This is a genomic window from Shewanella sp. MMG014, from assembly GCF_018100775.1.
In the GTDB taxonomy this organism is placed as follows: Bacteria; Pseudomonadota; Gammaproteobacteria; order Enterobacterales; family Shewanellaceae; genus Shewanella; species Shewanella japonica.
Map to the genome: position 1 here is coordinate 346,029 of NZ_JAGJDZ010000004.1, position 53,922 is coordinate 399,950.

Genomic DNA, 53,922 nt, shown 5'->3' on the forward strand with positions numbered 1-53,922 from the left:
TTGTCCTGAGTGCGCTCATGAATGGAACCCAAACGAAGAAATCATCGATCCTGATGCGATCATATTAAAAGATGCAGTGGGTAACTTACTTGCTGAAGATGATAAAGTGACACTGATTAAAGATCTTAAAGTAAAAGGATCTTCATTAGTGCTTAAAGTAGGCACCAAAGCCGTTATTAAACGTTTTGTTGATGCTGATCATGATATTGATTGTAAAGTAGATGGCCATGGCCAAATGATGCTGAAGTCTAAATTTGTAAGAAAGCAAAACTAAATTTAGCGTTCAAATAATAATAAAAAGAACCTGCCAAGTGCAGGTTTTTTTTATGTGCCAAGTCAACAAGCACTATGTATATGTAACAGCATGATGTATATACGGCAGGTACTTAATGTGGAATGGGATTTTAAGTATCGTGTTGATTGGTATTATCAGGAAAAATAAATCTGTAGGTAAACAAAAGGGCTTAGCATTGCTGCTAAGCCCTTTTAGGTATTTGGTGGAGGCGGGGCTCTTCTTTGTGTTGTAACTATCTATTTTAAAGGTGTTTTATATTGAAGTAGAATCTCAGGTGTTCCTGTTGGTGTTACAATAAAAGTAAGTCACAGTACTGTTGCTGCAAAATATTTAGAAAAAGTTTTAAAACTTGATAAAAATTTCATCCACGGCCTTCTTCGTATCATTCTAGCAAGAGAACACTCTTTAATTTTATAAAGTCTAACTTTCTGTACTTTATGGGTTCTGATAGTCCTGATACCAATAAAGTCTAGAAATGTAGACTTTATTGAGCAAGCACAGGTAAGCCCGCAGATAAAGGTGTGAGAAATGAACAAGCTAACTACCGTACAGACTATTTGTACTATGAATGTAATAGATTTCTTTTAGTTTAATAATTTAAATAAAGATGTACCTCAGGTATCACTATATTGATTTTTATAAACTCAGGTTTTATAGTTGGTTTATAAATTGGTGTAAAGTGGTACTAAAGGTGTAACTATGTCATCAAAAGTAAACTGGCTCATAAGTAATACACATCCAGGCGCTCTAGTGCTTCAATCGTGGCTGACGCAAAACAGTATAAGCCCATCTTTAGTGAGAAAATATGTAAGCAGTGGCTGGCTGAACAAGATCAGAGCGGGGGTTTATTTTCGTCCTGAATCGACGGGTAAATTGAAACCTACTTGGGTTGAAGCGCTAAATGCTGCTAATGAGCAGTTAGCGCTTTCTATACACCTTGCGGGAGTTAGCAGTCTAACTCATCAAGGGTTGAGTCACTATCTACAGCTAGGAAGCGAACAAGTGTGGGTTGGTTGTAGCAGTAAAAACGCACTGCCAAAATGGTTCCGTGAACTTGATGGGCAAAACTGGTTGTTCTATACCAGCAATAAATTGACTCAAACGTTAGAAAAAGACTTCATAACAATAACTGTGAACAACAGAGAAGTTAAGGCCAGTACGGCTGAACTCGCGGCCTATGAGGTTGTTAATTCAATAGGTAAGCAGATAAGCTTTGAGCATGCTGCTGAGCTTTTTCAAGGACTGGTTAATTTGAGCCCGCGACGAGTGCAATCAATACTCAATCGCAGCGAAGCGGTGCAAACCAATCGACTCTTCCTATTTCTGAGTCACTACTATCAACATCAGTGGGCTAAGAGATTAGATGAATCACAAATACATTTAGGATCGGGAAAGCGCCAAGTCGTTTCCCAAGGTAGTTATGATGAACGGTATCAGATAACCGTGCCTGTATCATTTATGAAGTCAAAAGAAGAAAACCAATATGGATAAATCGTCGGTTTACTATCAACAAGTCACTTTGCTTATCCGGATGCTGCCGCTAGTCGCCAAAGAAGAGGTGTTTGCATTAAAGGGTGGCACCGCTATTAACTTATTTGTGCGCGACTTTCCAAGGCTGTCAGTGGATATCGATTTAGCATACCTTCCATTAGACTCAAGGGAGCAAGCACTCGAAAATGTAAAGTCAGCACTTGGACGGCTGACCGACAATATTAATACTCAGCCCAACCTCAATGCAGTGTTTCAAGATAATAAACATGATGAGTTACGAGTTGTTGTGACCAGCGAGAGGGTCACAATAAAGATAGAAGTTTCACCCGTCGCTAGAGGGACACTGCACAATGCAGAGCTGATGCCGGTAGTTGAATCGGTAGAAGATGAGTTTGGCTACGCAGAGATCCCTGTTGTGAGCTTGCCAGACCTATACGGTGGTAAGTTATGCGCTGCAATGGATAGGCAGCATCCACGCGATCTGTTCGATGTAAAAATGCTATTGGCAGAAGAGGGGATCACAAGAGAGATTTTAGTAGGGTTTTTAACCTATACACTCAGTCATCCAAGACCAATTAGCGAAGTAATGTCACCGCGCTGGAAAGAGCTTGATGCAAGTTTTAAAGCCGAGTTCAACGGAATGACAGCCAAGCCCATAGAACTTGATGAACTAATTGCCGCACGCACTGAAATGTTTACGGCTCTCAAGACACACTTTACAGCAAGGGATAGAGATTTTTTGTTGTCGTTTAAAAGTGGTCACCCTGACTGGTCACTGTTTGACGAGCCGAGTGTTGAGGCTCTGCCAGCAGTAAAGTGGAAGTTATTGAATATCCAGAAGCTGGCAAATAACCCAGTAAAACATCAACAGCAACTCAGTAAGCTTGAAGGTGTATTGGAGCAGTGGGTTGCTGGTGGTACTTTCTAATTTGGGTGGGTGTATTACCTAAGTTTTAGGTAGATTTCTATGTGTAGATCTAAACTATTCCCTCTGAAAACGACTACCAGTTCTTGGCGAAATTACCATGCAGATTACGTTTTGCTAGGCCTGTATGGGTTATTAGCCATTGTATAGTTGTTGAATTACACGGCTTTGACTTTGGCACAATGCTCCTAATGGCTTCAGTGCTTAGCTCCCCTGTTTGGAGTACTGCATAAATGTCCGCCAGCTCGTTCTTTGAAACAAACTTCTTATTGCGTTCTCCAATACGATAGTAGATGTTTCCATTTTGCATCATTGCTAATATTTCTGAAGTGACTTTCGGTTTCTTAATGATGTCACCAACATTAATTCCAGCATATATTGTTGATATGAATTCATTCTCAGTCATAACTAAGTACGGTCCTTGTTTCAGATAGGAAAAGTAAAAGGTGAACGATAAAAAATGATCAACTTCAGCGAATGATCTTAGTCCATTTTTTATAGGATGGTTAGTTCACCATATCCTTGACCTAAATCCTGTGTTTCTATAATGGTTTATGGCACAATCCAAACGGACATAACTGTCCGAAACTGTTTGTTATCTTCTAAGAAGGACCTGGATTGGCAATGAGCATTAATAAAGCAAAACTGATTGAAACCGATATCATCACCAAATTCATCATGCCAGCGATTAAAAGTGCGGGTTAGGATGATATGACACAAATTCGTCAAGAGGTGAAATTGCGTGACGGTAAAGTGATTGTGCGTGGCCAGTTAGGTGTGCGTAAAACCGTTAAGTCAGCTGACATTGTGCTCTACCATAAACCGAGTATCCCACTTGCTGTTATTGAAGCGAAAGCCAATAAACATGAAGTCGGCAAGGGCATGCAGCAAGGGCTGGATTATGCCCGTTTGCTAGAAGTGCCTTTCATCTTTGCCTCAAACGGTGATGGTTTTATCTTCCACGATAAAACTAAGCTCGGTACATCAGAGGCCCACAACCTTGAATCTGAAATTCGCTTAGAAGACTTTCCATCGCCACAAGAGTTATGGGCTAAATACTGTATTTGGAAAGGTTACACCTTGCTTTCACATGTTTTGCGCAATTTGGATACTCAAGTAAGAATAAATCAAAATACTGATTGAACTTTCGCTTAAAGTCTTCCAAAAACTCTTGCTGCATCATCTGCCGCCTTGAAAATATAACAGCTTATTCAATAGCAGCACGATAACATTCCAGGCTGCTCAATTCTTGTAGAAAAGATACCATCGCTAAGTCTTTGTTGTAAGTCGAATATTTTTTGCTCATTCTTTAGCAATGTTTAAAATATAGCCGGAGAAAGAATGCGTCATTGTTTACGAGGTCTATACAATATTTATTAACATTTTTAGTGTGTTGATATATATGCGTTTTCTCGATTTTTTCAAAATTATCGATGCACAAAAACTCATTTTACGCATTCTTTGCCCCTCCCAATTATATCAATTTGCTGCAATTCAGTTATACCTGTGTAGGTTTCCAGTGTTTTAGTGGCAAGTAACGCCGTTAAAAAAGATTACAAAAGTAAGATGATATTGATTCGTTCTAAATAGTCTCGTTGCTACCGCTGTCTAGCAAACTTTGAGGCAGAACTGGGCTAGTCACGGTAGCTAACTCCTTGTTGGGCATAAGTGATTTAGAGTTATGATTCTTAAAGTGATGAGTCTCATTAGGGAAAGTATGGCAACCAGCTATGCAGTCTTCCGTATATTGAGTACTTGTAATCATTTTCTGTAGGAATTTTTTATTCTGCCACTCGCCATATCTTGTGCCGGAGTTTAGATACCTCCGACAATCCGATTAATGTTTAATTCGATCCAGCAGAGCTTTTATTTCATTAATGACCATTTCTGGTTCATCATTTTGTGGATAATGATAGCTTTTATCAGTCAATACTATTTTACCTTTCGGAAAACTAAGTACCCAATCTGAATGCAATTGTCCCCACATCGTGCGAGCTTTATCGTTGAAAAATAGCATTGGAGAATTTTGATACTTTTTAACTGACGCAATGACTGTAACAGGGATATTAGGAATCTCAGGGTAATCAGGAAGTGGGCGTTTTGACCAAAAATCGAGATACTGGTTAGACATGCCATTTGCTTGGTCATCTAATTTTATTTGAGCGATTTCCTTCTCTGCTTTTTCCAAATCGATTTTTCTCATAATATCAACATCATGCTCAGAGGCAGGCTCAATCAACATTAATCCAGAAACCCATTCAGGATAAGTCGCAGAAAATCGCCTAGCAATATAAGCACCATATGAATGCGCAACATAAACTACTGGTTTTTTAATGTTTAAAACTTCAAGCAATAAACGAGCTTCTTCCGCATACTCTTCGGAGCTATAGTTTTTTCTGACTTTTTGCGAGCCACCATTACCGATCCGTGAATAGCGAATAACGCGGGTATCTTTAGCAAGTTTTTCAAATATAGGTTCCCAATCTGATAGCCCAGCAGTCCCACCAGCTTCTAGGAAAACAGTCTTAGAACCATTTCCTGCGATTTCGTATTCAACGTCATAACCGTTAACTTTTATAAAATTTGATTTGGCTATAGCTTCACCAGCAATAAAAAAAACGATAAACAAAAAAGCAAATCTCACGTGTTCTCCTTGAAGCACTAAATCTCGCATAGTGCACACTTGAAACCAATTATTTAAGCCTCGCTTTAGCAAAGCTATTGATTAATAAGCACTCTAGCAAAGCCATGCTGAATAAACGAGCAAAAAGACTGAAAAGAGATTATAGATATGGTGTCATACCTAAAGTGGTCAGTAACTGTCATTTATCGATTACCAAAAGTAGGTCAACTGACTGGCTACTGTTGTGTGCTGCTTATCGTCTGCAACTCATAAAGGGCAGTAATGTGTTATCTGATATGGATATTGCGACTAAATGTTGATGAATGATGAACAGGATATTTGATTGGCTGTCGCCATTTTGTCGCCACTAGACAAAGAAAAAAGGCTTAGCATTGCTGCTAAGCCCTTTTTAGGTATTTGGTGGAGGCGGCGGGACTTGAACCCGCGTCCAGAAAGCCTACATCCAAGGCGCTACATGTTTAGTCTCTCTTTTGGTTAACCTTGCAAGCTCCGAAAGACAGGATATTACAAGGCGAGTCCGGTACTGTTTCGCGGTTCACCCCCAGACAAGGTTCCCTCGCTAGCACGATGTAAGATGACCATCAAAATCCACTGCCCATGTGCAAGACGTGTGGTTGATGGCTAGCTAGCCTAAGCTGCTAGAGAGTAGTTAGAGTCGTTTGCAACTATAACAGTGCGGCTTTTTACGAGGCCAACCGCCCCTCGACATGCTCCCAGGGTTTCGTGAATCCTGTCGAATCCAGAATCGCCCCCAAAGTTTGTTGATTGTATCGGTTAAATGCCAAAATACCTAGTGCATTTCACCAATTAACAATCGTTTGTACATTATCCGTCCAGTCTAGACTTCTTCATTACGCGAGATTGTTCTACTTTCCATTCGCGTTCTTTAGTGTCTTGGCGTTTATCGTGGTCTTTTTTACCTTTACCTAAACCAATTTCAACTTTTACCCAAGCACCTTTGCGCCAGTATAGTGAAAGGGGGATTAAGGTATAACCTTGACGCTCAATTAGGCCTTCAAGCTTATCAATTTCACTGCGCTTTAATAACAGTTTTTTGGTACGAATTGGATCGCAAACCACATGGGTTGATGCGGTGTTTAAAGGCTGTACTGTGCAGCCATGCATAAAGGCTTCACCATGCTTGATATAAACGTAACAGTCCGCAAGCGTGACTTTGCCCATACGCAAGGATTTTACTTCCCAGCCTTGAAGCTCTAATCCAGCTTCGATTTTATCTTCTATTTTAAACTCAAAGGTCGCGCGCTTATTACGTGTAATCGTAGCGGGTGGATTCTTTGACTTTTTTGAATTCTTTTTTACCATAATCGCGTTTACTGCCCGCTGTTATCCCATTTAAAAACTCTAGTCACTTATGCTTACTGTGGTAGATATGGGGGAGAGAAAAAACTAATCAAGGGATTATACCCAAACCACTTAAAGATGCGAGTTTAATCATCAGGGTAATGGATGCGTTTTACTGTAAGCGTGTTAAAATTGCCTCATTGTTATCGATAGTGTTGTTATTCATGCCAAAAATTTCAAAAAATGTGTTGGTTCGTTTTAGTGCGATGCAAATGTATGACTTGGTTAATGACGTTGAGTCATACCATGAATTCTTGCCAGGTTGTGTTGGCGGTAAAGTCATTGAGTTTGATGGTAAAACCATGGTTGCATCTGTTGATGTTTCAAAGGCTGGGATCCGCAAAACATTCACCACTCGTAATCAAGTGGTGCCAGGTAAAAGTGTGTCGTTAACATTAGAAAATGGCCCATTTAAAAACCTAGATGGCATGTGGCGTTTTACTGAGTTAACTGATGATGCTTGTAAAGTGGAGTTCGATTTAAATTTTGAGTTTTCCAACCCACTAGCGGATATTGCATTTGGTCGTGTTTTTAAAGAGTTGATGAATTCAATGGTAACTGCTTTTACTGACCGAGCTAAGGTGATTTACCATGACAAATGAGACAGACTTATTTCCAGTTGATGTTATTTACGCATTACCTGAGCAGCAAAAGGTGATTACGGTTAATGTTGCGCCTGGTACTCGATTTATTGACGCGGTAAAGCAAAGCAACATGGCAAGTTTCTTTCCAGATATCGATTTAGCTAAAGTAAAATTAGGCGTTTTTAGTCGACAAGCAAAGCACGATGAGGTGCTTGTACCAGGACAACGAATTGAAATTTACCGCCCTTTGATTGCTGATCCTAAAGATGTGCGCCGTAAGCGTGCAGAAAAAGCGAAAGAAGAGGGACGCAGCAACAAGATTACTGGTGCGAAAATTTAGCGAAATTTTCAACGTTACACAGAGGTCACTGAGCATGAACAAACACAATGATGAAGCTGTGTCATAATTTGTTGTGTACTTAGAGTATTTTTCACAATAAAAAAGCGGAAAGACGTGTCTTTCCGCTTTTTTGTATAAGTCAGTTTTTTTACTTAATGCTTATTCGCCTTTAGGCATATTTTCATTACCGCCTTTCGGCACGTCATTTTCTGTTTCTAGACGGTTCTCTTCAACCAGAGGTTTAGCATCACGACGAATTGATGCAGGGTCTTGTTCTGGAAGTAAAGGTTCAACAGTAGGAGATGAAATCGAAGGCAAGGCACCTGATTCTAGAGGAGTGTCAAAGTCCTCACTAAGTTTGTAGTCGCCTTCAACTTTGACAAGTAAATCATCTTCAAAGAACAATATGAGCTCTTTGTGAGTGATACTTGCGTCACGGCCACTTTTGAAGTGATAAACATAATACCAAACATTATCGGCAAAACTATCACGAAGAACTGGGCGGCCAAGAATGTACTCAGCTTGTTCTTTAGTCATTTCTACACGCAGCTTTTCAACTTGCTGTAATTCCATGTAGTTGCCTTGTGCGATATCTGGCTTATAGATCAGCCAATCAAAAACACTACACGCACTTAAAGAAACTGAAAGCGCAACTGCGCCTAAAAGGGTAAGACTTTGTTTTTTGTTTATCATTGTCTGTGCTACTTCCTAAAAATCTGACGACATCATACCCAAGGGGTCCCTATGCTGACAAGGGGCTATTCGCTGAGAATGCTATAACGATGTGAATAATAGAGTCGATATTATAGATATAGTTCAATGATGCCATCGGTAAATGACTCAGTTATAAATTCTTTTACGCTTGATGATGTTACGAAAATGTAGAAAATCATGGAAAATCTGAATGTAATTCTATAAGTTTGATACAAGCGCTTATGCAAAATTTGAATCATATAGAAATTAATAGGATTTAATTGGCGGTTAGGTTTGTTAAGTAATTAACTTTTGACGAAAGAATAATGATAAAAAATGTCACCAATTTACTCTGAACATAACGTAAAACAGCATACTGAAACCAAAGGTGGTCGGTTAGTATTTGTCGGCACGGGTCTGCAACTTGCTGGACACATTAGTGTGCTGAGCCAAAGCTATATTGAACATGCCGATGTGGTGTTTTCTCTAGTGCCAGACGGCTTTACTGAACGTTGGATTCAAAGCCTGAATAATAATCATCGATCATTACAGCCTTTTTATGCCCAAAAAGGTGAAGTTAAAAATCGCCGAGATACCTATGCACAAATGGTAGACGCTATTCTTAACGAACTCAGGTTAGATAAAAATGTGGTGGTGGCGTTATATGGTCACCCTGGCGTGTTTGCTTGCATTTCACATCTTGCAATTGCACAAGCTCGTGATGAAGGTTATCAAGCTGACATGCTACCGGGGATATCTGCTGAGGCTTGTCTATGGGCTGATTTAGGTATTGACCCAGGCCATTCAGGTCACCAAAGCTACGAAGCAACTCAGTTTATGCTGTATCAGCATACCCCAAACCCCAAAACCCATTTATTGCTGTGGCAAATCGCATTAGCTGGCGAGCATACGTTAACGGAATTCTCTACCACTCGCGAACGCTTAGACATTTTAGTCGCCCATTTATCTCAGTGGTATCCGCTAGATCATGAAGTCGTAATTTATGAAGCTGCTAATTTGCCGACACAAACACCAAGAGTCGAGCGATTACCCTTGAAAAACTTACCCAATGCTCGTTTAGAAATGATCTCGACGTTGATGATCCCACCTTCTGAAACACTTAGCCTTAATCTGAGTATTCTCGAAAAGCTTGGGATCAGTGCGTGTGATATCGGATAACGTAAACCAAACCTGAAATAGCAAATAAGGAAATAGAATGGCAAATTTAACGGAGTTTTTTACCGAACTTAATACGGATGCGAAATTATTAGAAACCTATAAAAAAGACCCTGAGGGGACAATGAAAAACTATGGTTTATCTGATAATGAAATCAAAGCAGTATTATCTGGTGATGCCAAAGCAGTCAGTGCATTAGCGGGTGATATTGAAATGAAAGCATTCTTACTGATATCAAATCATACAAAATAGCCGTGCTTAATCATTTTTTACGTTTCACAGTCGTTTTAATGGCGTTACTTATTAGTGATGCTATTAATGCTGCTGTGGATTTTGATCAGCAACTGGACACATTAGAGGTAGCGCTTCAAGTTGATTTAACCGAATCAGAAAGGCAAATTGAAACATTAGAAAAGCAACAAAACCAATTGTCTCAACTGCAGTTAGCGCGTTTTCATACGCTTAGTAGTATTAAACATTTATATCTAGGTGAATTTGAACAAGCCTTGTTTACGCTCGATAAGGCGTTGTTGTTCAAGCCTGATAATGAGTTAATGACGCAAATCTCGATGTATAAAATCACTGCCAATATTGGGCAGAATAATTATCAGCAAGCATTTCAATTATTGGAAGAAAGTCTAGCCCGAATTGATAGTTATGATGACAGTAAGATAAAAGTAAACGCGTATATTCGCTTAATGAACGTGTATATGGAGCTTGATGCATTTGAAGAGATGCTCACCACTGCAACTGAGATTTTAAGTTTAAACAAGGGCGAAAATACGAAAAACGAATGTTACGCAAAATTATATTTACCTGTTGCAAACCTAAAGTTAGAAAATTTTGAATTGTCCGCTTCTCAGTTCAAAGAAGCCGAACTGTATTGTAATAAGCATAATTTTCCTCTTATTGTTGCGATGGCGATTAAAGGCCAGTCACACGTATTATTTGAAACGGGCCAATACCAAGCTTCACTTAGCGGGTATTTGGATTCGTTAGAGCGCTATCAAGCGTTTAAATTTCATATAGAAATACATGATAGCCATGCTTATTTAAGCGAAGTGTATTTTCATCTAGGAGATTATGACCAAGCATTAACGTATGCCAAGCTTGTTGAGCAACTCCCTAATGAACCGATGAATTTAAAAGGCAAGAAACGAACTTTTCACGTTCAATCGATGATCGCAAGTAAGCAAGGAAAGTTTAAAGAAGCCTATCAATATCAAGTGCAAGCTCATGCTATTGGCGTGCAACTACTAGACGAGAAAAAGGTTAAAGAAAATGCCTACCAAATGGTTAAGTTTGATAGTGCAGAAAAAACCAGAGAGTTAAACAAGTTAGTACAAGATCACGAGATGATTGCCAAACAGCGTAGCATTTTAAACAATGAGAAAAGCGCTTCGTTTATGTTTTCTACGGTACTGGCAGGTACGGTAGCGTTATTGGCTTTACTCCTTTATACCGCTTGGAATCAACGAAATCAGTTCCGAAAGCAAGCTCAAGTTGATTCATTAACGGGGTTGTTTAATCGTGGAGCAGGGATTGATAAGGCTGAGAATGAATTTATTAAAACGTTAGCCAGTGGTGGAACTTTCAGCGTTGTAGTGATCGATTTAGATTGGTTTAAAAAAATCAATGACAGCTTTGGCCATGCTACTGGTGATTGGGCGTTAAAGAAAGTGGCAGATACCATTAATGAATATAAACGTAATACCGATATTGCTTGTCGTTTAGGTGGTGAGGAATTCGCTATTTTTATGCCTAACACGGATAAAATGTTAGCTAATGAAGTGGCAGAGAATGTATGTCAGGCTTTTGCTAACATTAACACTCGATACTCAGGTCACCAATTTACCATTACAGCCAGTATAGGAGTCAGTGATAAAGCAGAGGAGGATTTAAGCTTAGATCCTATTATCAACAGGGCTGATACAGCGCTTTATCAGGCCAAATCTCATGGTCGAAATAGGGTCGTTTGTTTATAACACTTTCAACTTATAAAACTGCCAAACTAAAAACTATCTCACTTTACCGCTTTCAACCGCTCAGCAGTCCCATTTATCTTGTAAAAGAAAACTCGTTCTCTATTGATATATTTAACATCTCAATACTGGTGTTGTTTTGAGCTTTGGCTCAACCACAGCGCTTAAGTTATCGCGTGTTTTATCGATATAGCATTTAACAGTAGATAATTTTACGGTAGATAATTTAACGAAAGCCCGCTGTTTAACGCTACGTATAGGCTGCTTGCAAGCACGGTAAGGTCACTCGCGCTTTATCTTTAATACGGCTATCTTTCGTCGTTAAAGCACTAAGAGCTTACTCGCTTGAGTGCAATCTTATTGTCATCTTATCGCAATCTTAAGTTTTAACGGTATCGCTTAATCGTGTGAATAGAAAGCCAAATGAAAGAGGGGGAAGGGGTAACATTCTCGTCTCCAGAACTCATATTGATACTCAAAACATGAGTATGCCGTATTTTCTTCGTTGCTTACTGCTTACTGCTTACTTTTTATTGTTCTTGATGTTTGCAGCGGCGAGTAGAACCTCAAATAGGGGGATGTATTTTAGCTAACAGCTAAACCTGGGGACACTGCCACTATCTTGAGTTGCATCTTTGAGCTTATACCAATGACCCCTTCATTCTATCGCTAACGCATAGTGTTCTTTTTTTGCTGCTCACAATGGCGCTTTTTCAGTGTAAAACTCGAAATTACAGTTTTTTTTAACTTTTTTGTAAAAAAAACGTCTTTTTTTTCAGCTGAACCAATATTTTTTGTGATGTTGATCGGACTACATCGGTTACTGTCTAGAGTAAATGTTCTACATTGGTCGTTACGTTTACGTTAACGTAACATTAAAACGGTTGTTTGAATTGGGTTGGGGTGGCGCTTTAGCTAATAGATTGTATTTGTTGATTTTAATTGCTTTACCTTAAGGGCAGTTCAAAACAAACATCTAATTCTACTTTGGTATAAAACCCTAAAAATGCTGTAATTAAAAATTTACATCACGTATTTTAATTACGGATTAATTTTCTTTGATTTGTCTTTGGTTAACTTGTAAGACAATTGACCAATAAAAAAATAAAAACAAAATGGATTTATTTTAAATTGTTTTTAATCAGGTGCTTATCTTTTGGTTTGTTATGGTCATACCAATTTATATTGCTATTTTTATTCGCTCGATAGCAATTTCAAGCTGTTGCAAATGCAAAGGTTTGTCGTTAGGTTTTAGTACGAAACAAACATTTGACGGTTAAATATTGGCTAGTTTGTTTTGAAGATAGAGATGGAAAGGAGCAAGGCCTAAAGAGTTCGTGTAAGGCTGTCATTGAGACGACTTATTGAGTTTTACGTAACTTCTTTTACTAACTTAGGACTGGATAACAATGAGTACATCAAGTTTCCAAGGTTAGGTAAGGCAACCTTAGACAAGTTAACGACTACCTTCTCTCTTTTGAAACTGACTTATGCTCAAGGGGCTTAATATGACAGCAGAACAATTAGTGGCTAGATATGCGAAATCCCAGCCAAGTGCTGATACTGAATTACCAACAAGTGCAGAACTTGCATTAATCGGTCCAGAGGTCCCAGGACAAGATACGATATTTAATGATGGTGCTTTATCTTTATTAGCTGCGCTTTGTGAAGAGTTCACTCAAGAAGTGCCTGAGCTACTAAGTAAGCGTCAGCAAAAACAGCAACGAATTGATAATGGTGAATTACCAGACTTTTTACCTGAAACTCGTGCTATTAGAGACGGTGAGTGGTCAATTCGAGGCATGCCAGACGACTTGAAAGATCGTCGTGTTGAGATAACTGGTCCAGTAGACCGTAAAATGATTATTAATGCTCTGAATGCGAACGTAAAAGTGTTTATGGCAGATTTTGAAGACTCATTAGCGCCGAGTTGGGAGAAAGTGGTTCAAGGCCAAATTAACCTTCGAGATGCCGTCAGAGGTGACATCAGTTTTACAGCCGAAAATACCGGTAAGCATTACAGCTTAGATGAAGATCCTGCCGTACTAATTTGTCGAGTACGTGGTTTGCATCTAAAAGAAAAGCATGTCGAATTTAAAGGTGAGGCTATCCCGGGTGGCTTATTTGATTTCGCCATGTACTTCTACCACAACTATCATCAGCTTTTAGCTAAAGGCAGCGGTCCATACTTTTACATTCCAAAACTGGAAAGCCATGTTGAAGCACGTTGGTGGGCAAAAGTGTTTGCTTTCGTTGAAGAACGTTTTTGTCTAAAACCTGGCACGATTAAATGTACTTGTTTGATTGAAACCTTACCTGCCGTATTTGAAATGGATGAGATTCTTTATGAGTTACGTTCAAACATTGTGGCATTAAATTGTGGTCGTTGGGATTACATCTTTAGCTATATCAAAACACTGAAGAAGCATGCAGACCGTGTATTGCCAGACAGACAAGCCGTTACGATGGACACACCATTTTTGAGTGCATATTCACGCTTGTTAGTTAAAACCTGTCATAAGCGTGGTGCGTTAGCGATGGGCGGTATGGCGGCATTTATTCCAGCTAAAACACCTGAAGCAAATGAGCAAGTACTGCAAAAGGTTAAAGGCGACAAAGAACTTGAAGCACGTAATGGTCACGACGGTACATGGGTCGCACATCCTGGACTTGCTGATACAGCAATGACCATATTCAACGATTATATCGGTGCAGGCACTAATCAGTTGCACATTACTCGTGATGTTGATGCACCTATCTTAGCGGACGAGTTACTCACCCCCTGCGATGGGGAACGTACCGAAGATGGCATGCGTTTAAATATCCGCATTGCGCTGCAATACATTGAAGCGTGGATCCAAGGTAACGGTTGTGTCCCAATCTACGGACTCATGGAAGATGCGGCAACTGCAGAGATATCTCGTACTTCAATCTGGCAATGGATCCAGCATGAAAAATCACTGTCTAACGGCAAACTTGTCACTAAAGCGTTATTCAAAGAGATGCTCAGTGAAGAGCTCGCTAATGTTGAGCAGGAACTAGGTTCAGCACGCTTTAACCAAGGTAAATTTAATCAAGCTGCTTGTTTGTTTGATGAAATTACCACCTCAGATGAACTTGTCGATTTCTTAACGTTACCAGGCTATGAGCTGTTAACCGCTTAAAAAAATGGTGCTTCACATTGGGGTGTGAGCACCGATATTAATCAGTAAAACATAACGAATTACACAGGAAGGAGTAACACTATGTCTAACACTAATAAGCAACTAACTCGTCAAGAACAGATTGATGCGATTAAGAAGGATTGGGCTGAAAACCCTCGTTGGAAAGGTGTTAAGCGTCCGTTTACAGCGGAAGAAGTAGTGAAATTACGTGGTTCTGTGGTACCTGAAAATACCATTGCTAAACGTGGCGCAGAAAAACTATGGGATCTTGTAAATGGCGGCGCTAAAAAAGGCTATGTTAATTCTTTAGGTGCATTAACGGGTGGTCAAGCGGTTCAACAAGCAAAAGCCGGTATTGAAGCTATTTATCTTTCTGGTTGGCAGGTCGCTGCAGATGCTAACTTAGCGGGCACTATGTACCCTGATCAATCATTATACCCAGCTAACTCAGTACCTGCAGTCGTTGGACGTATTAATAATTCATTCCGTCGTGCTGATCAAATTCAATGGGGCAAAGAAGTTAACCCAGGTGATGAGAATTACACTGATTACTTCCTACCAATCGTAGCAGATGCTGAAGCAGGTTTCGGCGGTGTGTTAAATGCGTTCGAATTAATGAAATCTATGATTGATGCAGGTGCTGCTGGGGTTCACTTTGAAGACCAATTAGCATCAGTTAAAAAATGTGGTCACATGGGCGGTAAAGTATTAGTGCCGACTCAAGAGGCTGTACAAAAGTTAGTTGCTGCACGTTTAGCTGCAGATGTTAGCGGTGTTGATACATTAGTCATTGCACGTACTGATGCAAACGCTGCAGATTTAATGACTTCAGATTGCGATCCGTATGACCGTGACTTTGTCACCGGCGATCGCACCGAAGAAGGTTTCTATCGTGTGAATGCTGGTATCGACCAAGCGATTTCACGTGGTTTAGCTTATGCGCCATATGCTGATTTGATTTGGTGTGAAACGGCAAAACCTTGTCTTGAAGAAGCGAAGAAGTTTGCTGACGCTATTCACGCACAATACCCAGATCAGTTACTTGCTTATAACTGTTCACCTTCATTTAACTGGAAGAAAAACTTGGATGATGCAACAATTGCTAAATTCCAACAAGCGCTTTCAGATATGGGCTACAAGTACCAATTCATCACGTTAGCGGGTATCCATAACATGTGGTACAACATGTTTGATTTAGCTTATGACTACGCTCGTGGTGAAGGTATGAAGCACTACGTTGAAAAAGTACAAGAAGTTGAATTTGCCGCTGCTGAAAAAGGTTACACATTCGTATCGCATCAGCAAGAAGTGGGTACAGGTTACTTTGACCAAGTAACGACTTGTATCCAAGGTGGTAAATCATCAGTGACGGCATTGACTGGTTCTACCGAAGAAGAGCAGTTCTAACCTTTATTAACCTTGTAACAGTTTAGCTGCTTTGCAGCTGATTTCCCCTGGTGTTACTCACCTACAGGTTTCACCGGGTTTTTATCCAGTATTTGGAATATTAGCGCAAGCTAGTTGTCGTTCTTAATGCGAGGATTTTTAACTTCCTACCCAGTAAGTTTTCAACCAATCGCTTGTGTTGCGGCTCTTTGGAGCCGTTTTTTTTTGATAAATTTTTCGAATGATTTTTGCTAAGAATGCTTCATCCGCTCACATAAAGAGTTATAGTAAAACTATTGTAACAATGGGTGACTTAAGCATTGAAAAACTCTTTACCTATCACTAAAGGCGTCGACTACTGGACCAAGCGTATCAGTGAACAAGAAATGCCTGCTTTGTGTTCAACCGTCAGGGATTTAGAAAAGCTGGCAAAAGATGATGTGTCATCATTAGCGACATTAGGTCGTAGTGTGCTGCATGATAATGCGCTTACCACTCGGATATTACGTGTGGCCAACAGTGCTATTTATAATAAAGGCACTAATCACGTTACAACGGTCAGTAGAGCTGCCGTGGTGCTGGGTTTTGATACCATTCGCAATATTTGTATTACGGCCAAACTACTCACCAGTTTGCTCGAAAATAACAATTTATCTGAGTCTGTGTATCAACGACTAATCAAACTCATGGCGCACTCTTTTCAAGCTGCCATGATTTCGCGGGTGATGCTTAAAGATTATGATGAAGCACTTCGTGAAGAAGTGTTTATCGCTTCGTTATTATATCGCATTGGTGAAAGTGCATTTTGGAGCATTGGTGGCGAATTTGTTGATAACTTAGATCAAGCGATATTAGTCTCCCCATCAGTAAAAGATGAAAAGGCTATTGTGCGTGAGCATCTTGGGACATCATTTTCGCAATTAACTCAAAGCATCGCTCGAGCTTGGGGCTTAGGTGACGTATTAACCACATCACTGTCTCACCCTGATGAGAGAATGCCTGAAATAAGGACTATTTTTCTAGCTAATGAAATATCTGAAGCGTTGAATCAGCCTCATGTTAACCCAGAACAGCTCAATGATTTACTCTTAGCTGCTGCAGAAATTCAAGGAATTAGTCTTGAGCAATGTAAGTCGAGGATCAGTCGCTGCGCAGAAGCCACAATGAGGTTAGCTGAAGATTATGGGGCTACTGAGTTAATTCAATACCTTCCCGATACTGCAGAAATCATTTTGTGCTTAGATAAGCCTGAACAAAAACCGCAATTTCGTGATGCCGATTTAGTGCTGCAATTGAAAAAACTGCGTGAATTGACTGAGCATGCCATTCAAAAAGCTGACTTTAATCAAGTGGTGCAGACTGCATTAGAAGGTATTTTAGATGGGGTTGGTGTTGATAGATGCGCGGTGATGTTGCTATCGCTTAACCGAAAGCAGCTATCTGCTCGGGTTGTGTTTGGCGAGAGTGCAGAGTTTTTTAAGCAAGAGTTACTAATTGATATGCAAGGGGAGTTGAACCCATTTTCACAGGTCGTTGACGCTAAAAAACCAAGCTTGATTCACTCAGCTGAAAATAGCCAATTAATGTTGGTTCAACAAGGAAAAAATGAAGACCTTAATAGCAAAGTGAATTTTGCTTTAGGCTTTATGGTTGCGCCAATTGTCGTAAACGACAAAGTAATAGGGGTGTTTTATGCCGATAAGCATGCATCCGAAAGACCTTTGTCTCAGCAGGATTTTGATGGTTTTTGCCATTTGAGTCAGCTGGCTAATTTATGTTTTGGTTTAACAATGAAGTAAGCTTGGGATTGTGCAAGGTTTAGGCTAAAAACTTAAGTTAATGACATTAGCCAGTATTGTCATCAGTTAATATTTTAATCATTTTATTAAAGACGAATTAAATGGAATTAGCATTAGTATCACAGGGTAAAAGCTCCTACATTTTCAAATATTGTACGTTAATCTTATTGGCTGTTATTTTGAGTGTTATTGCAGGTAATTCAGTTGCGAATTCACTTGTGAATTCAATGGCTCAAATCGATAAAGCACAAGTTCAACCGCAATCTCTTCTCGTTGTCGATACTCTCAGACAAAGAGAGGTTCCAATAGAGTTATATCTCCCCGAAAAAAGCTTTGCCTGCCATGTCGATCAGCAGTGTCCTGTGATGATAATTGGTTCCGGATATGGGTTATTACACACAGATTATCAATTTATAAGTCAGCTATTTCAGCAAAATGGATACTTAGTGGTGGCGATTCAGCATGAGTTAGCCACAGATCCTGCATTATCAAGAACGCCGCCATTTATCCAAACACGCGCTGAAAATTGGCAACGAGGTGCTATTACTGTTGATTTTATTTTGCAGCAAAGTCGTCAATACTTGCCTGAGTTCGACTTTGAGCATGTGACATTGGTCGGCCATTCAAATGGTGGTGATATTTCAGTTTGGCTAGCAACCCAAGGTATTTCACTATTTAGTGAGAGTGAGAGTGAGAGTGAGAGTGAGAGTGAGAGTGAGAGTGAGAGTGAGAGTGAGAGTGAGAGTGAGAGCAATTTAAAACCAGTATCATCAACAGGCTATGCTGATTACATCGCGCGAATCATTACTTTGGATCATCGACGAGTTCCGTTACCGCGTAATGCCAATATCACGCAGCTTTCGATTAGAGCGAGCGATTACCCTGCTGATGAAGGTGTTTTGCCACTACCGAGTGAACAAGTAACAACTATTTCAGTGGTGACCATAAAAGATGCTAAACATAACGATATGAATGACTACGGGCCGCAATGGCTTAAAGATGAAATCGTCAATATCATCAGTGAGCATATGCAGTTTTAAGGTTTACTACCGTTTCTTTACCTTGTAAAACCCCACTCAAGCTCTATACAAAGAAAATAGCCAGCGTTTAAACATGCTGGCCATTGAGCTTTGTGTCATCGATTATTTAGCCGCACCAATTAACTTAGCAACGGCTTTGGCGTTTTCATTCGGGACTGCAATACTCAAATGATATTGGACGATTTTCCAACCTTGCTCTGTTAATTGCAGAGCACCAGTACCTCGACACAAACCATAGCTGGCACTGTTCAATAGCTCATCAAATACAATGGTATTGTCGAACTGTAATAGTTGCCTAGATTGCACCTCATAGTGCCAACCATCAGTTGGTCTGGCATAACCTTCAAACTCTTTCATATCCCATCGCTCTGTCGCATCGGTACCTAAAAAGACTGCATCAGTATCGTATAAAGAAAAATAACTATCCCAATTAGCCGCACTAGCATCTTGATGCAGTTGGTTAAGTACATTGTCAGCTAGTTGTTTCGATTCGGTTGATATCGCGACTGTAGCTGATGATGGAAGGGATGACATAACCCATAAACTGCTGGTGAGTAATAAGGTAAGAATGGCTTTTTGCATGGGAGTTCCTGTTACTTAGGTTAGCGGATATTGGTATCACGACTAATGCCAATGAATTGGATCTAGTTGATAAAAACGGCTTAGTTCTTTATACAGCAAAGGATGCTGTTGGTAAAAATCATGGGGCATTTCAAAAAAAGTTTCAGTGATAACGGCAAAAAACTCGGCTGGGTTGGTAGCGCCATAATAGTTAAACAGTGATGGGAGTTGTTGACTCGCGCAGCGCTGCAATGTATCAAACTCTTGCCCGAGAATCGTTGACCACGCTGAATAGGACGTGATATCTCGCAGCGGCGGTGCGCCATTTGCTTGGCCGTTTTCTTGATCGAGTTGATGTGCAAACTCATGTATGACGACATTTTGTCCATCTGTCGGATCAGCAGCGCCATCTATGGTGCTTTTCCAAGAAAGAATGATTTTACCATTTCCCCATGACTCACCTAAGAGAACATTACGTTGGTTTGACTGGACTCCAGCAAAATCAGTCCCCTGCTTTTCCACTATAAAAGCATAAGGATAGACTAAAATTTGTCTGAGTTTAGGGTAGTAGTCTGTCTTTCGATTTAATAATAGTAGGCAAGCTTGTGCCGCAATGGTGACTCTCACTTCATCAGTGATGATAAAGCCATCACAGCCTATAAATTCTTTTTCTTCGATAAATACTTGTATGTGCTTTTTGAGTTGTAACTGTAGATCCGTTGGCATAGCTTTAAAGTAAGGGAAACGATGTTTGAGAATTTGGCGCCACTGTTTAGGGAATGCTTGCTTAGTGATCTTGGCACGTCTTATTTGATTGCGTTTCGGCTTAGTAATAATCAGGCCAATAGCAATCGTTGAGACGATAATCAAAGCGATAAGAGCAAACATTTGCCTTCCTTGTGTTAAGTCATCATAGATAAAATATCCTGAACCTAAAATAGTTATTGGGCGCAAGTTGTCATAATTCAAGGGTTAATCTGTAGATGCTAAGCTTATTTTAGATATAGCTAATGAAAATGATATCAAGGATGCGATTTGCGAGTAAAAAAAACTGGCAAACAACTTACGTTGCTGCCAGAAAGGAGGGGGAGGGAGATTTATTATTTTTTGCGTCACAATGCTAGTGTTGTCAATCCTGGTTAGAGTTCATTACCTTATTTGTATTTGTTGTTCAATTTCTCGTTGCTCCGCCACTGGCAGTGAGAAATGCTGTTGTATCAGCTGGCGGATCAATTTCGATTTTGCAGTATGACTACTTTGGCTGAGTAGCGTTAGCTGATTAATTGCATCCTCACTTAGCGTAAAGGTCGCCCGTTTAAATGGTGCTGGCTTTTTAGCTAATGGCTCGTTAGCTTCTGTTAACGCAAGTAACTTTTCCATTGCTTGTTTATTTGCGTTTTCAATGCTGTTTGAACTTGAATGCTGTTTTCCCATTGCATACAAGTTGGCAGCCTCAATAAAATCATCCACTGACATTTGTGGCTCAAACATCGTATTACATGGCGTAACGTTTTTCTTGAGATCTGCTAGCCCCATAGGTCCCCCTCAGTTGAGTAACATTAGCGGCATCATTACGTTGCTGAATAATCTGTTCGGCGTTTTGTACCTCTAGAAGCTCGCAGGCAATTGCCCTGATTTCGCTTGCAGCTTTGCCTGTAGGGTCAATTTCGATAACTGATAAGCCAGACTCTTCACTGTCATCGTAAATATTGCGGCTATAGGTAATTGCATCTAGTACATTGATATCGAACGTGTTGCAGACTTCTTTAGCTTCGACGATACGCCCTGCTTGGTTCGGTAAGCTTGGGCATTGAGTGATGACAAATGAGGCTCTCATTTTGGGGTTAATCATTTTACAGGTGGCAATGATGTCGTCCATGTGACTGACCGTTTTTAAGTCCCGGCGCTTAGGTCTTAATGGCATCAATACATGAGATGCGACAGATAACGTCGCTCGCAGTGCCAGGTTATCTTGTCCGCCACAATCAACAATAACGTAATCATAATGCTGCTCAAGGCTTAAAAGATCGTTGCGAATTTTTCCGTATAGTTGAACACAATTAATCCCGGGTAATTCTGGGTTGTTATTTCTTGCTTGGATCCAATCTGAAGTTGTTCTTTGTGGATCGCAATCAACCATGATAATGCTTGATTTAGCATCTTTTGCGAGAAAAACGGCAATATTTTGTGCAAGGCAACTTTTGCCACTACCACCTTTCTCTCCGCCAACTAATATGATCATTTCAACATCTCCTGATAGGTGCAACGAGAACGGCTATATAAACACTCGCTGCAGTGAACCTGGTGAGAAGGGTATGATGCAATAACTGCGATTTGAAAGCCGAATTATTGAGATGATAAACAGCTCAAACTTCGATTAAATCAGTCATTAAATAGCAACATTTAACTTCAATGCTATTAACTTTATGTGCAGTTTTGTAACGGGTCAATTGGCAGTATATTGACTAAAAAGTCATTTTGACTTGATGGTGTTTATTTGACAAAAACTGACTAGAGGCAACTTATTGACAGGTTTGTTTCTTGTCATAAAACGGTAACTGAACTTATTATTTTTTAGTAGGTTAGCGTGTAAAAATATTGACGAAGGGATGCTTGTATTCTGTTCTTGTGTCTTTGCAAAAAAGTCTGGGTAACTTTAATAGCTAAAAGCTGTCTTTTAGAGTTTTGTTATTCCTAATCGGTATATATCTTGTGGTACAAAATATGCAAAAACTAACCTAGAAGCGTACAGATAGTACATTGTTAAACGCTATAAGTGGTAATGAGTAATGTTACTATGCCATCACTCACGGTATGATTCGTCCCGTTACCTTGATGAGCAAAGCTCACTGGATTAGCAGAGTAAGCGAGATACTAATCTATTATCTAATTAGTTAGGAAGAGTCAAAATGAATGAAGCGTTATTATTAGAAGCAATTAACCAGAAAATGCCTTTTGGAAAATATGCTGGACGTAAATTGTTAGAACTTCCTGAGCCTTATTTAGTCTGGTTTCACAGTAAAGGCTTTCCAGAAGGAAAATTAGGTGAGCAGTTAGCGCTAATGTATGAAGTTAAACTTAATGGTTTAGAAGAAATGCTGCAGCCATTACTTAAAAAGTAGTGTGAGTTATGTGAGGTCTTTTTTCATGTAAAAACCGTTTATGACCTGTCCTTTTGTGATTTGATAGCTTGGTTGCACTTGCTGGAACCCTTGCTTTAAAAAGAAGCCTTTAGATAAGTAGGATGCATCTACGCTGAGCGCATGATAACCCTGAGTAATAGCCCATTGCTCAAGTGTTTGATAAAGCTTGCCAGCTAAGCCTTGTCGCTGCTTACCAGGGCTGATATATAAACTATCAATATACCCACGATGGTTAAAATCCGTTTCAACATTAATGACACCAATCACTTCCGGCTGCGATGGGCCGTTATTTAATAATAGCCAGCTTTGACTGCGTAAAAGGCGTTGGCGCCAATGTCTGGCTGAGCGAGGGGCAGTTGACCACGCATCTAGATGTGCTTGTGTGTAGCGAGGATGGTCAATGTGCTGAATACATTCGTGGACAAGTAGGCTAACGTTACTAGCATATTGTGGGCTAAAAGGTGTTATTGATTGGTTAGCTGTGTTTTCCATAAATTTTGTTAATGCTGCTTTATGTTGATGCGTATTACGGCAGTTTAACCAAAAAAAATCGGCTAATGAAATCATTAACCGATTATGTCTTGTTTGAGGTTAAATCGAATTATTTCTTCTCGATTTTTCCAACAAATAATAATTCGTCAAATGTTTTGTTTAGCGTGCTGCTGGTGAAGTCATTCATCCACATTTGCTCATTCATGCTGACAGTATCGCCTTTAGCGATTTCAACCTGTGGACCCGCAGCCCAGAATGTTTTGTCTTCGCCTTTAACTTGAACGTAAGTGTATCCACCGCTGTTCATTGTTTCTAATACTTCACCCTGGTGCATGATACCTGCAGCCCAAGCTGAAGATACGCCTAGTGCTAATGTTGCTGCTGCAGCTAATTTGATCAGTTTTGCTTTCATGAAGTTGTTTCCTATTTGATTAGGCTAAAATTTGCAATGATTCAAGTCATGAATCCACATAAAGATACATCATTAAATCATGAAGCGATCATTGGGTCTGTGATCCGCTGCAGATTTGTGAAGTCTACATTATCATAAATTATATTAACTTAGGCTAATGCACGACTGACTTATGTTAATTGGCATCTTATTTTGCTTACCAACAATTAACGAAATAACTGGCAAGTCATAGTAAAAGGGTGATTGCTGTTAACTTCAGTAATGGTTATCTCAGCAATTACCAAGTCAGCTACATTAACGGTGACTGATGTAATGAACATTCGGTTGTAACGGATTTTCAATCAAATTACCGTGCTGCGACACAAAATCGACAAACGCTTCAGGTAATGTCATGGACTCCATATCTTGCTGCCAATGCGCCTTTAACAATGCATCGTAACCTTCTTTACCCGCAGCGGTATAAGCACTTGAAACGCCAATATATAGCTTCTGTGAATCAATCGCTCGCCATTCGCCTTGAGTGAACTCTTCAATTAAGGTGATACGATGATTCATAGGCAAAGTGCCATCATAAAAGTATCGAATACCATAAGTGTAGGGAAAGCTTCCTGCACCAGTACCTGTTACCCCATTATTTGTTGCCGAGTTAATGGCGGATTCCAAAGCTTGATATAAGAACTTTCCCTGAATTTGATATTTCACCAAAGGTAACTCGAACGGCAAAATGCGCCCTAATACGTCAGCTAATGACAGGTTCCCCTTGATTAAAGACTGACGAACACCGCCAGCATTATGCAGCGCAAAATCTAGTTGTGGTTCTGATAGTTTGGTGGCTTTATACATACTTCGACACACCCAAGGCGCAATTTCACTGCCATGTGGAAAGTGCTTACTCGGAAGGCGTGTATGAATTAAATCTCGAGGAATATGTGCCAATACCTGTTCTTCAAGTGCATTTAAAGCAGGGCGGTAATCTCGCATAATGGTTTGGTGAACCTCATCATTTGCGGCATTATTCAATATTCCTGGGTGAGCTAATAGCTGGGAGGTGACTGCATCAATTTCAGCTTGACTGATGTCTTGTAAATCAGCTTTTTTCGCCTGTTTGGCATCGAGTGACACTTTAATTTGTTCATCAATCATAAAGTAATTATTGCCATTTAATGAAAGGCATTGGCCACTTTCATCGAACTCAATTTGAGCGAGCCCGAGCACTTCTGCATATTTACTGGCATGAATGATAGGGGTGTTGTTAATACGTTCACCGTATTCTGTGTGACTTAGGCCTAAATCTGAAAATTCACCTTGAAGCGTGTGAGAGTGGCCGCCAACAATAACACTAATCCCATCAACTTTTTCAGCCAGTTCACGGTCTTGATCTAACCCTAAATGACTGAGTACAACAATGTGGTATATCCCTTGTTGATGAAGTTTTGCAATGGTGTTTTTAGTGGTGTCGATAGCATTGATAAAGTGGGTGTCAGGATCAGGTCTAGCAATGAGTGGCATTTGATCTAGAGTGATCCCAATAATTGCAATTTGTTTATCGTAAAAGGGTTTGATTAGCACTTTGGCACATTGCTGCTCAGTGTCGTAGTCAAATAACATTGGGTGGTGCTTTAAGCGACCTTCTTTATCTTCAAGCTCTTGGCTTAAATCCATATTGCCGGCTAACAAAGGGAATTCGATTCGATTTAAAAATGCCAACACAGGACTATTGCCTGCATCAATCTCATGATTACCTAATACCATGGCATCTGGCTTAAGCATATTCAGTAAATGTGCGTTTGCTGCGCCCTGAAATTCACGAAAGTACAATGTGCCTTGAAAACTGTCGCCGCCATGAAGAAACATAAATTCCTGTTGGTTTTTCATCGCCGCGATTCTTGCTGTTTCAATTTGGTGGCCCAAACGGGCATAGCCGCCGGTTTGCGTTTCTGCAAGGTAAGTTTGCTCATTAAACGACAAGGAGAATTGAACCTGACTCGGCTCGAAATTTGAATGCGTGTCATTGATATGGGCAAGTGATAAAGAATAGGTGTTCGGCATTTCGTCCTCAAAAAATGGTAAGAGCGAATTGGATATTAGCCCTTATTAGTAAATGCTTAAGTAATTAACTTGGCGACATGATAATGCGTTAACCCCTTTTTGGGAAACGACTCAAAAAATAAATACGCTGTGAGGGTATTATTATTGGCAAAGTCGCAATAATCATAGTCAAAAAAGGGAGCTAGGCTCCCTTTTTATTGAAATATCAAACTGTTTTATATCGTACTATTTTTGGCCGCAACCTCGGGCTCTGGTGTATGCTGGGTTGTTTGTTTTGTAAACTCGCCATCATCAGATAATACGATGCCTTTATGTTTCATTCGCGTGCCCCACAGTTTACGCGCCAATTGCTGCATATCAGTGACAGGGTCGTTTGAATCGACAATTTCTAAGCCTAGTAAAGATTCGACAATATCTTCTAATGTCACAATACCTTCACCTGAGCCGTATTCGTCCACAATCATGGCAATTTTTGTATTGCGCTTAATCATGAGCTCGAAAATCGGTAATATCTTCGCGGTTTCAGGGATCACAAGCAGATTCTTTTTCAACACACCAATAGATTCTTTTGGAGTGTATCGTTCTGCTTGAATAATATTATTACGGTTAACGTAACCGATAATATTATCCGGATCATCTTCGTAGACAGGAATACGCGTAAAAGGTTTCGCTAGAAACTGCTGTACAAATTCACCTTGTGACAAGTGAATTGGTAATTTAAACATGACCGTTCTTGGCGTCATGATTGCAGAGACTGGCATTTCTTTTACTGACAACATTTGGGTCAAAATTGATGACTCTTGTTTGTCTAGTTCGCCTGAACGCAAGCCTATTTCAGCCATCGCACTCATTTCTTGTCTGATATATTGGCCTTCATCGCCTTTCCCCATTAATTTGGTCACTTGAGAAGACATCCAAATTAGCGGTTTAGTTAATCTTTCCATCCAAACCAAAATCAAAGACACAGGCGCAGCGAGTGAACGCCAATAGTTAGCACCTAATGTTTTCGGAATGATTTCAGAAAAGAATAAAATCAAGAAGGTAAGCACACCAGAGAATACTCCAAGCATTTCATCACCAAAGACTTTTGCAGCTTGTGCGCCTGCAACAGCGGCACCCACGGTATGGGCGATGGTGTTTAATGTCAGAATAGAAACTAGTGGTGATTCCACATTTTGTTTCTGTTTATCAAGCCGTTTCGCGGCTTTAGGGTTAGTTTTTGCCAAGTTGGCAATATAACTAGGGGTAACAGACAGTAATACCGCTTCAAATACACTGCAAAGAAACGAGATTGCAATGGCGATAAATACTATAATGATAAGAGTTATCATAAAGGTGGAATTACACCTCCATATGGCAGACCAATATTAGTCCAACGAAATTTTAGCACAGTCGTGAAAGTATCAAAGCTTTAATGCAGTGACACTGGCGAAATTTTGTAAGGATCTGTATAATTCGCCGCCCGCTAGCAGGTTTTAGGTTTTTTTGAGGTTACACAAGATGAGTGAGAAAAAGATCAATTTATTGGATCTTGATCGAAAGGCAATGAGAGCGTTATTCACCGAAATGGGCGAAAAACCGTTCCGTGCTGATCAATTGATGAAATGGCTTTATCACTTTGGTGTTAGCGACTTCGAAGAAATGAACAACATTAACAAAGCACTACGCGCTAAATTAGCCCGTAAGTGTGAAGTGGTTGCGCCAGAAATTTCTAGCTTCCAAAAATCTGAAGATGGCACGATTAAGTTTGCTATCAATGTTGGCCAAGGCCAAGAAGTGGAAACTGTCTATATTCCTGAAGAAGACAGAGCCACTTTATGTGTGTCATCTCAAGTAGGTTGTGCGCTAGAGTGTACCTTCTGTTCTACAGCTCAACAGGGCTTTAACCGTAACTTAACGGTTGGCGAAATTGTTGGGCAAATTTGGCGTGTATCGCAATTTTTAGGTTTCCAAAAAGAAACAGGCGAACGACCAATTACAAACGTAGTGATGATGGGCATGGGTGAGCCATTACTTAACTTAGCTAATGTGATCCCTGCAATGGACATCATGTTAGATGATTTTGGATTTAGCTTGTCAAAACGCCGTGTCACCTTATCAACCTCAGGTGTTGTTCCAGCGCTTGATAAACTGGGTGATGCGCTAGATGTCGCTCTGGCTGTGAGTATTCATGCGCCAAACGATGAACTGCGTGACGTGTTAGTTCCAGTTAATAAAAAATACCCATTAGAAGAGTTCCTTGCTGGTATTCGTCGTTATTTAGCAAAATCAAACGCTAACCGTGGCCGTGTAACGGTTGAGTATGTGATGTTGGATCATATCAATGACAGTACTGATCAAGCACACGAGTTAGCCAAGTTAATGAAAGACACACCGTGTAAAATTAACTTAATTCCATTTAACCCTTATCCTGGTTCGCCTTATGGTCGCTCTTCTAATTCCAGAATTGACCGATTCTCGAAAGTGCTAATGGAATATGGGCTGACTGTTATCGTTCGTAAAACACGTGGCGATGATATTGATGCTGCTTGTGGTCAATTAGCGGGTGATATTCGTGACCGCACTAAACGTCTTGCGAAAAAACGCATGCAAGAGAGTGCTATTTCGGTCACAATGGATTAACTCATTGTTTGTATAGATTAATAGGCGTAAAAATCATGCACGGATTGCCGAAGCTTTTAATGATTGCTACTTTATCACTGCCTTTAGTGGGTTGTGTAACGGAAAGAACGTATACTGGTACGGATATCCCTGTTTCTGAAAGAACCTTGGATAAACAGTCTGCTGCAAAAGAAAGAATGCAATTAGGCCTAACTTACCTTAACCGTGGCAATATGGAGCAGGCAAAGTTCAACTTAAACCGTGCTGTTGAGTATGCGCCGCAATTAAGCGCAGTGCACACAGCGATGGCCTATTATTACCAGACTGTAGGTGATATTGAGCGCACTGAAGAATCATACAGAAAAGCAATTAATACCAGTGATGCGACGGGTGATGCGATGAACAACTTTGGTGTATTTTTATGCCAACAAGAAAAATATTCGCAAGCTGAAGCTATGTTCAAAAATGCGATTAATGCAAAAGAATACACACGTACCGCGTCAAGTTATGAAAACCTTGGCGTGTGCAGTTTATCTGCAGGTGAGCCTGAAAAGGCGAAGCAGTACTTTGAAAATGCATTACGTTATGATCCAAGAAGAAAGTCCACTTTAATGGAGTTAATTGATTTAGCTATTTTAGAGAATGACTACGATAGCGCTAAATTCAACTTAAGCCGTCTTCATCGAGTGGCAGAGCAAACGCCTGAAAGTTTAGCTTTAGGAATAAAAATATCGCGCGAGTTAGCAGATGAGGATGCGGTTAAACGCTATGGTATTACCTTAATTGCCAAATACCCGACATCAGAACAAGCGAAAGAATACAGGGCTACTTTGCATTAATGACAAATAACAATCAAACATCCCAAACCAATGGGAGTGACGCTGAACAGGCAGATATACTTGAAGCAGTATCTACTGCTGGTATGTTGCTGCGTACAGCTCGAGAGAAAAAAGGGTTATCGATTGATGCGGTTGCGACCCAATTACATTTACGTCCTGGCATCATCGAAGATATTGAGAATGATAAATTTGATAATATTGCTTCAGCAACCTATGCACGTGGATATGCGAAAAACTATGCCAAATACATCGAAGCAGATGTAGATGCAGTACATCAATGTTTAGCGCAACAATTGCCAGATGAAACTGCTGCAATGCAGAGTTTTTCTCGCAAAACCACACGTGAAGCTCGTGATAGCCGCTTAACAATAGTGACATATTTAATTGTCCTTGCTTTGTTAGCGCTGCTAGTTGTGTGGTGGGTGCAAAAAGACTCTATGTTAAGTGGGATAGATTTATCCAAACCTACCGTAGAAGAAGTTGCAGCTGCAAATGTTGTTAGTCAAACAGAAGATTTATTAGAGCCAGAAATCGACCCTAATATGGCGTATGTTGAGCCAGCGGATCAGTTAAATGAACAGACTGCCCTGCAAAATGAACAAAGCAACAACTCAGATTTGCCGGCATCATCAGTTCAACCTGTAGAGCCTACGAGTACCGATGTTGTAATGCTTGATAATGCGCAACAAAATGTTGTCGAGCCTGCGTTACAATCAGCATCCGCTTTGGTTGCTGATAATGTTGCTGCACAAGATGCTATTTCTATGAGCTTTAGTGCTGATTGTTGGGTGAATATCGTTGACGCAACAGGCAAAACCATTGTTGATGGTGTCAAAGGTGTTGATAGAGTGGTTGAAGCACAAGGCGTTGCTCCGTTTAAATTGATCTTAGGGGCTCCACAAGTTGTGACCCTTCAATTTAATGGTGAAAATGTCAGTTTAGCTGACTTTTCAGAAGGCAGTGTAGCGCGACTAACCTTGCCGAAAGTGTAACCTTGATTGTAATTAGATAAGCAGTAGAGCAACAGATTATGTATAACGAATCTCCAATCATCCGTCGTCCTTCGAGCCGCATTTATGTCGGCGATGTCCCTATCGGTGATGGCGCACCTATTGCAGTTCAGTCGATGACGAATACTAAAACGACTGATGTCGAAGCTACAGTTGCACAAATTCGCGCTCTTGAAAAAGTCGGTGCAGATATTGTGCGTGTTTCTGTGCCAACTATGGATGCGGCTGAAGCATTCAAAGTGATCAAGCAAAGTGTCAACGTGCCTTTGGTGGCAGATATTCACTTTGACTATCGTATTGCACTTAAAGTCGCAGAATACGGTGTTGATTGCTTACGTATTAACCCAGGAAATATTGGCAACGAAGAACGTATTCGCAACGTTGTTGAATGCGCGCGTGATAAAAATATTCCAATTCGAATTGGTGTTAATGGCGGTTCATTAGAAAAAGATTTAATGGATAAATACCATGAGCCAACACCAGAAGCGCTGCTGGAATCAGCAATGCGACACGTGGATATTTTAGACCGCCTTAACTTTGACCAGTTTAAAGTGAGTGTTAAAGCATCGGATGTCTTTTTAGCGGTTGAGTCATACCGCTTATTGGCTAAGCAAATCAAACAGCCTTTGCACTTAGGTATTACTGAAGCTGGCGGCGCTCGTGCTGGCTCAGTTAAATCAGCTGTTGGTTTAGGAATGCTATTAGCTGAAGGTATTGGTGATACCTTGCGTATTTCATTGGCAGCCGATCCCGTTGAAGAAATCAAAGTTGGTTTTGATATCTTAAAGTCGCTACGTATTCGCAGTCGTGGTATTAACTTTATTGCTTGTCCTTCTTGCTCTCGTCAGGAGTTTGATGTGATCAATACTGTAAATGCACTTGAAATGCGTTTAGAAGACATTACTACTGCCATGGATGTTTCTATTATTGGTTGTGTGGTTAATGGCCCAGGCGAAGCATTAGTATCAGATATTGGGCTAACAGGTAGCCATGGTAAAAGTGGTTACTATGACGATGGTAAACGTCAAAAAGAGCGTTTTGATAACAATAATTTGGTGGATTCATTAGAAGCCAAAATCCGTGCTAAAGCGGCGATGATGCAAAATCGAATCGATATCAAAGACGCAACAGAATAAGTTTGCTTTACATGAAAAATACACCTTACCAGCGATGGTAGGTGTTTTTTTGTGTAAGGCGTGAAAATAAATTAAGGCTCTCGGTCATCGATTATTAATCGATCTAATAGAGCAAGTAAGTAGGCGAATCAACGTGGCAAAACAGATCCAAGCAATCCGCGGAATGAATGACATTCTGCCAACGCAAAGCCCATTATGGCAACAAGTCGAGTCGGTTATCCGCTCAACGGTTAGTGCTTATGGTTACAGCGAAATTCGAACTCCAATTGTTGAGTCTACTGACCTTTTTAAACGTTCAATTGGTGAAGTCACCGATATTGTTGAAAAAGAGATGTACACTTTTGCTGATCGCAATGAAGACAGCTTAACGCTGCGTCCAGAAGGTACAGCGTCTACTGTTCGTGCTGGTAATGAGCATGGTTTACTGTATAACCAAGAGCAACGTTTATGGTACATGGGTCCCATGTTCCGCCATGAGCGCCCTCAAAAAGGCCGCTACCGTCAATTCCACCAATTTGGTGTTGAAGTGTATGGTATTCCAAGTGCTGATGTTGATGCTGAAGTCTTAATGTTATCTGCACGCCTTTGGGATTCGTTTGGTATTAAAGAACACGTAAAACTGGAGCTGAATACACTTGGTGATACAGCGGAACGTGCTGCTTATCGTGATGCGCTAATTGCATTTTTAGAGCAACACAAAGAACAATTAGATGAAGATTCTAAGCGTCGCATGTACTCAAACCCATTACGAGTATTAGATTCTAAATCACCGCAGGTTCAGGCTATTTTAACTGATGCACCAGCACTGATGGATTACTTAGGTGAAGAATCAAAAACACATTTTTCAACCTTATGTGAACTCTTAGACGCGGTTGGCATCGAATACACAGTTAACCCTCGTCTTGTTCGTGGATTAGATTACTATAATCGTACGGTTTTTGAGTGGGTAACAGACAGCTTAGGCTCGCAAGGTACTGTTCTTGCTGGTGGCCGTTATGATGGCTTAGTGGGTCAGTTAGGTGGTAAAGATACGCCTGCTGTTGGTTTTGCAATGGGCCTTGAGCGCATTGTATTACTACTGCAAACGCTAGAGCTTGATAAAGATGTGGCACCTGTTGTTGATGTTTATGTCACAGCAATGGGTGAAAAGTGTGTTGTTGAAGCAATTAAAATTGCTCAAGAGTTGCGTCAAAACCTGCCAACGCTTAAAGTCATGACTCATTGCGGTGGCGGTAACTTCAAAAAGCAGATGAAACGTGCAGATAGAAGTGGCGCTGAATACGCACTTATCATTGGTGAAGATGAAATTGCTAACCAGCAAGTCGCCGTTAAACCATTGAGAAATAAAAACGAACAACTTTTGGTTGCCCGAGCTGATTTGGCGACCACGATTAAATCATTATTTTAATGTCAGCGTGACGCTGATATAAAACAGAACTGAATAGAAAGGGGAAGTGCGCGTGGAAATTTATAGCACAGAAGAACAACAAGTCGATGCTATTAAGCAGTTCTGGAAAGATTACGGCAGCTCAATCATTGTTGGCGCTGTAGTAGGTCTAGGTGGATTATACGGTTGGAACTATTATTCTGACGTCAAATTAGAAAATGCAGAAGCCGCTTCTGAAGCATTCCAAAGTATCAGTGCTAATTCAGCTGATAGCGCAGCGGTAATGGCTGCAGTGAGCGAGTTTGGTCAACAACACGATCAACAAGGTTACCAAGCGTTGCTAGAGTTAATGGCGGCAAAAGCAGCTGTTGAAGCGGGTGATTTAGATAAAGCAGAAACTGCTTTTACAAAAATTATTGCTTCAAATCCAGGTGCTTCTTTAGCGTCACTAGCAACAATTCGTTTATCACGAGTTCAAGCTGAGCAAGGTAACTTAGGTACTGCACTTGCAACATTAGAGCAAGTGACAGATGAAGCATTTAATGCACAGCGTGATGAATTAAAAGGTGACTTTTTAGTGCGTCAAGGCGATATGGATAAAGCACGAGTTGCTTATCAAGCTGCAATTGATAATGGCGGTGCATTAGCAAGCCCTGCGCTACAAATGAAGCTAGACAATTTAAACAAGGCATAAGGAATTAGCCGAATGAAGTCTTTATGCAAAACCTTGCTTGCTGCTGGATTAAGTGTCGCAATGCTATCGGCTTGTTCTTCAAGTGATACCGAAGAAGAAGTCGTAACAGAACTTACAGAAATTCAAGCCACTGTCTTTCCTGAAGTGAACTGGGAAGTAAACGTTGGCAATGGTGTAGGCGATTACTACTCGCAGTTAAAACCAGCTATTTTTTATGGTCACGTGTATGCCGCTGATCGTAATGGGACAGTTGTTGCTTATAATGAAGAAACTGGTGAAGTAGCTTGGCGTAAAGATTTAGCGTCAGAATTTAAAGATACTGCGCTGGCTAAAACAAAAGAAGCGCGTATCGCAGCGGGTGTAACCGTTGGCCGAAACAAAGTATTTGTGGGTGGTGAGTCAGGTTTATTAGTTGCTTTAGATGCAAAAACGGGTGAAACCCAGTGGAGCGCTATCGCAAGTGGTGAGTTATTGTCAGTTCCTACGGTATCGGAAGATTCAGTCGCAGTGCATACCAGTGATGGTAACCTGGAGTCTTTTTCAATTGCAGATGGCACCAAGTTATGGAGTCATGAAATGCAACTACCTAACTTGACCCTTCGTGGAACAGGTGCTCCAGCATATGATTCCGGTGGTTTCTTCCTTGGTACTGCTGATGGTAAAATAGCGGTAGTAGTAAAAAATAACGGTCAAGTTGCTTGGGAGCAAGCGGTATATAATCCAACCGGTGGTAACGAGTTTACTCGTATGGCCGATGTGGACATGACACCGTTAATTTTGGGCGATAATTTATACGCGGTAAGTTACAATGGCAACCTAGTGTCAATGGAGCTGAGAACGGGTCGTGTTGTTTGGACACGTAAGTATTCAAGCTTTAATGAATTGGCCTATGCAGGTGTTGGACTATACTTAGTTGATGACCATAGTCGTATCTATTCAGTAGACAGACGAAATGGTTTAGAGCTTTGGAGTAATACTACGTTAACAAACCGTAGCTTAACATCTCCTGCCGTTATTGGTTCTTATATTGTTGTAGGTGACTTTGAAGGTTATCTACACTTTATCGACCGCAACACTGGCGAAGTCGCTGGGCGAGTTGAGGTTGATAGTGATGGTTTATTCTCACAACCGGTTGTGGTTGGAGACAAGGTATATGTACAAGGTCGTAGCGGAAAGCTAGCGACTGTTGTTCTGCCATAATTAAACCAGAAACCCTATTAGAGCCCCTGGAAGTGTGTTCCGGGGGCTTTTTATTTAAAAGTTTTTAGAGGCAAAATCATGATCCCTGTAGTGGCCCTTGTTGGGCGACCTAATGTTGGTAAGTCAACTTTATTTAACCGTCTTACTCGCACAAGAGATGCGCTTGTCGCCGATTTTCCAGGTTTAACTCGTGACCGTAAATATGGTCGTGCTTTTTTATCTGGTTACGAATTTATTGTGGTTGATACTGGCGGTATCGATGGCACTGAAGAAGGGATCGAAACCAAAATGGCTGAACAGTCGCTAGCGGCGATTGAAGAAGCTGATGTTGTACTGTTTTTAACGGATGCTCGTGCCGGCTTAACAGCAGCGGACTTAGCTATTGCTGAACATTTACGAAGCCGTGATAAAACGACTTTCGTTGTTGCAAACAAAGTTGACGGTATTGATGCTGATTCTGCTTGTGCTGAATTTTGGTCACTGGGTTTAGGTGAAGTTTACCAAATGGCTGCGGCTCAAGGTCGTGGTGTCACAAACATGATTGAATACTCACTAGCACCGTATGCGGAAGCGATGGGTATCAAGCGTGAAGAAACAGATGAGCAAGACGAAGAAGTTCGTGAGTATACCGAAGAAGAAGCTGAAGCTGAGCAAGAGCGCTTGCAAAGTTTGCCAATCAAATTGGCTATTATCGGTAAACCCAATGTAGGTAAATCAACGCTGACTAACCGTATTTTAGGTGAAGAACGTGTTGTTGTTTATGATGCTCCTGGTACGACTCGTGACAGTATTTATATTCCTATGGAACGTGAAGGTCGTGAGTACGTGTTGATTGATACTGCAGGTGTTCGCCGCCGTAGCAAAGTGCATGAGACAATCGAGAAATTCTCTGTTATTAAAACCCTGAAAGCGGTTGAGGATTCAAACGTTGTTCTACTTGTTATCGATGCGCAAGACGGTATTACAGAGCAAGATCTTGGTCTATTAGGTTTTGCGTTAAACGCAGGGCGTGCAATTGTATTAGCAGTGAATAAATGGGATGGTCTTGACCAAGACTTTAAAGAAAGTGTTAAAAGCGAACTTGATCGCCGCTTAGGCTTTATTGATTTTGCCCGCATTCATTTTATTTCAGCACTTCACGGAACAGGCGTTGGCCATTTATATGAGTCTATTGAAGAAGCTTACGACAGTGCGACTCGTCGTGTGAGTACTTCAATGCTGACACGTATTATGCAAATGTCACAAGATGATCATCAGCCACCGTTAGTGCATGGTCGCCGTGTTAAATTGAAATATGCTCACGCAGGTGGATATAACCCGCCAATCGTCGTGGTGCATGGTAACCAAGTGAGCAAATTACCGGATTCATACAAACGCTATATGATGAATTACTTCCGTCGTTCATTAAAAGTGATTGGTACGCCGATTCAAATTCGTTTCCAAGAAGGGGCGAACCCGTTCCAAGGTAAGAACGAAAAGCTAACGATTAGCCAAGAGCGTCGACGTAAACGCGCTATGAGCCATATTAACAGCCGTAAAAAGTAGTATTAAACGGTATTTATTACCAATAAAAAGCCTGAATGATGTTCAGGCTTTTTTATGGCATAAATTTATAGCTCACTATTTAACGTACTTTTTGTTTAGGTGCACTTGTACGATGACTTCGTTGAGCAGTACTTCTTTGAGACGACATCCGTGGAGTTGACGCTTTATAAGATGAATTTCTTGATTGGGTCATCGTCTTATTATGACTTGAACGGGTAGCACTTGTACGATTCGAAGCGTACTGTTTTGAGCTCGCTGCACTTTTCATTTGATGTGATTTCACCTTATTTTGATGGCTTGATGCTTTCACGTTCGACGGGCTTTTATAGGCTGTCGACTTATGGGCACTTTTATTTCCATGTGTGCTTCTGTTCAAATGCGCCGCTTTATTCGCCGTTGTTGCCTTGTATGCTTTATCGGATTTAACCGATTTACTGACAGCATGAGACTTATTGTGCTTCAGCGCTTTATTGACTCTTTGCTGCTGCGACTGCTTGGCATAATGTGATTTATTAAGCTGGCTGCTTTTGATGCCATGTTTAGTTGAATGGTGAGCCACTTTGACCTTGTTATGACGTAGCTTATCGTAACGGTGGCTGACTTTCGGCGACTTATACGCAACACCTCGTCTATGAGTCGGATTATGCTTCCAACGCTTTGAGCCGCTGCTATAAGCTATTTTATGTGGCTTACGGTAATAACGGGTGTGACGGTGATTTACCACGACAACTCGATGATGTGACCAGTGGACTGCACCAAAAAAATAATTAAAGTTGATGTATACACTCGGCCCCCAATATATCGGGCGATGTGGTCGATAGTAGGCGTAAGCGGGGTAATGCCAATAGACTGGTGGGTAAGCATGCCAGCGCCAGTGACCGTATACAATTCTTGGGTCATAAACGGGCACGTAAATGACTTCAGGTTTTGCCGGTTCAATAATGATTTGTTTTTCAACACGGGTAACGGTCATGTTATCCATATTATCGAAGCTATCAGCATCATCTGCTTGTTGTCTTAGTGTTTGAATACTTGCAAGAACACTTGCTTCATCTTGTAAAAATGCTTCCCCTAAATGTTGAGTCCAGGCTAAGTCTTCATTGAGCTTTTCAAGTACTGTAGGAAAGGCCACTAATGCGGTCACGCTTGGATCCCATGACTGTGATTCAGCTTGCTGCATCTTCTGCTCGCTTGATAAATGCTTGTGTTGTTCCTCCCAGCGACGAGCTTGTACAACTTCTAGCGGGTATGTCGATGCAATTAAAATATGCGTCAGTAAACTATCAGGATAAAGCGCTATTGGCGCGAGCATTTGCGCCAATTCAGCTTCAGATGGCAGAGTTTGTTGATACTGCGTGTCATTATTGTCAGAGGCGATGACCGAGAAAGGCACCAGCAAGCTCAGACTGATAAGGCCAGCCTTGAGTAGCTTATGTGGAAAATGCAGTCGTCTCATAAAATCTCCAGATATCGAATATCGATACTTTGCGAATGATAGAACTAGCTTAACCAAGTGAAAATGAACGTAAGATGAAAGCGGCCATTATGAGCGTAGAAATTAATAGAAAAGTGACCACAAGGATGAGCAACAAATAATTAAAAGCACTATATTCAGTAAAACATAGTGGCAGTAACAGCAACGAGGTTGAGTAAAACGAGTTTTTAGAAGAAAGCATTAGCGGCAGTTTTTAGCAATACGCTAGCCATTTATGATAATAGATTAGCAATCCTTAGCAAAAGTCTAGCAGCAGGTTAGCTTCCCAATAATATCAGCGAGCAAAACTGAGCATAAATTTAGCGCCGCCATATTCAGCGGACTCACTGACAGTGAGTGTACCTTCATAGCTCGTGACTAAATCTTTCACAATGGCAAGTCCAATGCCATGACCTTGATGGTAAGTATCAGCACGCATACCACGTTCAAAGATGGTCTCTTTTTGTTGATCCGTTAAGCCTTTACCATCATCTTCAATAATAAAAAATAAACATGACTCCGACTGTGTTACTGACAAACACACTTGAGACTTCGCAGCTTTGCAGGCGTTATCGAGTAAATTACCTAACATTTCGCTTAAATCCGTTTCATCACCTTTAAATATCAATCCAGCTTGTGATTGATAATCAATGTCTAATGATGAGTGCTGATGAATTTTTGATAAGGTTCTAATCAGCTTCCCTGCGACTTCATCAATACTTACCCCTATATGCCATGCAGTATTGGCTGACATTTTTGCTTTATTTAGCTGATAATTGATGATGTTGTTAATGTTACTTGCTTGCTCTTTAGAGTCTTTACTTAAATCGCTTTGGCTTTGCAATACTGCTAATGGAGTTTTTAAGCTGTGGGCTAAATCGGCTAGTGCATTTCGATATCGCTGACGTTGCTGTTGTTCAGTGCTGAGTAAAACATTGAGCTGTTTTGCAACTGCATTTAGTTCAGCTGGGTAGTTAGAGTTCAGTCGAGTTTGCTGACCTTGATCTACCAAGGCGAGCTCACGCGTAAATTGGTTTAAGGGTTTTAACGTCCAGAATAGCCAAATTGCTTGGATTAGCACCAATACAAGCATCAAAATAATCAGCCAAGTCCACAATGTAGCGCTAAATTCGCTGATCTGTTTTTGATAATCTGCATCGTCCTTAATGATATGGACTGTAATAGGTAGCGGCGCGTTGGGGGTTTCAAAACTGACACTGAAACTATAAACCACATGATTGTTATCGTCATTGCCTGCCAAGTCCTCAAAGCTTACTTGAGTTAGCTTTCCTTCCCCCATAGGTGGAGTAGGCAGCGCGAGTTCTGTTTTAGCTGGCGTTGGGAGGCTTAACCCAAAGAAAGACTCTGACTGCCACACCATTTGATTATCAGTAGTTATAAGGGCATATAGACCTGAGCCGATCACATTAAATTGATTTTCGAGTAAATAATTAGGCATGACTACGCTATCGTCTTTTACTTCTGCTACAGCTAACACAGAGTAAACATAAGCACGTAATTGTTGGTTAATTGATTGCGTTATTTGATGCTGAAAAGCGCTATTAACTGTCACACCAATTAATGGCAATAACACCACAATTAGCAATAACCCGCTAAGCATTAGCCTTAATTTAAGCGAATCTAGCTGAGCAGATTTTAACGAAAATGACTTGTTCTTAAGTTGCACTAAATGAGTCAACTTAGATAATTGATTTGCGATAAACTTCGTCATCTTAGTGTGCATAAGATCAACTTAACGCGCGTAAGCGATAGCCTTGCCCACGCAAGGTTTCAATCAATTTATATTCACTGTTGGGGTCGAGCTTTTTTCGTAAACGGCGAATAAAAACTTCAATGACATTTGAGTCTAAATCAAAATCTTGATCATAAATATGCTCTATCAAAGTTGGTTTAGAAATCACTTCACCTTGATGCAACATGAAATATTCGAATAATTTAAATTCAGAGCTACTGAGAATAATTGACTCTTGATTATGGGTTAGTTCAAGCGTGCGTGTATTTAAATTAAATGGACCATTAGAAACAATAGGACTTGCCTGACCGACTGAGCGGCGAATAAGCGCATTCAGGCGAGCAACCAGCTCTTCTGGCTGAAACGGCTTGGTGAGATAATCATCGGCGCCAGAATCTAACCCTAGGACCTTATCTTGCCAACCATCTCGGGCGGTGAGGATCAAAATAGGGTAATCAATTTGTTGATTGCGTAACTGAGTAATCAAACTCAATCCATCAATCTTAGGTAAACCCACATCAATAATAGCAGCATCGTAGGGATATTCTGTTGCTTGAAACAAACCATCTTCACCATCCGATGATATATCGACACTGTAATTTGCGGCTTGTAAATGCTCGGTTAGGTTTCTTTGCAAGCCTAAATCATCTTCAACTAACAATATTCTCATGGTTAATTCCTCGAAACTGAACCGGTACGTGCATTCACGGTGGCGTAAAACACCATGCCTTTATTAGAAAGCAGTTTGACTCGATAGCTAGGAGAACCATTCACTGATGTTGACTGAACAGAAAGCACTTTGGCAGCGTACTGCCTTTTAGCAACTTGTGCCGCTTGCTGTGAACTGTTGATTGCTAATTTCTTCGGTTGATTTCGTTTATTTTGGTTTGGTGTTTGATGAGAAGCATGATGAGTTGATTGTCCCCATGCGATAGAAGAAACAGCTGAAATAGGCGCAGCTTGGGTTAATCCAATATTGAGAAAGCTCAACATTAGCGTTAACACAGGTATGCTTAATTTCATTGTTACTTTGCTCATTGCCAAATCCAATTCAATATTTATCTTTGAAATCAGTCATCAGTGTAAAAGATCCCTTTCAATATAGAAACATCTGCTATGTGTGAAGTTGCATTCCCTTTGTGAAAATGAAGTATTGCGCGGCGAATATGAATGTAAGATGAATGGTCGTTTAATTGTATTTAATCACCAATTTCTGATGGTTAACTAGAACTTGTTGTCAATATTCTACTTCCACTGTTCAGCTTGCATTCATTTTCAGTGTTCTTAAATAACCCTCATTAACGATACGGAATCACGGTGATTCAATCACCCATTGATGGCTGTGATATCAATTAAGAGGGAACACACATGAATAGACAATACCCATGTTTAAGACGTATTAGATTGTTCGCTATAAGCTCAATAAGTCGTTTTTTGATGCTAGTGATGGGCGTTGCTTCGATGTCAGCAATGGCAAGTACTTCACAGCAAAGCATAATTGTCAGTGAGGGGCGTCAACTCTCAAGTATTGAGCAGGGGTATCCGCTTAAGGCTCAACATGGCGTATTGACTGAACAACAAAAAAGTAGCCTGAATGAACTTGTGTTAAAAGAGAAGCAACAGCGACAAGCTGGTGAGTCCGCAGGAAAAAATCATGCAGAGAAACTGAGCCGCAGCGAGGTCATAACGCTTCGGGCAAGTGGCGTCATGTCTGCAAAAGTGCAACGAGGTTTGCCTACAGCACAAAGCTTATCGAATGGCACAGGGCTAAGTAAAATACAAAAGACTCAGGTAAATCAGCAGGCTATCGTCGGTTATCGAGATTTTGACATTTATGCCGCTTATAGTCGTTTATTTGATGATTTAGATGAAGATGGTTTTTACCAAACGTTTAGCGTGACCTTTGATGCCGATGTTTATGGTTTTACTCAAGGAGAGGCGGCTAATGTTTATGCCGAACTTTATTTAAGTCGTAATGGAGGCCCTTGGGAGCATTATTATTCTACCGATGTGTTTACTATCTATGGCGATGCTACCGATGACGATTACGAAGTATTAACGACATTAGCTCAAGGTTATAAAACTGATTATTACGATGTGTTGATTGATTTATATGAACTCGGGTACGAGGACATTGTGGCGACATTAAGTAGTGAAGAGTCTGATGGATTATATGCATTACCATTAGAAAGTAGTGATAGAGATACGGTTTATGAGGAAGAATACGTTGAAGTGATTGAAACTGAGGTGCATGTCAGTGGCGGCAGTATGGCGTGGACTTCGTTACTCATACTCTTGTTGTTAGGTGTACAGCGAACAGTGTTAGCAACAAAGCGATTAAATAACAATACTGATTAAACTTGCAACGATGGAAAGTCATAAACCAAATAACAAAATCCCGCTTAATGCGGGATTTTGTTATCAGTGATTTCTATCATTGGCCGTTTGGGGCCAATTACACCACCACTGATTTAATTTCACCTTGATGCAGCTTGGTCGTTAGCGTTTCGCCCGCTTTTACCTGTTGGGCATTATTTAAAATCTTCCCTTCACCATCACGGGTAATACTGTAACCACGGCTTAATGTCGCTAATGGGCTAACGGTTTCTAGTTGATGGGCACTGTAACTCACTTGCTGATTGGCATTTACTAGCCTTGCTTTCATTGCTTCTTTTAAACGGTTGGTGAGATAACCCACTTTGTTTTGCTCTAAGGTTAGCTTATGAGCGGGTGAGCGCTGTTGCAATCGGCTTTTAAGTTGTTGCTGAGCTAGCGTTGCATTAGCAAGCTTATGACGCAGGGCTGATTCAAGCTTTAACTGCATTTCATCAAAGCGTTGCTCAAGTTGTTGTAGCTGCCTTTTAGGATCTTCACGTTGTAGCTGGTGGCTTAACTCACTGAGTTGCGTGCTTTGATGTAATAAGTAATGACGCATTGATTGTCGTAACCGTGAAAAGGTCAAATTAAGCTTTTGGGTCTTATTACCTTTATCATCTGATAATAACTCTGCGCCAGCAGAAGGCGTCGGAGCTCTTACATCTGCGACATAATCACTGATAGTGGTATCAATTTCATGACCTACCGCACTGACAACGGGCAGGGCGCTATTATAAATAGCATGGGCTAAGTCTTCATCGTTAAAGCACCATAAATCTTCTAAAGAGCCACCGCCGCGGGTAAGCAATAAAATGTCGACCTCTAAACGTCTATTGGCCGTGGAGATTGCATTAATGATTTGTTTCGCTGCCGTCGCGCCTTGTACTTGGGTTGGGTAAACCACCACTTCAATTGACGGGTCGCGAGTAGAAAGCACTTTAACCACATCTCTAACCGCAGCACCAGTGGCAGAGGTAATAACACCAATTCGTTGAATATTTTGCGGTAATGGTCGCTTGGTTTCTGTTGCAAATAAGCCTTCGGCAGCTAATTTAAGCTTAAGCGCTTCATATTGCTGTGCAAGTAATCCATCTCCAGCTGGCAGCATTGACTCTAAAAGTAATTGATAGTCGCCACGAGGTTCATAAACACTGATAGAACCTTTAACTAATACTTGTTGGCCATTAACAGGTTTAAATGGCACGGTTTGATTACGACCTTTAAACATCGCACAGCGAATTTGTGAGCGACTGTCTTTTAATGTCATATACCAATGACCTGAATTTGGGGAAACAAAGTTCGAGATTTCGGCCTCAAGCCACACCTTACCTAGCTCACCTTCAAGCAGCTGGCGGACTTCGCCGTTTAAACGGGAAACCGTGTAAACATTATTTTTCGGGCTTTTCATCAAATTCAACCGACTAAGAGTATTTTTTAACTATTTTCCATTTACCAACCTAAATATGCAAGGTATAATCCCGCCGCAATATTTACCCTTTCCAAACCCTACACTTTCTGGGAGATGTTGCATGTTAAGATTAAGAAATGACGCACTAACATTTGATGATGTACTACTTGTGCCTGCTCACTCAACCGTTCTCCCAAATACCGCTGTTCTAAAAACTCGTCTGACTAAAAAAATTGAATTAAACACCCCAATCGTTTCTGCTGCAATGGATACGGTCACTGAAGCTCGCTTAGCGATCGCTATGGCGCAAGAAGGTGGTTTAGGTTTTATTCATAAAAATATGACGATTGAACAACAAGCTGAAGAAGTTCGTAAAGTTAAAATTTACGAAGCGGGTATCGTTCAACAACCTGTCACCGTCACGCCAAGCACCACACTTGCTGAGTTAAAAGAATTAACTGAACGCAATGGCTTTGCTGGTTATCCAGTGATTAACGATGCTAATGAGCTTGTGGGTATTATTACTGGCCGTGACGTTCGCTTCATTACTGACTGGAGCCGTACTGTAGAGCAAGTTATGACGCCGAAAGATCGTCTAGTGACTGTGCTTGAAGGGACTAAGTTAGATGAAGTGCAAACACTAATGCATTCACACCGCGTTGAAAAAGTATTAGTGGTTGACGATAACTTTAAGCTAAAAGGCTTAATCACAGTTAAAGATTTCCAAAAAGCAGAGCGTAAGCCTAATGCATGTAAAGACGAATTAGGTCGTTTACGTGTTGGTGCAGCTGTTGGCGCAGGTGCTGGCAACGAAGAGCGTATTGCGGCGCTCGTTAAAGCGGGTGTTGACGTATTGCTGATTGATTCATCTCATGGTCACTCTGAAGGTGTGCTGCAACGTATTCGTGATACTCGCGCCTCATTCCCTGATTTACAAATCGTAGGTGGTAACGTCGCAACTGCTGAAGGCGCTTTAGCCTTAGTAGACGCTGGTGTTGATGCCGTTAAAGTGGGTATTGGCCCTGGTTCTATTTGTACCACTCGTATCGTTACTGGTGTGGGTGTGCCACAAATTACAGCGGTATCTGACGCTGCTGCAGCGGTTAAGCATTTAGATATCCCAGTTATTGCTGATGGCGGTATTCGTTTCTCGGGTGACTTAGCTAAAGCCTTAGCTGCTGGTGCATCATGCATCATGGCAGGTTCTATGTTTGCTGGTACTGAAGAAGCACCAGGTGAAACTGAACTTTATAACGGCCGTGCTTATAAGTCATACCGTGGTATGGGGTCTTTAGGCGCAATGACGCAAACTCAAGGTTCTTCAGACCGTTACTTCCAAAGCGATAACGCTGCTGACAAATTAGTACCAGAAGGTATTGAAGGTCGCGTTGCTTATAAAGGTAAGTTAAAAGAAATCATTCACCAACACATGGGCGGTTTACGTTCTTGTATGGGTCTGACGGGTTGCGCCACCATTAAAGAATTAAATGAAAAAGCTGAATTCGTAAAAATTACCTCAGCGGGTATGGGCGAGTCTCATGTTCATGACGTTACGATCAGTAAAGAAGCGCCGAATTATCGTAGCGGTTCTTAAACCATAAAGCGGCATATTGTTATGCCGCTTTTTTTCAACCTTTTCTCGTCAGTGATGACTAACAATACACAATGAGACAGGGTTGAAGTACACCTACGAAGAATACTGTTTTTAAAAGTAAACCCAGATATAAGGTATCCCATGAGCAACATTCATGAGCATAAAATCCTGATCCTAGATTTTGGATCGCAATACACGCAGTTAATCGCCCGCCGTATTCGTGAAATCGGTGTTTATTGTGAGCTTTGGGCTTGGGATGTATCTGAGGAGCAAATTAAAGAATTTGCTCCAAACGGCATCATCTTAGCAGGTGGTCCAGAAAGTGTGACCGCAGAAAACTCACCACGTGCTTCTGAATATGTATTTAATGCCGGCGTGCCTGTCTTAGGCATTTGTTATGGCATGCAAACCATGTCTGAGCAGCTTGGCGGTAAAGTGATTCAAGGTGTAGGTGAAGGTGAGTTTGGCTACGCACAAGTTGAAATTCAAACTGAATCGGCGTTATTTAAAAGCATTGAAGATGCGATTAGCGCTGAAGGCAAACCTTTGCTTGATGTATGGATGAGTCACGGCGATAAAGTTTCTGAAATCCCAGAAGGTTTTGTTACTGTCGCTAAAACAGAAACCTGTCCATATGCTGCAATGGCGAATGAAGACAAGCGTTTTTACGGCGTTCAATTTCACCCAGAAGTTACCCATACTCGTCAAGGCAAGCGCATGCTTGAGCACTTTGCATTAGACATTTGTGGTTGTGATGCCAACTGGAAACCTTCTTCAATTATCGAAGATGCAATTGAACGTTTGAAAAAACAAATCGGTGATGATGAAGTTATCTTAGGCTTATCTGGCGGTGTTGATTCATCAGTAGTCGCTATGCTGCTACACCGCGCCATTGGTGACAAATTAACGTGTGTGTTCGTGGATAACGGCTTACTACGTTTAAACGAAGCTAATCAAGTGATGGAAATGTTTGGTGACCACTTCGGACTGAACATTGTCCATGTTGACGCTGAAAATCGATTCTTAGACGCGATGGCTGGTGAAGCTGATCCAGAAGCTAAACGTAAAATTATTGGTCATGTATTTGTTGATATCTTCGATGAAGAATCAAAGAAATGTGTCAATGCTAAATGGTTAGCGCAAGGCACAATTTACCCTGACGTTATTGAATCAGCAGGCAGCGCCACCGGTAAAGCCCACGTGATTAAGTCTCATCACAATGTAGGCGGACTACCAGATGATATGGAGCTGGGTTTAGTAGAACCTTTACGTGAATTATTTAAAGATGAAGTCCGTAAGATTGGTTTAGAGCTAGGTCTGCCATACGACATGCTTTACCGTCATCCTTTCCCTGGACCGGGTTTAGGTGTGCGTGTACTTGGCGAAGTGAAAAAAGAGTACTGTGACTTACTGCGTTTAGCTGATGCTATCTTTATTGAAGAACTGCATAAAGCAGATCTTTACCATAAGGTCAGCCAAGCCTTTACTGTATTCTTACCAGTACGCTCTGTAGGTGTTATGGGTGATGGCCGTAAATATGACTGGGTTGTTTCACTACGTGCAGTTGAAACTATCGACTTTATGACGGCGCATTGGGCACACTTACCATACGACTTCTTAGGTCGTGTATCGAACCGCATCATTAATGAAATCGATGGTATTTCACGTGTGGTTTACGATATCTCGGGTAAGCCACCTGCGACAATCGAATGGGAATAAGTTTCCATTAATTAAAAAAGGCGCTTAGGCGCCTTTTTTATTGGGATAAATTTATTGCTGTTTGCCGTATAATCTAATGAAGTTTGATGTATTGCCAAACACGATAAGATTTAATGATTAAGCTATATGCAACAAGTTAAACATAGCAAAGCCTAAGAGACACTCATGACGTTAGAAAACAAAATCCATATCAGCCAAAAGCAGCAAAGGAGTCAGGCTAAGCCGTTAACTGCTGAAGAGTTAGCGGTACGTGCAGCTCAAGATGAAAAGTGGATGCGAGTGGCTTTAGCACTGGCGACTAAAGCTGAAGAATTAGGTGAGGTGCCTGTTGGGGCTGTCTTGGTCAAAGACGATGTGCTTATAGCATCAGGATTTAATTTAAGTATTACTGAGCATGATCCAAGTGCCCATGCTGAAATGCAGTGCATAAGAGCGGCAGGCAAAGTGCTTGAAAACTACCGTATGTTAGGCGCCACGTTGTACGTTACCTTAGAACCATGCCCAATGTGCGCAGGGGCGATGGTCCACAGCCGAATTGAACGAGTGGTCTTTGGTGCTAAAGATTTAAAAACGGGAGCGGCGGGGAGTGTGATAAACCTACTACAAGACTCGCACTTTAATCATCAACTTAGCGTGGATTCAGGCGTATTAGCTGATGAGTGCGCGAGCCAATTAAGTCAGTTTTTTAAGCGACGTCGGGAAGAGAAAAAAGCGTTAAAAAAACAATTAAAAGCGCAATCAGACTTGTTGCTGCAAAAAGGCGAAGAATAGTTTTTGACGGTTAAGCATTTTGCGCTGCTTTAGCTTAATGATATTACGGCGGCGAGCGTTATTATTTCTTTTCATATTTCACCTGTTAACTTGTTGAAATCTGTTATTTAAAATCTATTAGTTAAAATCTCAGGTAATAAAACCTAAGATGTTAAAACATAAGCTATTAGAACATAAGGTATAAGTGAAGACATTAGAACGAATGTCTTATAAACCCCTGAATCTTCCTTTTAATAGCATCAGTAAAGCCCTGTCGCTTAACGTTAATGGCGAGTCAGGCGTCTCATTCAGTAGGGCACTCAAACGTCAGTATCATGCCCTGACACTATTAATACCAAGTAATTATGAATGCTTTATTAAATGACACTTCTTAACGCGTGCATGAGCTTATTGCGCCGATGATTTAAGGAGCTCGTTAGGCTTATCATCTTGCTGCTCTTCGGTAGTCGATTCTTGCTCGCTTGCCTCTTTGGCTTTTGACTCTGCGAGCATCGCTTGTTCTTTATTTTGATTATCAACCCAAACTAAGGTGTCGTAATAACGACGGATATTATCAACATAATGGGCAGCTTCGTTGCCTCTTGCGTAACCATAACGAGTATTTTTGTAATACTTACGCTGCTGCAATAACGGTAAAACTTGTTTTACATCACGCCATGCGCTGGGATCTTTCCCCATACCTTGAGTGATTTTACGTGCATCTTCAACATGACCTAAGCCAATATTATATGATGCAAGTGCAAACCAAATTCGCTGGCTATCAGGAATAGATTCAGGCAAACGATCGATCATTTTTTGTAAGTATATCGCGCCGCCTTGAATGCTTTGTTCAGCATCAAGTCGATTATCGACACCAACAGAGCTTGCCGTTGGTTGGGTTAACATCATCATGCCACGGACACCCGTAGGAGAGCGGGCATGCGGGTTCCAATGAGACTCTTGATAACCGGTTGCAGCAAGTTTACGCCAATCTAAATCGCCAGCATGCTTTTCAAATAGCGCTTGATACTCTGGTAACACATTGTCGATAGCACGAATAAAAGCACGAGTATCCACATAGTCAAAACGCTTTACGTGGCCAAAGTATTTTTCGTTAAGGTGCTCTAGGGTGCCATTACGTTTTTGAATGTGCCAAAAAGACAGTAATGAGCTCAGTAAATAATCACTGTTAACTGGTGGCAGTAACCACACCACTTGGGTTTTCTCATCAAGGACAATACCTGCACGTAATTCAGGTAAGTAGCGTTGGTTGATCAGTAAGCTGTTGGAATCTGCAATGGTATAAAGCACTTCGCCTGAGGCGACCATTGAAAATAGCTCTTCATTGTCGCCATCAACAATTTGTTTCCAAGACAAGTTCGGGTTGGATTGCTTTAACTTAATTAAGGTATCGACCGCGGCAGACTCCGAGATAACGCTAATGTCACCTTGTAGATCATTAAAGTCTCGTGGTTTAAGGTTCCCTGACTTGTATATTAAGACTTGGTTGACTTCATATAATGTGGGACCGAGAAGAAACTGCTCACGTCGATTGTTAGTCGTTGTGATCGCTGCGGCCACAATATCAATGTCATTTTGGCGTAATGCTTCAAATAGCTGCTGACGATTGTGGTAGGGCACCATTTCAAGAGGAACATTGAGATATTCAGCAAACTTAGCGGCCATTTCATAATCAAAGCCACTCTCACCTTGGTCTGAATTAAGGTAAGTTTGTGAGCCGTAAAGCGTCCCTACCTTTAACACGGTACGCTGCGGGATCTGTTCAACATATTCAGTGATAGTAATGTCAGCACGATGACATCCACTGAGTAAAAAGTTGATTGAAATGATAGAGACTATCGTTAAGAGTTTACTCATATCCCTCTTTGTTAAATCCGTTAATGATAAATAGTCTTGTTATGGCTGCGTATCGCTAGGCAAGATTACGTGTTGCTTGCACTGATATTGCGGCTAGTTTTATGCTTATATCGATGCTGGTTTGCTAATCAGATTGTCCATAACCTGAATTAACATAACAGCGTTAACCTTTACGATATAAATATACTGTAGCAGTAGTTTTGTATTTCACCTAGTCTGCTGGTGGTAACTGTTAAAATATACGGTTGAATTTATTAGTAAATTCGAATTTAAAAAAATAAAATTATCATAATTTGTTGCTGAAATAATAACACGATATTCAGCAGTTTATTTTTGATTGTTTTCGTTAACGGGAAACACTGTTCTAGCAAGCCTTCTTAGGTGATTTATATAGTCTGATTCCCTATAATAGCGCCAATTCTTACCCTACCAATATAATCAATAAGGTGAATTGACGTGATTGAGATCATTCGCGGAGCCCCAGCACTTTCAGCTTTTAGAGTTCAAAAGCTTATGGAGGCCTGCGAAAGCGCAGCCCTTCCTGTTGAGCAAATTTACGCTGAGTATATCCATTTAGCCGATTTAAGTGACAAGCTTGATGATAAAGAGTATCAGCAGCTTGAAACGATTTTAACTTACGGGCCTGCTATCGAATCTCATGCGCCAGAAGGTTCGTTATTTTTTGTTACCCCTCGTCCTGGCACCATTTCTCCTTGGTCATCTAAAGCAACCGATATCGCTAAAAACTGTGGCTTAAGCAAAGTAAAACGCTTAGAACGCGGTGTAGCTTATTACGTTGCCGGTACCTCATTAACTACCGAACAACTTGAGCAAGTAAAAGGCTTAATCCATGATCGTATGGTTGAAGTGATTTTACCTGAGTTTGCCGCAGCATCAGTGTTATTTGAACGCACAGAGCCGCTACCGTTTAAGAGTATTAATATTCTTGCTGAAGGTCGCCGTGCATTAGAAGTTGCCAACGTAGAACTAGGTTTAGCCCTAGCAGAAGATGAAATTGATTACTTAGTCGATAACTTCGTACGTTTAAACCGTAACCCTAACGACATTGAATTAATGATGTTTGCTCAAGCAAACTCAGAGCATTGTCGTCATAAAATCTTCAATGCTGACTGGACTATTGACGGTGAAGTTCAGCCAAAATCATTATTTAAAATGATTAAAAACACCTTTGAGGTGACACCTGATAACGTGTTATCAGCATACAAAGATAACGCAGCCGTGATGAATGGCAGTGTGGCAGGGCGCTTCTTCCCAGATCAAGACGGTGTGTATAACTATCACACTGAGCCAATGCATATTTTGATGAAGGTTGAAACCCATAACCACCCAACAGCCATCAGCCCATACCCAGGTGCTGCAACAGGTTCAGGTGGTGAAATCCGTGATGAAGGCGCTACAGGCCGAGGCTCAAAACCTAAAGCGGGCTTAACTGGCTTTAGCGTATCAAACCTTAAAATCCCTGGTTTTGTACAACCTTGGGAAGGCGATTACGGCAAACCTAGCCGTATTGTTACTCCGTTAGAAATTATGACCGAAGGCCCATTAGGTGGCGCTGCTTTTAACAACGAATTTGGTCGTCCAGCTCTTGTGGGTTACTTCCGTACTTACGAGCAAGAAGTATCAAGCCACAACGGTGTTGAAGTCCGTGGGTACCACAAGCCAATTATGCTTGCTGGTGGTTTAGGTAATATTCGTGAAGATCATGTTCAAAAAGGCGAAATCACCGTAGGCGCTAAGCTTATTGTTTTAGGTGGCCCTGCAATGAACATTGGTTTAGGTGGTGGTGCAGCTTCATCAATGGCATCAGGCCAATCTAGTGAAGATTTAGACTTTGCTTCGGTGCAACGTGAAAACCCAGAAATGGAACGCCGTTGTCAGGAAGTGATCGACCGCTGCTGGCAAATGGGTGATGACAACCCAATTCAATTTATTCACGATGTGGGCGCTGGCGGATTATCAAATGCCTTCCCTGAGCTTGTGAATGACGCTGATCGTGGCGCATTGTTTAATTTACGTAACGTGCCTTCAGACGAGCCAGGCATGAGCCCACTTGAGATTTGGTGTAACGAATCTCAAGAGCGTTATGTGTTATCTGTTGCGCCTGAAAACTTAGAAACCTTCAGACAGATTTGTGAGCGTGAACGTGCTCCATTTTCTGTAGTGGGTGATGCGACTGAAGAGCAACATTTAACGCTTGAAGACAGCCATTTTGATAACAAGCCAATTGATTTACCGCTTGAAGTGCTATTAGGCAAAGCGCCTAAAATGAGCCGTGATGTGGTATCAGCAAAAGCGACTTCACCAGCGCTTGAGCAAGGTTCAATTGATATTAAAGATGCGGTTTCTCGTATCCTACATTTACCAACGGTTGCAGATAAATCATTCCTTATCACCATTGGCGACCGTTCAGTGACAGGTTTAGTTAACCGTGACCAAATGGTTGGCCCTTGGCAGGTTCCAGTTGCCGATTGTGCTGTTACTGCGTCAAGCTTTGACAGCTACGCTGGTGAAGCAATGTCGATTGGTGAGCGTACACCGCTTGCACTACTTGATTTCGGCGCATCAGCACGTATGGCTGTAGCAGAATCAATCTTAAACATTGCTGGTACTGATATTGGCTCATTCAAAGACATTAAATTGTCAGCTAACTGGATGTCAGCAGCAGGTCACCCAGGTGAAGATGCGGGTCTTTATGAAGCAGTAAAAGCGGTCGGTGAAGAACTTTGTCCAGAGCTTGAGTTAACTATCCCTGTGGGTAAAGATTCAATGTCGATGAAGACTGCGTGGAATGATGCAGGTCAAGACAAAACAGTTACATCGCCAATGTCGTTAGTTATTACTGCTTTTGGTGTGGTAAAAGACATTCGTCATACTGTTACACCAGAGCTTCGCACAAACAAAGGCGAAACTGAGCTGTTATTGGTTGATTTAGCCAAAGGTCAAAACCGTTTAGGCGGTTCTTGTTTAGCACAAGTTTTCAGCCAACTGGGTGATGTTGCACCAGATTTGGATGATGCTGCAAGCTTACGTGGATTCTTCGAAGTTATTCAGCCATTAGTCGCTGAGCAAAAAGTGATGGCTTACCATGACCGCAGTGACGGTGGCTTATTCACCACATTAGTGGAAATGGCATTTGCTGGTAACACTGGCCTAAATATCGATTTAGCAGCGCTTAAAGGTAACGACCTTGAACGTTTATTTAACGAAGAACTAGGTGCGGTTATCCAAGTGGCTAAAGCAGATAGCGCAGCGATTAAAGCGCAATTTGCCGCCGCTGGCGTTGATTGCCATAGCGTTGCGACATTAACGACTGACGATAACATCACAGTGGTTGACGGTGAACGTGCAGTATTCAGTGATTCGCGTGTATCGCTTCGCACTATGTGGTCAGAAACCACTTACCGTATGCAAGCCATGCGTGATAACCCAGAATGTGCCAAAGAAGAATTTGAGCTTAAACAACAAGCTAAAGACCCAGGTCTAACAGTTAAATTAGGCTTTAATCCAAGTGAAGATGTAGCAGCACCTTATATCTTAAAAGGCGCAGCACCTAAGATGGCGATTATTCGTGAGCAAGGCGTTAACTCTCACGTTGAAATGGCAGCCGCATTTGACCGCGCAGGTTTTGAAAGCCGCGATGTTCATATGTCAGACATCTTATCGGGTCGCATTAGTCTTGAAGAGTTCCAAGGCCTAGTGGCTTGTGGTGGCTTCTCATACGGTGACGTATTAGGTGCGGGTGAAGGCTGGGCTAAATCAATCTTATTTAACGAGCGTGCTCGCAGTGAGTTCTCTCAGTTCTTTGAGCGTGATGCAACATTAGCGCTGGGTGTTTGTAATGGTTGTCAGATGTTATCTAACCTGAAAGAAATCATTCCGGGCAGTGAGCATTGGCCACACTTTGTCCGTAACCGTTCAGAGCGTTTTGAAGCCCGTGCGAGTTTGGTTGAAGTGCAAAAGAGTCCATCAATCTTCTTCGAAGGAATGGAAGGTTCACGCATGCCAATCGCAGTATCACACGGTGAAGGTCGCGCTGAATTTAAATCTGTTGAAGCACTAGCAGCAGCTGAAGCATCAGGTACAGTGGCACTGCGTTATGTTGACGGTAACGGTCAAATCGCAACGCAATACCCACAAAACCCGAATGGTTCACCAAATGCTATTACTGCACTAACGACAACAGACGGTCGAGTAACCATCATGATGCCGCATCCAGAGCGTGTATTCAGAACCGTTGCTAACTCATGGCACCCAGACGAGTGGGCAGAAGACAGCCCATGGATGCGTATGTTCCGTAACGCACGCGTTAAGTTAGGTTAAGTTGTATTTAACCCTCAACTGAATTAATAGCAAAAAGGCGACCATTTGGTCGCTTTTTTATTGTGTGAGACTTGTGTCGAGAGTATTGTTAACTCATTTTTTGACCGAAATGAGTTTAAATGCCTTGTTAGCAATTATTTATACAAGCTTTCAACGTATTTATGGGTTGGTTCTTCAAGGAGATCCTGAGGATGATCTCCACCGAATGTTAACCACTTACTTTTACCTGTGTACGTTGTATTTCCAATCTCTTTTTGGGTCTGTGAATCGTAAGTAATAATTTGAATTTCGATTTTATCCGATTTTCCAGACCATTCTGTAGCCCTATCTTCCCAATGCAAAATAATAGGTTGAACAAAGTATCCATATACATTCGTATCAATAGATTCTAAACAGTCCTTACCTTTACAGTCAGTTGTAATAGTTACTTTAGAAGTGTTTTTAGAAAAGGCACTTCTAACTGCATTTGCAGTCATTCGACCAGAATTTCTATATTCAGTTTCATCATACCAACCATTTTCTGGTGTTGAGATTAGAACGCCCTTATTTTGATCTAATTTTACTTCAGGTGATTGGAATTCATTATGTTTAAAAGATGAACTACAACCTGAAAGAAAGATTATTGCAGTTCCAAACATTACCAAATTGCGATTCATATAGTTACTCTCTGTTTAATTG

The 53,922-nt window shown here is 41.1% G+C and carries 45 protein-coding genes, 1 other RNA gene and 1 pseudogene (1 of these 47 cut by a window edge); 27 read left to right on the forward strand and 20 right to left on the reverse strand.

Annotated elements, in window-relative coordinates; translation table 11 throughout:
• From J8L86_RS08995 to J8L86_RS09005, 3 genes are all read left to right on the forward strand, one after another.
• Positions 1-274: the 3' portion of a zinc ribbon domain-containing protein YjdM gene (locus J8L86_RS08995; protein ID WP_055025696.1), read on the forward strand. 68 nt of this gene lie to the left of the window's left edge; 274 of the gene's 342 nt are visible here — the last part of the coding sequence; the start codon falls outside the window, past its left edge; the stop codon is at positions 272-274.
• Positions 275-994: 720 nt separating this feature from the next.
• Positions 995-1,786 (forward strand): type IV toxin-antitoxin system AbiEi family antitoxin, encoded by a 792-nt coding sequence (locus tag J8L86_RS09000; protein ID WP_211029946.1) that lies wholly within the window; start codon positions 995-997, stop codon positions 1,784-1,786.
• Positions 1,779-2,714, forward strand: coding sequence for a nucleotidyl transferase AbiEii/AbiGii toxin family protein (locus J8L86_RS09005; protein ID WP_211029948.1), 936 nt, complete (start codon positions 1,779-1,781; stop codon positions 2,712-2,714). Before J8L86_RS09000 ends, J8L86_RS09005 begins: the two co-directional genes overlap by 8 nt.
• A gap of 73 nt (positions 2,715-2,787) precedes the next feature.
• Here the strand turns inward: J8L86_RS09005 and J8L86_RS09010 are convergent, their stop codons facing one another.
• The gene (locus tag J8L86_RS09010) at positions 2,788-3,117 is read right to left on the reverse strand and encodes a hypothetical protein (RefSeq protein WP_211029950.1); all 330 of its coding nucleotides are present in this window, start codon (positions 3,115-3,117) and stop codon (positions 2,788-2,790) included.
• 218 nt (positions 3,118-3,335) lie between these two features.
• Here J8L86_RS09010 and J8L86_RS09015 point away from each other — a divergent pair.
• A pseudogene (locus J8L86_RS09015) lies at positions 3,336-3,791 on the forward strand (type I restriction endonuclease); the annotation flags it as partial.
• Between the two features lie 757 nt (positions 3,792-4,548).
• Here the strand turns inward: J8L86_RS09015 and J8L86_RS09020 are convergent.
• The 3 genes from J8L86_RS09020 to smpB all read right to left on the reverse strand — a co-directional run bounded on the left by J8L86_RS09020 (position 4,549) and on the right by smpB (position 6,678).
• A complete protein-coding gene (locus J8L86_RS09020) occupies positions 4,549-5,340 on the reverse strand; it encodes an alpha/beta fold hydrolase (protein ID WP_247663299.1) in 792 nt (263 codons plus the stop codon).
• Positions 5,341-5,752: 412 nt separating this feature from the next.
• Positions 5,753-6,108: a transfer-messenger RNA gene (ssrA, locus tag J8L86_RS09025) on the reverse strand.
• A gap of 72 nt (positions 6,109-6,180) precedes the next feature.
• Positions 6,181-6,678 carry an SsrA-binding protein SmpB gene (smpB, locus tag J8L86_RS09030; RefSeq protein WP_055025695.1) on the reverse strand — a complete coding sequence of 166 codons (498 nt, stop codon included), beginning with the start codon at positions 6,676-6,678 and terminating at the stop codon, positions 6,181-6,183.
• Between the two features lie 203 nt (positions 6,679-6,881).
• Here smpB and J8L86_RS09035 point away from each other — a divergent pair, with 203 nt between their 5' ends.
• Both J8L86_RS09035 and J8L86_RS09040 read left to right on the forward strand, forming a co-directional pair.
• Complete coding sequence (locus J8L86_RS09035; RefSeq protein WP_065108769.1) at positions 6,882-7,319, forward strand: SRPBCC family protein; 438 nt, start codon at positions 6,882-6,884, stop codon at positions 7,317-7,319.
• A complete protein-coding gene (locus tag J8L86_RS09040; protein WP_065108602.1) occupies positions 7,309-7,641 on the forward strand; it encodes an RnfH family protein in 333 nt (110 codons plus the stop codon). Before J8L86_RS09035 ends, J8L86_RS09040 begins: the two co-directional genes overlap by 11 nt.
• A 159-nt stretch (positions 7,642-7,800) precedes the next feature.
• Here the strand turns inward: J8L86_RS09040 and bamE are convergent, their stop codons facing one another.
• On the reverse strand, positions 7,801-8,334 hold the full coding sequence (gene bamE, locus J8L86_RS09045) for an outer membrane protein assembly factor BamE (RefSeq protein WP_065108601.1): 534 nt from the start codon (positions 8,332-8,334) through the stop codon (positions 7,801-7,803).
• Positions 8,335-8,670: 336 nt separating this feature from the next.
• On the opposite strand from bamE, the gene J8L86_RS09050 reads away from it, so the two are divergent.
• The 7 genes from J8L86_RS09050 to J8L86_RS09080 all read left to right on the forward strand — a co-directional run bounded on the left by J8L86_RS09050 (position 8,671) and on the right by J8L86_RS09080 (position 18,882).
• Positions 8,671-9,513, forward strand: coding sequence for an SAM-dependent methyltransferase (locus J8L86_RS09050; RefSeq protein ID WP_065108600.1), 843 nt, complete (start codon positions 8,671-8,673; stop codon positions 9,511-9,513).
• 37 nt (positions 9,514-9,550) lie between these two features.
• Entirely contained in the window at positions 9,551-9,763 is a 213-nt protein-coding gene (locus J8L86_RS09055; RefSeq protein ID WP_065108599.1) for a hypothetical protein, read from the forward strand.
• 38 nt (positions 9,764-9,801) lie between these two features.
• On the forward strand, positions 9,802-11,496 hold the full coding sequence (locus J8L86_RS09060; RefSeq protein WP_156669112.1) for a GGDEF domain-containing protein: 1,695 nt from the start codon (positions 9,802-9,804) through the stop codon (positions 11,494-11,496).
• A gap of 1,505 nt (positions 11,497-13,001) precedes the next feature.
• Complete coding sequence (gene aceB / locus J8L86_RS09065) at positions 13,002-14,657, forward strand: malate synthase A (RefSeq protein WP_082972227.1); 1,656 nt, start codon at positions 13,002-13,004, stop codon at positions 14,655-14,657.
• Positions 14,658-14,738: 81 nt separating this feature from the next.
• Positions 14,739-16,064 carry an isocitrate lyase gene (gene aceA / locus J8L86_RS09070; RefSeq protein WP_055025689.1) on the forward strand — a complete coding sequence of 442 codons (1,326 nt, stop codon included), beginning with the start codon at positions 14,739-14,741 and terminating at the stop codon, positions 16,062-16,064.
• 365 nt (positions 16,065-16,429) lie between these two features.
• Positions 16,430-17,842: an HDOD domain-containing protein gene (locus J8L86_RS09075; RefSeq protein ID WP_082972267.1), complete on the forward strand. Its 1,413-nt coding sequence runs from the start codon at positions 16,430-16,432 to the stop codon at positions 17,840-17,842.
• Positions 17,843-17,943: 101 nt separating this feature from the next.
• Positions 17,944-18,882 carry an alpha/beta hydrolase gene (locus J8L86_RS09080; protein WP_211029954.1) on the forward strand — a complete coding sequence of 313 codons (939 nt, stop codon included), beginning with the start codon at positions 17,944-17,946 and terminating at the stop codon, positions 18,880-18,882.
• Between the two features lie 102 nt (positions 18,883-18,984).
• On the opposite strand, the gene J8L86_RS09085 is transcribed toward J8L86_RS09080, so the two are convergent.
• The 4 genes from J8L86_RS09085 to J8L86_RS09100 form a co-directional block, all read right to left on the reverse strand.
• Positions 18,985-19,464: a nuclear transport factor 2 family protein gene (locus J8L86_RS09085; RefSeq protein WP_080916312.1), complete on the reverse strand. Its 480-nt coding sequence runs from the start codon at positions 19,462-19,464 to the stop codon at positions 18,985-18,987.
• Positions 19,465-19,506: 42 nt separating this feature from the next.
• Complete coding sequence (locus J8L86_RS09090) at positions 19,507-20,331, reverse strand: M90 family metallopeptidase (RefSeq protein ID WP_065108596.1); 825 nt, start codon at positions 20,329-20,331, stop codon at positions 19,507-19,509.
• Between the two features lie 261 nt (positions 20,332-20,592).
• Positions 20,593-20,979: a hypothetical protein gene (locus tag J8L86_RS09095; protein WP_065108595.1), complete on the reverse strand. Its 387-nt coding sequence runs from the start codon at positions 20,977-20,979 to the stop codon at positions 20,593-20,595.
• Positions 20,939-21,685, reverse strand: a complete 747-nt coding sequence (locus J8L86_RS09100) for an AAA family ATPase (RefSeq protein WP_055025683.1) — start codon at positions 21,683-21,685, stop codon at positions 20,939-20,941. The genes J8L86_RS09095 and J8L86_RS09100 overlap by 41 nt, the downstream gene beginning before the upstream one ends.
• A gap of 667 nt (positions 21,686-22,352) precedes the next feature.
• Here J8L86_RS09100 and J8L86_RS09105 point away from each other — a divergent pair.
• Positions 22,353-22,565 carry a DUF3820 family protein gene (locus tag J8L86_RS09105; protein ID WP_055025682.1) on the forward strand — a complete coding sequence of 71 codons (213 nt, stop codon included), beginning with the start codon at positions 22,353-22,355 and terminating at the stop codon, positions 22,563-22,565.
• Positions 22,566-22,571: 6 nt separating this feature from the next.
• Here the strand turns inward: J8L86_RS09105 and J8L86_RS09110 are convergent, their stop codons facing one another.
• The 4 genes from J8L86_RS09110 to J8L86_RS09125 all read right to left on the reverse strand — a co-directional run bounded on the left by J8L86_RS09110 (position 22,572) and on the right by J8L86_RS09125 (position 26,870).
• The gene (locus J8L86_RS09110) at positions 22,572-23,078 is read right to left on the reverse strand and encodes a GNAT family N-acetyltransferase (protein WP_065108766.1); all 507 of its coding nucleotides are present in this window, start codon (positions 23,076-23,078) and stop codon (positions 22,572-22,574) included.
• Positions 23,079-23,187: 109 nt separating this feature from the next.
• Entirely contained in the window at positions 23,188-23,490 is a 303-nt protein-coding gene (locus J8L86_RS09115) for a hypothetical protein (RefSeq protein ID WP_055025681.1), read from the reverse strand.
• Positions 23,491-23,784: 294 nt separating this feature from the next.
• The gene (locus J8L86_RS09120; protein ID WP_211029956.1) at positions 23,785-25,539 is read right to left on the reverse strand and encodes a bifunctional metallophosphatase/5'-nucleotidase; all 1,755 of its coding nucleotides are present in this window, start codon (positions 25,537-25,539) and stop codon (positions 23,785-23,787) included.
• 215 nt (positions 25,540-25,754) lie between these two features.
• Positions 25,755-26,870: a hemolysin family protein gene (locus tag J8L86_RS09125; RefSeq protein ID WP_055025679.1), complete on the reverse strand. Its 1,116-nt coding sequence runs from the start codon at positions 26,868-26,870 to the stop codon at positions 25,755-25,757.
• 169 nt (positions 26,871-27,039) lie between these two features.
• Between J8L86_RS09125 and J8L86_RS09130 the strand changes: the two genes are divergently transcribed.
• The 8 genes from J8L86_RS09130 to der all read left to right on the forward strand — a co-directional run bounded on the left by J8L86_RS09130 (position 27,040) and on the right by der (position 35,951).
• Positions 27,040-28,161 (forward strand): bifunctional tRNA (adenosine(37)-C2)-methyltransferase TrmG/ribosomal RNA large subunit methyltransferase RlmN, encoded by a 1,122-nt coding sequence (locus tag J8L86_RS09130; RefSeq protein ID WP_055025678.1) that lies wholly within the window; start codon positions 27,040-27,042, stop codon positions 28,159-28,161.
• A 32-nt stretch (positions 28,162-28,193) separates the two neighbouring features.
• The gene (pilW, locus tag J8L86_RS09135; protein ID WP_055025729.1) at positions 28,194-28,979 is read left to right on the forward strand and encodes a type IV pilus biogenesis/stability protein PilW; all 786 of its coding nucleotides are present in this window, start codon (positions 28,194-28,196) and stop codon (positions 28,977-28,979) included.
• Entirely contained in the window at positions 28,979-29,971 is a 993-nt protein-coding gene (locus J8L86_RS09140) for a RodZ domain-containing protein (RefSeq protein WP_080916306.1), read from the forward strand. Before pilW ends, J8L86_RS09140 begins: the two co-directional genes overlap by 1 nt.
• 38 nt (positions 29,972-30,009) lie before the next feature.
• Positions 30,010-31,125 carry a flavodoxin-dependent (E)-4-hydroxy-3-methylbut-2-enyl-diphosphate synthase gene (gene ispG, locus J8L86_RS09145; RefSeq protein WP_055025676.1) on the forward strand — a complete coding sequence of 372 codons (1,116 nt, stop codon included), beginning with the start codon at positions 30,010-30,012 and terminating at the stop codon, positions 31,123-31,125.
• A gap of 133 nt (positions 31,126-31,258) precedes the next feature.
• Positions 31,259-32,533, forward strand: coding sequence for a histidine--tRNA ligase (hisS, locus tag J8L86_RS09150; protein ID WP_055025675.1), 1,275 nt, complete (start codon positions 31,259-31,261; stop codon positions 32,531-32,533).
• A gap of 52 nt (positions 32,534-32,585) precedes the next feature.
• Complete coding sequence (locus J8L86_RS09155) at positions 32,586-33,206, forward strand: tetratricopeptide repeat protein (RefSeq protein WP_065108592.1); 621 nt, start codon at positions 32,586-32,588, stop codon at positions 33,204-33,206.
• A gap of 12 nt (positions 33,207-33,218) precedes the next feature.
• Positions 33,219-34,406, forward strand: a complete 1,188-nt coding sequence (gene bamB, locus J8L86_RS09160) for an outer membrane protein assembly factor BamB (RefSeq protein ID WP_055025673.1) — start codon at positions 33,219-33,221, stop codon at positions 34,404-34,406.
• Between the two features lie 78 nt (positions 34,407-34,484).
• Entirely contained in the window at positions 34,485-35,951 is a 1,467-nt protein-coding gene (der, locus tag J8L86_RS09165) for a ribosome biogenesis GTPase Der (RefSeq protein WP_055025672.1), read from the forward strand.
• Between the two features lie 79 nt (positions 35,952-36,030).
• On the opposite strand, the gene J8L86_RS09170 is transcribed toward der, so the two are convergent.
• The 4 genes from J8L86_RS09170 to J8L86_RS09185 form a co-directional block, all read right to left on the reverse strand.
• Positions 36,031-37,407: a DUF3300 domain-containing protein gene (locus J8L86_RS09170; protein ID WP_211029958.1), complete on the reverse strand. Its 1,377-nt coding sequence runs from the start codon at positions 37,405-37,407 to the stop codon at positions 36,031-36,033.
• Between the two features lie 313 nt (positions 37,408-37,720).
• Positions 37,721-39,046: an ATP-binding protein gene (locus tag J8L86_RS09175; RefSeq protein WP_247663301.1), complete on the reverse strand. Its 1,326-nt coding sequence runs from the start codon at positions 39,044-39,046 to the stop codon at positions 37,721-37,723.
• Positions 39,047-39,173: 127 nt separating this feature from the next.
• Positions 39,174-39,848, reverse strand: a complete 675-nt coding sequence (locus J8L86_RS09180; protein ID WP_055025670.1) for a response regulator transcription factor — start codon at positions 39,846-39,848, stop codon at positions 39,174-39,176.
• A 2-nt stretch (positions 39,849-39,850) separates the two neighbouring features.
• Positions 39,851-40,216 (reverse strand): PepSY domain-containing protein, encoded by a 366-nt coding sequence (locus tag J8L86_RS09185; RefSeq protein WP_247663285.1) that lies wholly within the window; start codon positions 40,214-40,216, stop codon positions 39,851-39,853.
• Between the two features lie 330 nt (positions 40,217-40,546).
• Between J8L86_RS09185 and J8L86_RS09190 the strand changes: the two genes are divergently transcribed.
• Positions 40,547-41,536, forward strand: a complete 990-nt coding sequence (locus J8L86_RS09190; protein ID WP_247663286.1) for a choice-of-anchor H family protein — start codon at positions 40,547-40,549, stop codon at positions 41,534-41,536.
• Between the two features lie 97 nt (positions 41,537-41,633).
• Here the strand turns inward: J8L86_RS09190 and xseA are convergent, their stop codons facing one another.
• Positions 41,634-42,962: an exodeoxyribonuclease VII large subunit gene (gene xseA / locus J8L86_RS09195; protein WP_211029963.1), complete on the reverse strand. Its 1,329-nt coding sequence runs from the start codon at positions 42,960-42,962 to the stop codon at positions 41,634-41,636.
• A 121-nt stretch (positions 42,963-43,083) separates the two neighbouring features.
• Between xseA and guaB the strand changes: the two genes are divergently transcribed.
• The 3 genes from guaB (at position 43,084) to tadA (ending at position 47,046) form a co-directional block, all read left to right on the forward strand.
• Positions 43,084-44,556, forward strand: coding sequence for an IMP dehydrogenase (guaB, locus tag J8L86_RS09200; RefSeq protein ID WP_055025667.1), 1,473 nt, complete (start codon positions 43,084-43,086; stop codon positions 44,554-44,556).
• Between the two features lie 141 nt (positions 44,557-44,697).
• Positions 44,698-46,275 carry a glutamine-hydrolyzing GMP synthase gene (guaA, locus tag J8L86_RS09205; RefSeq protein WP_055025666.1) on the forward strand — a complete coding sequence of 526 codons (1,578 nt, stop codon included), beginning with the start codon at positions 44,698-44,700 and terminating at the stop codon, positions 46,273-46,275.
• Between the two features lie 165 nt (positions 46,276-46,440).
• Positions 46,441-47,046: a tRNA adenosine(34) deaminase TadA gene (tadA, locus tag J8L86_RS09210; RefSeq protein WP_082972219.1), complete on the forward strand. Its 606-nt coding sequence runs from the start codon at positions 46,441-46,443 to the stop codon at positions 47,044-47,046.
• A 387-nt stretch (positions 47,047-47,433) separates the two neighbouring features.
• On the opposite strand, the gene mltF is transcribed toward tadA, so the two are convergent.
• On the reverse strand, positions 47,434-48,903 hold the full coding sequence (gene mltF, locus J8L86_RS09215; RefSeq protein ID WP_211029965.1) for a membrane-bound lytic murein transglycosylase MltF: 1,470 nt from the start codon (positions 48,901-48,903) through the stop codon (positions 47,434-47,436).
• Between the two features lie 459 nt (positions 48,904-49,362).
• Between mltF and purL the strand changes: the two genes are divergently transcribed.
• Positions 49,363-53,244, forward strand: a complete 3,882-nt coding sequence (gene purL, locus J8L86_RS09220; protein ID WP_211029985.1) for a phosphoribosylformylglycinamidine synthase — start codon at positions 49,363-49,365, stop codon at positions 53,242-53,244.
• A 134-nt stretch (positions 53,245-53,378) separates the two neighbouring features.
• Here the strand turns inward: purL and J8L86_RS09225 are convergent, their stop codons facing one another.
• On the reverse strand, positions 53,379-53,900 hold the full coding sequence (locus tag J8L86_RS09225) for a DUF4823 domain-containing protein (protein WP_119968512.1): 522 nt from the start codon (positions 53,898-53,900) through the stop codon (positions 53,379-53,381).
• Between the last annotated feature and the right edge of the window lie 22 nt (positions 53,901-53,922).

What these genes read in the sequence shown, in the direction of transcription:
- J8L86_RS09000 (WP_211029946.1), top strand. Translation starts at nt 995, where the DNA reads ATGTCATCAAAAGTAAACTGGCTCATAAGTAATACACATCCAGGCGCT.
- J8L86_RS09005 (WP_211029948.1), top strand. Translation starts at nt 1,779, where the DNA reads ATGGATAAATCGTCGGTTTACTATCAACAAGTCACTTTGCTTATCCGG.
- J8L86_RS09010 (WP_211029950.1), bottom strand. Translation starts at nt 3,117, where the DNA reads ATGACTGAGAATGAATTCATATCAACAATATATGCTGGAATTAATGTT.
- smpB (WP_055025695.1), bottom strand. Translation starts at nt 6,678, where the DNA reads ATGGTAAAAAAGAATTCAAAAAAGTCAAAGAATCCACCCGCTACGATT.
- J8L86_RS09035 (WP_065108769.1), top strand. Translation starts at nt 6,882, where the DNA reads ATGCCAAAAATTTCAAAAAATGTGTTGGTTCGTTTTAGTGCGATGCAA.
- J8L86_RS09040 (WP_065108602.1), top strand. Translation starts at nt 7,309, where the DNA reads ATGACAAATGAGACAGACTTATTTCCAGTTGATGTTATTTACGCATTA.
- bamE (WP_065108601.1), bottom strand. Translation starts at nt 8,334, where the DNA reads ATGATAAACAAAAAACAAAGTCTTACCCTTTTAGGCGCAGTTGCGCTT.
- J8L86_RS09050 (WP_065108600.1), top strand. Translation starts at nt 8,671, where the DNA reads ATGTCACCAATTTACTCTGAACATAACGTAAAACAGCATACTGAAACC.
- J8L86_RS09055 (WP_065108599.1), top strand. Translation starts at nt 9,551, where the DNA reads ATGGCAAATTTAACGGAGTTTTTTACCGAACTTAATACGGATGCGAAA.
- J8L86_RS09060 (WP_156669112.1), top strand. Translation starts at nt 9,802, where the DNA reads ATGGCGTTACTTATTAGTGATGCTATTAATGCTGCTGTGGATTTTGAT.
- aceB (WP_082972227.1), top strand. Translation starts at nt 13,002, where the DNA reads ATGACAGCAGAACAATTAGTGGCTAGATATGCGAAATCCCAGCCAAGT.
- aceA (WP_055025689.1), top strand. Translation starts at nt 14,739, where the DNA reads ATGTCTAACACTAATAAGCAACTAACTCGTCAAGAACAGATTGATGCG.
- J8L86_RS09075 (WP_082972267.1), top strand. Translation starts at nt 16,430, where the DNA reads ATGCCTGCTTTGTGTTCAACCGTCAGGGATTTAGAAAAGCTGGCAAAA.
- J8L86_RS09080 (WP_211029954.1), top strand. Translation starts at nt 17,944, where the DNA reads ATGGAATTAGCATTAGTATCACAGGGTAAAAGCTCCTACATTTTCAAA.
- J8L86_RS09085 (WP_080916312.1), bottom strand. Translation starts at nt 19,464, where the DNA reads ATGCAAAAAGCCATTCTTACCTTATTACTCACCAGCAGTTTATGGGTT.
- J8L86_RS09090 (WP_065108596.1), bottom strand. Translation starts at nt 20,331, where the DNA reads ATGTTTGCTCTTATCGCTTTGATTATCGTCTCAACGATTGCTATTGGC.
- J8L86_RS09095 (WP_065108595.1), bottom strand. Translation starts at nt 20,979, where the DNA reads ATGGGGCTAGCAGATCTCAAGAAAAACGTTACGCCATGTAATACGATG.
- J8L86_RS09100 (WP_055025683.1), bottom strand. Translation starts at nt 21,685, where the DNA reads ATGATCATATTAGTTGGCGGAGAGAAAGGTGGTAGTGGCAAAAGTTGC.
- J8L86_RS09105 (WP_055025682.1), top strand. Translation starts at nt 22,353, where the DNA reads ATGAATGAAGCGTTATTATTAGAAGCAATTAACCAGAAAATGCCTTTT.
- J8L86_RS09110 (WP_065108766.1), bottom strand. Translation starts at nt 23,078, where the DNA reads ATGGAAAACACAGCTAACCAATCAATAACACCTTTTAGCCCACAATAT.
- J8L86_RS09115 (WP_055025681.1), bottom strand. Translation starts at nt 23,490, where the DNA reads ATGAAAGCAAAACTGATCAAATTAGCTGCAGCAGCAACATTAGCACTA.
- J8L86_RS09120 (WP_211029956.1), bottom strand. Translation starts at nt 25,539, where the DNA reads ATGCCGAACACCTATTCTTTATCACTTGCCCATATCAATGACACGCAT.
- J8L86_RS09125 (WP_055025679.1), bottom strand. Translation starts at nt 26,870, where the DNA reads ATGATAACTCTTATCATTATAGTATTTATCGCCATTGCAATCTCGTTT.
- J8L86_RS09130 (WP_055025678.1), top strand. Translation starts at nt 27,040, where the DNA reads ATGAGTGAGAAAAAGATCAATTTATTGGATCTTGATCGAAAGGCAATG.
- J8L86_RS09140 (WP_080916306.1), top strand. Translation starts at nt 28,979, where the DNA reads ATGACAAATAACAATCAAACATCCCAAACCAATGGGAGTGACGCTGAA.
- ispG (WP_055025676.1), top strand. Translation starts at nt 30,010, where the DNA reads ATGTATAACGAATCTCCAATCATCCGTCGTCCTTCGAGCCGCATTTAT.
- bamB (WP_055025673.1), top strand. Translation starts at nt 33,219, where the DNA reads ATGAAGTCTTTATGCAAAACCTTGCTTGCTGCTGGATTAAGTGTCGCA.
- der (WP_055025672.1), top strand. Translation starts at nt 34,485, where the DNA reads ATGATCCCTGTAGTGGCCCTTGTTGGGCGACCTAATGTTGGTAAGTCA.
- J8L86_RS09170 (WP_211029958.1), bottom strand. Translation starts at nt 37,407, where the DNA reads ATGAGACGACTGCATTTTCCACATAAGCTACTCAAGGCTGGCCTTATC.
- J8L86_RS09175 (WP_247663301.1), bottom strand. Translation starts at nt 39,046, where the DNA reads ATGCTTAGCGGGTTATTGCTAATTGTGGTGTTATTGCCATTAATTGGT.
- J8L86_RS09180 (WP_055025670.1), bottom strand. Translation starts at nt 39,848, where the DNA reads ATGAGAATATTGTTAGTTGAAGATGATTTAGGCTTGCAAAGAAACCTA.
- J8L86_RS09185 (WP_247663285.1), bottom strand. Translation starts at nt 40,216, where the DNA reads ATGAGCAAAGTAACAATGAAATTAAGCATACCTGTGTTAACGCTAATG.
- J8L86_RS09190 (WP_247663286.1), top strand. Translation starts at nt 40,547, where the DNA reads ATGAATAGACAATACCCATGTTTAAGACGTATTAGATTGTTCGCTATA.
- xseA (WP_211029963.1), bottom strand. Translation starts at nt 42,962, where the DNA reads ATGAAAAGCCCGAAAAATAATGTTTACACGGTTTCCCGTTTAAACGGC.
- guaB (WP_055025667.1), top strand. Translation starts at nt 43,084, where the DNA reads ATGTTAAGATTAAGAAATGACGCACTAACATTTGATGATGTACTACTT.
- guaA (WP_055025666.1), top strand. Translation starts at nt 44,698, where the DNA reads ATGAGCAACATTCATGAGCATAAAATCCTGATCCTAGATTTTGGATCG.
- tadA (WP_082972219.1), top strand. Translation starts at nt 46,441, where the DNA reads ATGACGTTAGAAAACAAAATCCATATCAGCCAAAAGCAGCAAAGGAGT.
- mltF (WP_211029965.1), bottom strand. Translation starts at nt 48,903, where the DNA reads ATGAGTAAACTCTTAACGATAGTCTCTATCATTTCAATCAACTTTTTA.
- J8L86_RS09225 (WP_119968512.1), bottom strand. Translation starts at nt 53,900, where the DNA reads ATGAATCGCAATTTGGTAATGTTTGGAACTGCAATAATCTTTCTTTCA.